The following is a 57,671-nucleotide window of genomic DNA, read 5'->3' on the forward strand; positions in this document are numbered from 1 at the left end:
AAACAAAATGGCAAATAATCTAGACTCAAATATTAGTCAAATCGTTTTAAAAAAATTCTTGCCTGGTTTTATGTCGGATATTGTTTTGTGCAAAACCGTTGACGGCAATTATTATGGGGAAATAGACTCAAACACTGGCGACAGTGTGAGCTTTAAGCGTCCACATCAATTCAAGTCTGAAAGAACAGAAACAGGTAACATCCGGGAAAGATAAAAATGGTCTTATCTCTGGCAAAGCAACGGCAAAGTCGGTAAATACATCACGGTGGCTGTTGAATGGCCACAAATTCAAAGCGTTAAAGCTTAATCAGCTTGAACAAATTCTATCACCGATTCATGAGCGTATGGTGACCAATTTAGAAACAGGATCACCATTTCATGATGAACAATGGTGCACTATCGCTAGGCTCACCGAATACACCGATAAAGAAATGGTCAGATGTGGCTCAAACGTCCTCATTTATAAAAGATATTGGCATTAAAACCAGTGAAAACTACGCCGTCATGGATCCGTGGTCAGCCCAACGGCTTGCTGATGCACAAACGACTATCTCCGCTGAACCTTTAGTGCGTTCAGCTTGGGAAAACGCGCAGATAACAGGTGATTTTTGTTGGGGGATCCGTGCATTAATGTCTAATGGTCTTGCATCAAGAGAGCAAGGTGATAGTTGGCGGAACCGATACGCAGTGAAAACAGCGCCTAATGTTGATTATCTGTTTTGTCAAGGATTCCTCTACCAGTTTTCGATAACGTTGAGCTTGGAGCAAAAACCCAGTAAGACAGGGTTCTTGAAAGCCGGTGATCGGCTGAATTTTACGTCTACTCACTGGTTAAATCAGCAAAGTAAGCAAACGTTATATAACGGATCGACAGCAATGAGTTTTACAGCAACAGTGCTGGAAGAGACTGACTGTACATCTACTGGTGATGTTACCGTAGCAAATTATCGGGTGTTTCCGATTTATGATGAAAAAAATGCCCAATACAATGCGGTTGATGCGAAAAGTTAAGGCAGGAGATGCCGTTTCTCTCGTAGGAACTGCAAAACAACAGATGAAACCTAATCTTTTTTTTCAATAAGTTTTTTTTCTGTGGGTTAGGAACCACATCCCCTTGCCAAAATTACATAGCATTGACTCAGCAGTTGCAAGTTATGAAGGTTTCTCTATCCGTGTACACAAATATGCTGATGGTGATGCAAACAAGCAGATGATGCGTTTTGACTTACTTACCTAGCGTATGTCTGTTTTAACCCACATATGGGTGGCCAACTTTTTGGCGACACTTCATCCAGCTTTGTACCAATATGGGAGCGTTGGCTCCCTTTTTTATTTGAGGTTAAGATGGAAAGAAAAAGCGTTTTTCGCCTAGTAGGATGATCAAGCTGCGGGATTTGTTTCAGGCAGTTATGCTTGCAGCGGACTTGCCCTGCCTTCAAAAAAAATCGCGAGACTTTGTTTCATCTCTTGATGAAGTAAAGGAACCTAAAAAAACACCTGAAAAATCTAATGAGCCTAAAAAAGAGAAGGGCACTAAAGATGACAAAACCGCTAACTAAAGGTGAGATTGCTCTGTTTTGTTTTGCGCAAGGCGGGTATTGACTCGGTTGCCAGCTAGCACAGAGTTAGCACACCCCAATCGCTTGAAGATAGTATTACTGACCTTGTGAAGACTTAATGGCAGAGTTACAGACTACATTTGGGGATTTGGGCTATCAGTTTTCACTAGATGAACAACCCGCACCGGATGATGCAACAGGCCTTCCTCGCAAATATTAAGCATGCCATTGGTTATCAATTGATGCTGCGAATGTTACATGGATTATGGCATCGAGCTACCCCGAGACAAGAACGTCGCGCACCGCATCCTCTGATGCGCTTCTGTTATTGACACGCTCAGTGTTCCATGAATAAGAAAGGCGGGGTGATATGCCTGTTGGTCAAGGTAATAAATACTCCTGGTTCGGAGCTGATAGCTATTATGCTGAGGGGATTCCATGCCAAAAATGCAGATTCCGCTCGCTAAAGGATTTGCTTGAGATATCAAGACAGCCGATTATATTGATGCCTTACCCGTGAATATGCTGGCAACACCTAAAGAGGTACTTGATGCTGCGGGTTACTTCAGAGATCATTCCCTGGTATTGAAAAAAAACAGGAAGTGAACGGCATATCACGTGGTGTGCAATTTAATACAAAAAACAACACTGCGCTGTATCGAGTCTGTGGTAACAAGCTTTATCTTAATGGCATTCAAATTGCTAATATATCCTGCGAACTGATCGGGTTTCACTTTCTCATTCAGGAAACAGTCAGGCCGTTTGTTTCACGGCGAGTGACTTGAGACTAAAGTTCTATCGATATAACGGAACAGGAGAAAGGAATTATCAAACTGGCCAAAGGATAAATACCCGCAATATGAGTTCGGCGAAGTGCATAGATGCTCCGCAATCGGGGACGTTTACATCTGGCTACAAAAAGGCGGTGAACGATTTGGTGTAACTAATGTGAAGATGAATCTGAACCGGGATTAGATCGACCCTTCTATCGTGCCGATTTCAGCCCGATGGTATCGTTTCCATCGAGCTCATGGCGAGATATGATTATTTGTTTTGGTTCATCAAGCATAGAGTATTTTACCTTGACTCGGATCGGATGAAGCTTCTCAACCCATCTATCAGGCTCAGCCAGCTTATATGATTCCGTCGGGTATTGCCGGTCGTGATTGCAAATGTCGTTATCAGGATAAATACGCCATCCTAAGCCAACAATCAACCGGACAACCTGCTATTTATATTATCGGCGCGGGTGAAAAAAACAAAATATCAACCGCTACCATTGATAAAATCATCAGTCATTATTCTGCTGAAGAATTATCTACATCAGTGATGGAGTCCATTAAATTTGATAACCATGAATTATTAATCCTTCACCTGCCTAAACACACACTTTGCTTTGATGCTTCGGCAAATAATCAATGGTCAATCCTCAAAACAGGTTTTTATGACGATCCCTATCGTGCGATTGATTTTATGTTCTATGGAAATCAAATCACAGCGGGTGACAAGAAAGAAGGCATTATCGGTCATTTAGTTTTCGACGCATCAAGTCAATATGAACAATCGACAGAGCACCTTCTTTATACACCCATGATAAAAGCTGACAATGCAAGATTATTTGATTTTGAACTGGAAGCCTCAACGGGTGTTGCCCAAATTGCTGACAAACTATTTCTATCTGCAACAACAGACGGTATCAATTATGGCAGAGAGCAATTGATAGAGCAAAACTCACCCTTTCGTTATGACCAGCGAATTATTTGGCGAAGAATTGGCAGAGTGAGAAAAAACATTGGTTTTAAGATACGTATTATCACTCAATCACCCGTAACATTATCTGACCTGTCAGTAAGGATGGAATAATGCCTAATCAGTCTTATGCCAACTCACGACTGGAAAATCCAATCAGTGTACAAGGTGCCTATATTGCTCCCGATATCCTGCCTCAAAATTTTAGTGAAACCTACCGTCGAATAGTATTAAGCGGTGCTGAGGATATAGGCAAGGTGGTTAATAGGGCTAATGATGCGGGCTATGAAGCCTATTCAGCCCAAATTAAAAATGAAGAGCAGGATATTATTCTTGGTCATCACGAAGAAAGAATAACAAAAACTGAGGAAGGTTTAGCAAGTCTTGAAGTTAGAGTGCTTAATATTGAAAATGATGTAAATGGACTAAAGATAAAGATACAGGATTCTTGATGGTAAAGTATCTGAAATCATCGTTGATTACGTCTCGTTGAGTCGAGTCACTCAGCAAAATTTATCATCATCCCTCAATGTCAACACTGCTTATTCTGTTAACGGCACAAAAGTGGTTGGTCAGCGTGTTATGGGATTTACGCCAGCTATCGGTACGCCCTTGAAGAAAAATTTTGATGCCGATCAATCCTTCTCAATTGGAAAAGATTATGACAAAGATGAAATTGATGCATTGGCTAATGCGTTAATCGCATCTCGCCAGCGAATAAAGGCATTAGAAGACGCGTTAAGATCGCACGGGTTGATTGACTGATGAAAATTAAAATTATTGACAATATCCAACAATTCCAGCGGTTTTTTACAGATAAAAGCAAGATTGGTTATGCCATGGAAAATAACGGGGATTATCAATTAAAGAACAATCAGCTTTATGTGGGTGTTTATGAAGGGTTAATGCTGGTTGGTTTTTTTTCAATAGAATTTATTCGCAACCAGTTAATTGAAATTCATCCGTGTTTGATCCGGGTTTTCGGGGCAAATATGCATTGATAGCAACGAGAAATTTTTCAACATGGTTGGTGGATAATGTCAATTTTTCCACCGTTATTACCTATGTTCCTGAAAAAACGCCGTGGGGGAAAATTATTCTGTAAATTAATGAATATGCGAAGAGTCGGTGTGATTGACAATGCATTAACCGCGGGTAATCAACAAATCAATATGACAATGTACCAGGTCACCAAAGAGGAATTAAAAGATGGGTGGAGGCAGTGGAGATAACGGCGCTAGCGAACAGGCCAGAGCGTCACGTGAAGCAATAGACTTGCAAAGAGAGCAATGGAATCAGGTTATGCAAAATCTGGCACCTTATATGAAAGTTGGCACCCCTGCATTAGGTGCATTGCAGAATCTGACGACATTAGATGGTCAGGGACAGGCATTAAACAAATTTTACCATTCGCAACAGTTTAATGATTTAGCCAATCAAGCGCGATATCAAAGTTTAAATGCCGCCGAAGCGACAGGCGGTTTAGGTTCGACGGCAACCGGTAATCAATTGGCATCTATCGCTCCAGCATTAGGTCAAAACTGGTTGTCTGGACAGATGCAAAATTTCGGTAACTTAGTGGGGATTGGTATGAATGCCACTGCTGGACAAGCATCTGCTGGACAAAATTACGCGAATAATGTGGGGCAGTTGTTACAGAATATCGGTGCTGCTAATGCCGCTTCTGCGAGTCGTCCTTCTGGATTTCAACGCGCGTTAGGCGGGGGGATAAACGGCGCAATAGCGGGTGCACAAATTGGTGGCCCTTGGGGAGCGGCAGCTGGGGGTGGCTTAGGTGCATTAGGCAGTTTATTTTAATCTGGAGTTTTTATGGCAACGTTTCAACTGGCTGGATTGCCCAATCTGCAAATAGAAAATCAAACGGCAGGGGGCTTAGGTTTACCCACCGTCCCACAATACGCAGAAAGGCCGAATACAGGAGTGATGTTAGCGCAGGGTTTAGGGGCTATTTCTGAGCGATTAGAGGCGAACAAACAACAGCAGACAGAAGCGGATTTTATGAAATCATTTGGTCAAGCTTATGCGGCTAATGATCGTGATGCAATGAAGCAACTCGCAGCGGCGCACCCTGAACAAATCGAACGCATTCAAAAAGGGATGGGTTTTATTGACCAGGACAGAAATCAGGTTATTGGACAAGCAGCCATGGATCTACGTCTTGCGGCGAAAAGGGGTGATCAATCACTAATGGCATCACTGCAGAAAAATGCACCCCTATTAGGTCAATTCGGTTTGACACCCGAGGAGGCTTTTTCATCCTACAAACAAGACCCTCAGCAGTTTGATAAAATGACCGATTTAATTCATTTTCACGCTGACCCCAAGCGCTATTTCGACGTTGAGGATAAACAGGAAGGGCGGGACATTGACAGAGATAAACTGGCGGTAACAGTTCGTGGTCAGAATATTTCTGCTCAGAATGCTGCTTTAGATAGAGAAATAAGGAAAGCAGAACTCGAGAATAAAAAACTGGATCGACAAGCTCAGAATGCAACTGACGACTTACGCAAAGCAGCATTAACGCAACAAATAGCGGCTAATAAACAAAAAATAAATGAAGCAAATGAGAAAAAAAACCAATCCCAAACACAAGCTAAATTAGCTTTAGATAATGGTGTTCAGCAACTAGATAGATTAGCACAAGAAGCTAAAGCTATAAGAGATAATCCGAGCTTATGGAGAACGACAGGCGTTCCTGGGAGACTTTATAACTTTCCTGGCAGTGCAGCTGATGATATTGATGCTCAACTTGCGTCACTAAGATCACAAACGGGTTTTGCTGTTTTGCAGGCAATGCGAGATGCTTCAAAAACGGGTGGTGCTTTAGGTAATGTTAGCAATTTTGAAGTACAACAATTGCAGGCTAATCTGGGTAATATTTCAGGGAAACAATCAACGGAAGTCATGCGTAAAAATCTAGATAAAATAATAAATTATGCACAAGGTGCTAAGAAAAGAGTTAATGATGCCTTTAAAAGAAATTATCCTGATTTTAAACCAGTAGAGACAACTGAAAACAATAATATTGATAGTTCAAATATATCAGATGATGATTTATTAAACAAATATTTATCGAGGTAATCATGGCTATCAATGATTATTCAGAAGAGCAGCTTTTTACTGCTTTAAGGAATGCGGATTCAGCAGGTGATAAGACTGGCGCTCAACGAATTGCTGGATTAATTCAACAAAGACGATCTACTCAAAACCAAGAGAGTAATCCTATTACTGAGGCAGGAAAAGGACTTCTTCAAGCAGGAGTTAATGTAGCGAATATTGCCCCTGAAATCGCAGATGCTTTTATGTCTGGAGCTTCATGGGCGGGTAATCAGTTAGGCATTGGTGATGGGACTTATACGCCATCACCGCGATTGGAATTACCTGATAATTTAACGCCACAAGATCCGTATGCAAAATTGGGTGCTGAAATTGTCCCTTATCTTATTCCTGGTGTTGGAGCAGGAAGAAGAGCGGCCGCGTTGGCTTCTGTTGCTAACGCGGGAAGACTGGAGCGTGGTGCAACTAAATTAGCGGATATGGTGGGTGAAAATATTGTAGGTGCATTAGCGCAGAATAGTCAGGAAAATAATGCAAAAAGTTTAGCGACTGATTTGGGTATTGGGGTTGCTGGTAGTGGATTAGCAAGAGCGATTACTCCGCTATTAGGTAAGGCTTATAATACGGTGGCCGGTAAGTTATCAGGAAATATAGAGCACACTGTATCTGAAGCAAGTATCCCAAGAACCAATAATGAGATAGTTAACGCTGCCAGAACTTCATCGGGTCGTGAGGCGTTAAATAGTGCGTTTTCAGAAGTAAGCCCCTCTGTAGATGATGCTGCCAAGTTAGCAGGCGTAGATATAAACGCATTAACTCCAGGGCAGAGAAGTGGAAATCCAGGACTGCAAGATGTTGAAGGTGTCTTATCTTCTGTTGCTGGTCCTGTTCGTGATGCTCAAGAAAAAGGATTAAAAGAAATAACCGATAGGCTTCAAGCCGATTTAAAAAGACTTGGAGCGGAGAGAGGGGCATCATCAGAAAAAACAGCGTCAATCAGAAATAGAGTTGTTGGTAGTCTAAATACTATTGATAAGCAACAGAAAGATGCATGGAAGGCGCTGAGTAATACCTCCAACCCACTAGCAAAAGAAAAGGCCGCTAATGCTAGGGCGCAAATGCTTGCCGATAATGCTATCTCAAGGGTGGATGATTCATCAGTGAAGAAGTTCTTGGTGGAATCAAAAAAACCGATGACGTTCGAGCAGATGAAGGAGTGGAGAGGTGAGTTATCTGACTCAATAGGCACCGCAATACGTGCAGGGAAAGACAATCGAGCAAGGAAAATTACGTTAGTCAAGGAAGCGCTAACGGAAGATATGAGGATTATGTCTAGTAAGTATGGTTTTTTGGATGATTGGGAAAAGGCAAACGACTTATCCAAGCAATACTTTTCTATGAGGGACTCCGCTAGGGAAGCTTTCGGGAAATCGCTAGATAACGATCAGCTCGTTAAAAACCTAAATTCCGCATTGAGAAATTCATCTGAAAATGGATTAACGCCGGTGCACAAAATAATTAGGTCATTACCCGAGAAAGAAAGAGGAATAATGCTTGCCTCAGCATTAAGCCGTGGAGTTGAGAAAGGTTCTAAAGGAGGAGAATCATTAGGCGCAGGGGCTAAAAATATGGGTGAGATATTGACTCCTCAAAATATTTCAGCTATCCGTCAATATTTACCAAAAGAAGCCGAATTGCTTTCTGCTTATGGAACGTTAGCTAGAAATGCAAGTGCGTATCTTAAAAAAGTAGAGCAAACGGGTAGGACAGCCTCATCGTTAAAGGAGTTGGAGTCTGGGGTTAGTGGTGTGGCTGGTCAGATATTAAAGGCCTCCGCAAATAGAGGTCTTGACCTGTTCATTGGTGTTTCGGCTGCTTCTACGGCAGGAATTGGCGGTGCTGCCATAGCCTCTGGTAAATACTTGCTCAGTAGGCTCATAGAGAAATCTATTGAGAAAAGAAGTGTTAAGTATGTAGTTGAAAAGTCGCTGCAAGAAGGCGTGAAGGCTGTACGGGCTGGAGGGTCAGAAGCAGCAATAACAGCGGCTGAAAAACGTTTAACGTCCAATCCTACTATTAGCAAGATATTAAGACAGGAACTAACACCTGCTGAATATCAAGCTATTAAATCTGCTGGAATCATAGCTATTCTAACTGGGATGAAGGACGATGAAGAAGGGAAGTAGCCCTTCTATCAATCAATTTGAACTGTTACTTACATTTCATATAAAAATTTTAACAATACACCAGTATAACGGGTTAGATTAATCTCATCTGGAGAAAAAATGTCAGATATTATGCCTAATGTTGTCGTGAGTATGCCAAGCCAATTCTTCTCCTTGAGAAGAAAGTTTGCTGCCGCAAGCAATGGTAAAGTTTATATCGGTAAAATCGATATGGATCCCACCATCCCAGAAAACCAGATTCAGGTATATCTTGAAAATGAAGACGGATCACATGTTCCAGTTGCACAACCTATTATCATCAATCAAGCTGGATATCCAGTCTACAATGGTCAAATTGCCAAGTTTGTCACAGTAGCAGGTCATTCGATGGTGGTGTATGACAGCTATGGTGCGCAACAGTTCTATTTTTCAAATATTCTAAAGTATGATCCTGACCAATTTGCCCAGAGATTTAAAAAAGAACGCCTTTTCACGAACAGGCTATCTGGGCTATCGCTGACTGATATTGTCTCTGTCAAGGATTTTGGCGCCAAAGGTGATGGTGTAACGGATGATTTTGCCGCATTGCAAAAAGTGGCATCATTGGGTTGTGCTATTTATTTTCCGAAAGGAAAATACTTGTCAAAGAAAGAATTATACATAACTTCTGAAAATTGTACCTTCTATTCAGAAGGTGATGCAGAAATGATATTTGATGTTGATATTGACCATGAAGAAGGATGTATCAACGTTCAAGAAAATAACTTTAATTTTTTATGCCTTTCAGTAAAAGCAACAAAAAGGGTGGTTGGCATACAGGTGAAATCTAATTCAGGGATAAGTGATTTAAACGTGTTCGGGTCAACTTTTAAAGGCTTGTTTTACGCGATAAGAGCAATACCAATAAGCAAAGAAGGTATATCCGTCAAAAATATTGTAATAAAATCATGTAAATCCTACGCGCCTGATAAAGTTAATGCGGGTCATTTCTTCGTTATAAATGGCGATGGAGTAAGATACTGTGATAATGAGACATTTTTGGGGTTAAACACGTCTGCTTATGGCATCACCTCTTCAAAAAACATCATTATAACAGGAAACAGAGAAAATGGCGTTGCCGATACTATCACGGATGTTGAGGCGGGGATACAGATCGAAGATAGTGAAGAATCGAATGCTATTGTAGCTAATAATATTTGTTCTCATGACATTTGGATGGCTGGAGCACAGGATGTTATTGTTTCCAACAATCGATGCCGAGAACTAAGAGTTTCAGTCGGCAATGATGACGACGAAGGATGCCGCAATATAAAATTTATCGGAAACTCGGTAGGGTCTATACGTTGCCATACCTATGGTAGTAACCCAAAAAATGTATTTTTTGATAATATTGAGTTTTCTCTTAATGACATAGATCCTGAATCATATAAAAGATGTGATAAACCATTAAGTCAAGCTCTTTATATATCTAACGCTAATGCAGGAAAAATTTTGATAAATGCCAATAAAGTCTTGTCGAAAGGGTCAGATGCATGTATCAAGCTTGCTAGGCAATCTGAGAAATTAAACCTCACTATATTGAATAATGATTTTGGTGAGCAGGGTCATATTTTTTCAGGTGATAAAGGATATGTGTCAGAAATTGGAAGCATTAATCCTCTTTATAAGAATACTTATTCGGCTGGCAATTATATTAGCTTAGGTTTGAAATTGGATTCTTCCCCTCACTTAAATGAGTGGTTGGATTTTTCTTTTGATGCAAAAATTTTTGATTTGAACGGTGAATTTTCTGGCTCAACGTTTACACCGAAGAAATCCAGGTATTATACCTTGACAGGAATGATAACTGTTGACGCTATAGAAGAAGCTTATGTTGGGTTAAGGCTATCCAAACAGACAACAGGCGAGATAGCTAGGCTTGCCTATACAAAAGTAAGCAAAGGAACAGCATCTATCTCATTAAGGAGCGTTACAATATATATAGGAAGCAACGAGTCAGTATCGTTACAATTGTTTGCAACAAAAAAAATGAAAGTATTGGCGTTGCCGCAATATACAAATATTGATATTGCTATTTGTTGATATCCTCCATGAAATGGAGGACTGGATTGTTCGGCATACTAGATAACTAGTCAATGGATGCTAGTTGGTATCAATAATCCTTTTTTTTAAGAAAGGAGATATATCTATGGCAGGATCTCCATTGTGATTTTCTATCAAACTATCCACACCGTAAATATCTGGAGAATCATTTTCAGTAAAGAAATTATAATTTAGGTGCTTCTTTTTATTTACTAAATTAATACCTAGCCAATCAGTAAAATTTTCGGAAAAATAGTAAAGGTATTTCCTTTTCTTTATCATGGTTCTTTTTGAATCATCACTTGATATTTTCAAAAATGGTACGGAAAAATGTTCTTTGCCAGGATTAATATTTCTAAATAATATAGTGTCACCACTTTTGTAATGAGTTAGCCCATGGTCTGAAAAGTATATAATTGAGAAGGATTCCTTTTTTGACTTGACGTATTGACTTTCTAGAATGTTAAATATTTCATTTATATTACTATCAGTTTGCTTTATCGCGGCCACATAACAAGAAATCTCATGATATTTTGATTCATAAGTTTTGTATAAATCTACGTTATTATTTTCCAATCTTGAACATGGTTCTATATGGTTCCCAAATAGGTGTATGAAAAAAACATTTGGCTTGTCACTTTTCTCTGAGTCAATAAGCTCTTTTTTAAACAGAGGTATTAGTTCGCTATCCATTTTATTGTAACTATTATTACCAGATATTTCATCATCATAATGCGCCCCTTGTTTTATAAATATTTTTTTATTGGCTCTGTTGGCTATTGCCGTTATAGATGTGTCAGCAGAGCCTAATTTACCCTGATTAGATATCCAAAAAGTATTAAATCCAGACTTATTAGCTAAATCAACAATATTAAAGTTATAATCAGAAAACCACTCATTTTTTTTATCCATATTACCTGGGGATGCTAACACAAATCTCAAAGAAGGAATTGTCGCAATGCCATTAACCATCATACCATCTATGAAAACGCCATTCACAGAGTCCAAAAAAGGTGTGTTTTTAACAGGATAACCATATACTGAATGATAGTCTTTTCTCGCGCTCTCACCTATTATTATAACGTAATTTTTATATCTGTTTTTTACTTTTGACACTTCCCATTTTGGGTCAAAATGCAATTCATCTAAAGTTTTAATTTCCTTATAAGCTCTGTTTATAGAATGGGTTATTGATGTGTAAAAATTTATAATAACTTTATTGAATGGTGCTAGAGCAATAAGTGTTATTGAAAATAACAATATATTTTTTTTTGATTGGCGGAAGGTTTTTTTTAAAAGAAGTCTTATAATGTAAATTGAAAAAATACCATACAGAATATAAGCATAGTATATTATAGGTATTGATTTTATGAAATCTAAAGTCTCTGTTTTATCTGTAGCTTCAGTTGAAGTAAAAAAAAACCACCGTGGAGCACCATGCATGAAACCTACAGGGAGATAAAAGATTGTCAAAGCACATAATGCATAAAAAACATAAAAGACAAAACAACATGACAAGCATGCGATAATAATCGTAAAAGATAATAATATTAATTGGATTTTGTCATATTCAAAGCCAGTGATCTTTGCGATCAAAAAAGATGTACATGTGGAAATAAAAGTATATATCAGTATTATCGCTAACTTGCCGTATATATTATTCATTTGTGCATTCTTTTTTTTCACTAAAAAGTTAATAATTATTTATGGCTTTTTTTTCAATGAGGCATGATAAAAAACATCATCTATCATGACTCTCTAAATAGCTTAGTCAAACATCGCGCCCGCCAACGTGGGAAAATTAATATATTAAGTCATTATACCCGTACCGTTTGCCAGTATTGCCATCCAAACATCGGTATTCTTTTCTGGAATTAACCGCTTTTTGGTCGCTTAGATTTCCATTAAGCATTATTCACCGCAAAAAAACAGTCCAATCCAACGGGCATCATATTAGCAGCGTTGGAGGAAGTTGTTAACTATTAGTTGTTGGTTGAGTGTAAGTGGTTTTTTAAAATTAGAACTCACTATAAGCCGTAAGTAATTGATTTATAGTGAGTGAAATCGCTTGTTTTTACGTGTAAATGCGTATATTAAATGAGCTATATATTTTTAATTAATTGATATGTAAGTTTTTTATTTTTATTTACCATCTTCATCATAGTAAGTGGCTTTTAACCATTCTCCTTTCTTATCATATCCGGTAGTCAGTTGCATGCCACCGCAACGAAGGATCAGGGAATTTTTCAATTTTAACGCCGCTTTTAACATATCATCCGGATCAACTAAAATTGCCTGACATTGATGATAACGTCGTGCTGCAATGTCATTTTCAGCATTGCAGTTGGGTCATTGTTTAAAACGAAAGCGAAATTCACACTGTTTTTTTTGTCCATTATGCTTTTCTTCCCAGCCTTGGTATCGACGGCCGTAATGTTCAATGATTTGACCGTCTGGATCGCTTTTCCCCCAAAATAGATTGGCAAAATGACAAAGTGGGCAAAAAACCTGAACTGCTACGTTTTGTGGATCACTTTTAGGGCTGCCAACTTCTGGCATATAAAGATCATGGGTATTTCCTGCATAATCAAGGATAATACACTGGCTTTTGTTAGGAAATAATCTTAATCCGCGACCAATTATTTGTTGATAGAGACTAACTGATTCAGTGGGACGCAAAATAGCAATCAGATCGACATGAGGAGCGTCAAAACCTGTAGTTAAGACAGAAGCATTGACTAAATAGCGAATTTTTTGCGCTTTAAAAGCATCAATAGTTTTTTCACGGACGATTGCCGTCGTTTCTGCGCATATTAATGCTGCATCATCATTAGGTAATAATGTCAAAATTTCTTTGGCATGTTCAACGGTAGCGGCGAAGATCATACAGCCCTGACAGGAATGCGCATATTCGATAATTTGCTGAATAATCAGGGGAGTGACTCTATGCTGACGTTTAATTGTCTGATCCAAATCAGCGTGATTAAAAATACCCGTTTGGCTTATCTGCAATTGACTAAAATCGTATTGAATAACCGGCATATCTAGACGTTTAGGTGGTACAAGATAATGGTTTTTTATCATATACCTTAACGGTAGTTCATAAATACAATCACGAAAAAAACAGTTATCATCACCTTTTATCATACCATGGTAGTGATACTGATATATCCAGCCTTCAGACAGACGATAAGGTGTTGCTGTTAATCCCAAAACACATAAATTAGGATTATTGTGTTGTGATTTTTGAATGATTTGTTGATATTGACCATCGTTATTTAAACTGATGCGATGACATTCATCGATAATTAACAGTGAAAAAGGAGTATTAAAATCAGCTAAATTTTTTGCCACAGATTGTACGCTAGCAAAAATAACTTTATTTTCATTTTGTTTTTTATTAAGTCCGGCGGCATAAATGTCGGCGGTTAGCCCATAGGCTTGATATTTATTATGGTTCTGTTCAACTAATTCTTTTACATGGGCTAATCGGGCTAATCGGGCTAATCGGGCTAATCGGGCTAATCGGGCTAATCGGGCTAATTCAGCAATAACCAGACTTTTTCCTGCGCCAGTAGGTAACACAATAACCGCAGGTTGTTTATGGCGTCGAAAATAGTTTATCGCTGCATTAACGGCCTCTTGTTGATATGGTCTTAGCGTAACTATCATGATTATTAACTTGAATATTAAAAATAAATAACAAATAGAGTGGCAATTTTTGTTAATTTATATTGAAGTAATCTATATTAAAAATAAAATCTACTGTAGCAAGCTATATCTTCTCTAACAAGTTGTTGGTATAATTGATGCCTTATAGTTATTTGCGTTATTTATTATCTGGATTGTTTTAAAAGCAATTATTGTAATCATCCAATGATTTAGCATAATAATACATATGCATTCTAACCCTTTCATATACATTTAAAAATCATGATGTGACTTGATAAGTTTTTATCTCAACAACTAACAATTAGCCGTGGCTTGGTTATGCGAGAATTACGGGCAGGAAAAGTTATGGTTAATAATGAAGTAATAAAAACCGGCTCTCATCAAATTACGCCTGAAATGGTAGTTAGTTATGAAGATATAGTATTACAACATATTATTGGCCCACGTTATTTTATGTTTAATAAACCGCAAGGTTATGTTTGTTCGACGGCAGATAATGTTAACCCAACAATTTTATCTTTTATTGATGAGCCAGCTATAACAAAGTTACATATTGCCGGCAGATTAGACATAGATACAACCAGCTTAGTAATTATAACTGATGATGGTAAATGGACACATAAAATTATCTCGCCAAAGCATCATTGTGAGAAAACTTATCTTGTCACATTGACACAACCGATTTCGACTGATGTAGCTGATAAGTTTTTAGCAGGTATATGGCTTAAAGGTGAAAAATCACCCACAAAGCCGGCCAAAATAGCGATAGTTTCATCAATGCAGGTGCGTTTGACAATTAGCGCAGGCCGGTATCACCAAGTCAAAAGAATGTTTGCCGCGGTGGGTAATTACGTTTGTGCGCTGCACCGTGAGAGTATTGGTGGTATTTATCTTGATCCAGCATTAGGGGCTGGTGAATATCGTTCTTTAACGAAAGAAAAAATAAAAACTATTTAAATTATATTTTTACTTGCTCGATTTGGGAGTATGTTAGTATGCAACGTCAGGGTTCCTCTTATTTCAGCCTAATTCTGATTTTAGGCCTTATATCCATGTTGATGCCATTAGCCATTGACATGTATTTGCCTAGTCTGCCATCGATTGCAAAAAGTTTTAATGTTGATACCGGCCAAGTTCAGATGACCTTAAATAGTTATATTTTGGGCTTTGCAATAGGTCAACTGTTTTATGGCCCGATGGCTGATAGTATAGGGCGTAAGCCAGTAATATTAGGCGGCGTAATTATTTTTGCGATTACTTCAGCAATTTGTGCTTTAGCCAATAATATTGAGCAATTTATTTTTGTTCGTTTTTTAGAAGGATTATCGGCAGCGGCAGCAAGTGTTGTCATCACTGCTTTGATGAGAGATATATTTAGTAGTGATGAATTTTCACGAAGCATGTCTTTTGTTTTTCTAGTTATGACGATCGCGCCATTATTAGCACCGATCTTAGGTGGGATGGCAATGATTTGGTTTTCCTGGCATGCCATTTTTTGGATTATTTCCATAGCTGCAATCATAGGGGCGTTATTAGTTACTTTTTTTATTCAAGAAACGTTGCCTAAGGAAAAAAGACAAAAATTTCATTTACGTAATACGATAAAACAACTTTTTACCTTGTTTCGTGCTAGACAAGTCTTCTGTTATATTCTTGCTAGTGGATTTTCCTTTGCTGGGTTGTTTTCATTTTTAAATACCGGGCCGTTTGTCTATATTGAATTAAATGGGGTTTCGCCACAGCATTTTGGCTATTATTTTGGTTTAAATATTGTTTTTTTATTTTTACTGACCACGCTTAATGGCCGTTATGTACGCCATTTTGGCGCATTAAAAATGTTACATATGGGCTTAACATTGCAATTCATTATGGGAATGTGGCTGATCCTCAGTACTATATTGGACTTAGGTTTTATTCCTATGGTATTCGGTGTTGCTGTTTATGTTGGTAGTATTGCTATGATCTCTTCTAATGCTATGTCTGTCATTTTAGATAATTATCCACATATTGCGGGTACAGTTTCATCTTTAGTTGGCACAATACGTTTTGGTATCGGTGCATTTTTTGGTTATTTGCTTTCTTGTTTTAAAACAACCACAGTGTGGCCGATGGTAGGATTTATGGGGTTATGTGTTTGTCTTGCAATGGGGTTTGTGTTGTTGGCTAATTACAGTAAAGACTAATGTGATTAGGATTTTAATAAAGTAATAAATTTCATTAGTGTTGTATCGTTATTTAAATACTTTATTAATATGAACTCAATGTAATTTCTTATCTTTTACTTCGATAACAATCACAATTTAGATAGGCTCAATTCATGAGCCAATCAATTTATTAATTATTTCATTTTTATCTTTCATTACTGCTTATTTTAGCTAATTATCTGATATATGGCTTTTTTATAAAGAATTAAATGAAATAATACAGTTTTACTATTGAAAGATAATATGCTTTGTTGATTTTTAACAGATTTTATTTTGTTTAGGATAAGTTTTTATATTAGAATAACAATAATTTATAATATTTATATGATGTAAAATACCAGAGCAAGTATAAAATAGCTTGATAAGTTAGTATGTTAAGTTATTTTTTTACTTAAATAGAAAAATAATATAATTAATTATAATATAGGGTTTTTAGTGGGTAATTTAAAGTTATCTGTCATTCATCGTTTTCCACAAAATTATCGATGGTTAACAGGGCATACAGGTGAAAAAAATTGAGGTAATGCCTGATAATATATCCAGCTCCGAGTCTAATATATTAATTGGCTTTAAGGTGCTTTGCTATGATATTAGCGATAATTTGGCGGTATTAAAGTATTTAAGTTCAGCTTTAGATGAAATACAAATTGCTAATGATTTGCTTGAATGGTAGGGTCAAGTTTGCCTTTTTATTCGTTATGAAGATGAAAGTTTAGCGATTTGTTATTTTAAAACAGTGGGTGTTGCTATTGCGAAATCAATAACGCTACCATCTCGTTATTATTCTCATTAAATATTAATACGTATCAATGATTCGACGAGCTACATAATAACGTTTACTCCAGTAATCATCATTTATTGCAGAAACTGTTACACCGCTACTTGTTGAGGCATGGACAAATTTATCATTACCAATATAAATACCGACATGCCGATTAGTTGGGCCGGTTCTAAAAAAAACCAAATCGCCAGGGCGTAAATTTTGTTGCCTGACCCAGTGGCCGGTATATTGTTGTTCATCTGTTGAGCGAGGTAAATCAACACCAAACTGCTCACTAAACATACGTTGAGTAAAGGCTGAACAGTCAATACCTTTCTTTGTTGTACCACCAAAACGGTAAGCGACTCCTCTCCAGTTTGCATACTGCTCTAATATTTTTGTTTTAATTTCCACATTGCGTACTAATTGTTCAAACTCGGCTTGTGATACCTGATAAAGTGAGTTAGATTGTGTTTTATATAGCGGTGAGTTTGGTGAATTACAAGCGGATAGTAATAAAGTAATGATTAGTGTTGGAGTAGGCTTCATACAGTATCTCAGTAACGGTTGAAGTTTAACCATTATTGATTTATCCCTTGTTATCTTTATGTGGGTATTCGGTATAATGTAAATTTGACGATATTTTATTTTGTTAGCTAAAGGTTAAAATATCATCACTATTGTTCGTTATATAAATGTATATGATTGAGTACCTATTTCAAATATATTGATATGTTAAACATAAACAAGTTTATACAAGGAAATAAAAAATGGCGAGTTTTCTTGTATTAATTTACAAAAAATAAAAATTTTTTGATTAAATAACTAGTGTCGATGTAAATAAGCTTATTGAATAAAAGGTTTAATATTTTAGCTAAATATACTATTTAAAAAATCAGTATATTGATGATTAGCAATTAAAATTAGCTAATTAATAGAAAATTAAGCTAAATTTGTTAGTAATATTTTGTTGATTTATTATTTTTTTGTTAAATTTTAATAAAATTTAGTCTGTTTTTCAGTACCAGAAAATTATTCAATTTTGTATAAATATAGAAATTGTTATTTTAAAAATTTTCTCTAATACGTTGTTTTTACTTTACTAAATTATTTTTGACTTTATCAGTTAGATATTTGTGATATTTATTATAATAAAGTTATATTAAACAAATAGTCGTGATGACGAGAGAGCCATAAATTTAAATAGCGGTTAAATTAAAATGATTAATAAAGAACAAAATATTTTAATAAAGATGAGTAATCAGTTGTTATATTTAAAACGATAAAATAGACAATTTGATATTACATAGAAGCTATCTTATGTGGAATTTTGCGGTTAGCCATATTTCATGATTCAACAAGATATTGAGTTATAGTAGTAAATGTTATTTTAATAAATCATTAGCAATTTCTCAGTAATTTTTTAATAAAAATATTTAATAGTAATTTTATTTATTGACCAGGATTAAACTTTTTATGATTTTATATAAAAAATATGGCAATGCCCAGCCTAAGATACCCTATTATTTAAATAAAAATTTTTTTTATATCTCTACTGATATTAACTTTATCATCTCAAGTTTATAGTGAATCAGATACTGGCGGTGTAATTCATTTTTATGGCGCTATTACTGTACCTGCCTGTCAAAATATTGTAAATGATATTATGCTAGAAACGAATTGTTGGGATAATGCTGGAAACATGGCAACCCAGAAGATAAGTATGGATTTATTAACTAATCAGCGACAAAAATCACTAATTAAATATGGTAAAACCCGTTTTTTGTGGCTTAATAAAAACAAAAAAACAGGGTATGTTGGAAATTAGCTATGATTGATTTTATTTTTAAGTTAGTCACTTTTATTTTTTTAATATAACTGCTCTCTAAGTAAGAGCAGCTATCGTTTAATTTTTGTCGATTTTAGTCACAACGGCCCATATAATGGCGTTCTGCAATGTGAATGCGAATTTTTTCGCCGATGGATAAGTATTCTGGAACTTGTATTATTAGCCCGGTTGCCATCATAGCTGGCTTTGTTCTTGCATTGGCTGATGCTCCTTTGAGACTTGGTGCTGTCTCTACAATTACCATATCGACAGTTTGTGGAAGTTCTAACGCGATAGCCTGGTTATTCATTACTAAAACTTGCAGTCCAGGTGTTCCTGAAGTAGTAAAGAATAAAAGCTCTTCTTCTATATTTGTTTTATTGAAACTATAGGGAGTAAAATCTTCATTATCCATGAATACATATTCATCAGCCTCAACATAAGAAAAACTTACTGCCCGATGAGTTAAATGGATTGTTTCTAGATTGTCATCACCCTTAAAACGCTCTTCAACTTTTTGTCCGGTTTTAATATCAGTAAAACGCATTTTGTAGAGTGTGCTAGCACCTCGTGCACTTGGTGTCTGAATATCAATATTTTTTTACTAATAGTAACTTACCATTTAAGCTTACCGCATAGCCTCGTTTTATTTCATTCGTTCTAGCCATATGAGTTCCTTTCATTAAGTAATTATAATCCCAATTTTATAATAAAATTACCGGCAATTAGAATACAAAGTGATGCTTACTAAGAATTTGCCTCATGACAACTATTAGCACGAAGTATGAGGCGTTGAAATTAATCTTGGCAATCGAAGCGCTACTTATAAACAGGCAAAATACTGAATAGCGCTAATATATGGATAACGGCGTTAATCAAACCAAAAAATATAACAAAATAAATTAATAGATTACCGCCAGGTGCATGATAAACTGCATGGGGAAATTTTTTTCGGCTCGCTTTAGCCATCATTGCCGGCACAATTACTGCCCATATAGTTGCCGCTAGACCAGCAAAACCAATAGCATGAATAAAACCATCAGGGTAGTATAAAGCTAAAAGGGTAGGAGGAATGAAGGTTATCAAAGCGGATTTTAAACGGCCTAGATTATTATCTTTGAATTTAAAAAAATCGTCAATGAAATCAAACAGCCCAAGTGTCACACCTAAAAATGAACTTGCAAGAGCCATATAAGAAAACAGATTTAAACACTGTTTTATAATATTGTTATTAGTGCTGTGATCCATTTGTTTTAATAGCGAGTCAATATTACCACCTTCAGTAATGATTTGTTTAAAGGCAGTGCGCGGTATATTACTTTGAATGGCATATTGCCATAAGATATAAATGACTAAAGCAATAAAAGTGCCATATAACAAACTAAGAACAACCGCTTTAATTTCCTTATGATAATATTTCACTAAGCCGGGCACATTACCATGATAGCCAAAAGAGGTTAGTAAATAAGGTAGAACAATAAATGCATAAGGTAAATAATTTGTATCCAGACTATTTTTGTTGAATAAGATGGTGGATGAAGCACTATTAAACATGCCACTGACAGACATGATAAAAGTAATAACCATTCCGACAATCAAAATTGTACTTAGACGATCAACCGCTTTAGTCGATAGCCAAACAACAAAAGCGATCAATGAGCTAAATAATAAACCGGCCATAGGGTGATTTATGGGGATGATCTTATTAAGATTATGTGTGATGATCAATCCACCGGCTGAAATATAAGCATAAGTTAAGATATAAAGAACAAATGCAATTGAAATGCTATTTAGGAAATTCCAGCGTGTGCCAAGTAAATCTTTAACCATGGTATGAAAGCTTGCACCAGAAGGATAATTCATGTTGGCTTCTAAAATCATTAAACCAGAAGAAAACATACATACCCAAGTATAAACTAATAAAATGATTGAACCGATAAACCAGACGCCAGAAGTGACAATAGGGATGGAGAACATACCGGCACCGACGGCAGTGCCAGCGATGATCATAGCACCACCAAATATGGAAGGGCGTTTAATATTTTGTATTACTTCGTTAGCCATTACTATAACTGCCTCTTTTATTATTGATTTTGTGTACTAGCTTGATGATACATTAGGTATGATATTTAAGTAAATTAATATTTTGCCAGTTAGTTAAAATTGGTTTTAACCCTAGTGTTCGGATGCTGTATTTGATCGAGGGTTGATTTTGATAAATTAATAAAAAGGTTTCTGCTAATTTATTGATCTAATTTTGTTTTCAGCTTTATAAATAATTGCCTAGTGAGATGATGATTAAACAGACAATAATGCAATATTGATCTATTTTTTTACATCATAAAATCACAATAATAGTTATACACTACGGCTATTTACCAATAAAAAATAGCCGTACTAGATTAATTTTCATCTATTATTGTAAGAACGATACATTTGCTGAAGATTGGTTATTGTTGCGACTTTAACCAGGCGATTTCTTGAGGCCAGAGCTCAGGATTTATGGTTTCTAGGATCAAAGGTATATTATCGAAGCGGTTATCTTTCATAATATAGCTGAAAGCTGTGTAACCGATATTACCTTCTCCTAGGCTTTGGTGGCGATCAACGTGGCTGGCAAATTGGCTTTTGGCATCATTTAAATGCATTGCTCGTAGGTATTGAAAACCGACAATTTTATTAAATTGGGCAAAAGTATTATAGCAAGCTTCTTTTGTTCGTAAGTCGTAACCTGCAGCAAAAGCATGACAAGTATCCAAACAAACACCAACTCGCTGTTTATCTTCAATATCTTCAATTATCGCTGCCAGATGCTCAAATTTAAATCCTAAATTAGAGCCTTGACCGGCAGTATTTTCAATCACGGCAATAACATTTTTAGTTTGCGCTAAAGTAATATTGATTGACTCAGCAATACGGGCGAGGCATATATCAACGCTAATTTTATTCAGATGACTACCTGGGTGAAAATTGAGCAAATTAATACCTAATTGCTCACAGCGTTGCATTTCATCCAGAAAAGCGGCACGTGATTTTTTCAGTGCTTCAGTTTCAGGATGGCCTAAATTAATAAGGTAGCTGTCGTGTGGCAGAATTTGCTGTTGGTCAAAACCATATTTTTCACAATTTAGTCTGAATTGTTCAACTGTTTCCGGTTTTAGTGGCGGAGCTTGCCATTGACGCTGATTTTTTGTGAAAAGAGCAAAGGCTGTGGCATTGATTTCGTGGGCACGAAGTACGACTTGATCAACACCGCCAGCAGCGCTGAGGTGGGCTCCAACAAATTTCATTTTTTTCTCCTAATTTTATTTTAATTATGACACTATTGGCTTAAAAAATGAAATGCATAGGCTTAAGTCATTTAGGCATGAATAATGTCTGTTTGTTAACGACAGGGGAGATAAAAAAACAAAATTTTATCGGATTTTATTGAAAAATAGATTGCATCGATGAATTTATAAATAACCCATCGATAGTTAGCCAGCCAAAAAGACACAAAGCCATCACCAGTGGTTTGATCCCGGCTTGTCGAATTGCACTTATATGTGTAGTTAATCCAAGTGCAGCCATCGCCATAGATAATAGAATAGTATCAAGGGTAATAATGGATTGAACTAAAATTTGTGGCAATAAATGAAAAGAGTTTATGTATGCAATGATAATAAAAATTATTGCAAATCAAGGGATCACAATAGTGGGCTTTGATTGCGATAAATTGCTAGTTATCATTTTGCGATTTAGATAACCCGATAATATCAATAAAAATGGTGCTAACATCATAATGCGGATCATTTTACTGATCACCGCACTGTTTTCTGCCTCAGGGCTGATCGCATGGCCAACAGCAACCACTTGAGCAACTTCATGAACGCTCGAGCCAACAAAAATACCAAACTGAGCCGGATCAAGTGAAAACCAGTGATGTATTTGATTTAGATGATAAAACCACGGATAGAGAAAAATAGCCAAGGTACCAAAAATAACGACGGTTGCTACCGCAATGGCAACTTTATCTGCCGATGTTTTGATGACAGACTCTGTTGCTAAAACCGCAGCTGCTCCGCAAATGCTACTACCGGCTCCAATCAAAATGGTGGTTTGACTATCCAACTTCAAAAAATATTTGCCCAGTAACAGCGTAATCAAGAATGTAGAAGTTAGCATAATTAAATTGGTCATAATACCAATCGTGCCTACATCCATAATTTGTTGAAATGTCAAACGAAAACCGTACAAAATAATCCCGGTTCTTAATAAATAATGTTTAGCGAATCTGATCCCTTCATCACAAACGGGTTTTACGGCAAAATAAACGGTGTTTCCAATCACAATGCCCAATAAAATCGCCAAGCTTAGAGCACTTAGTCCAATATTGGCAAACCATTCGTTATTACCAAGATAAATGGCAATAGTAGTTACAAAACCCGTTAATAATAAGCCAGGGATAAATTTAAAATTTTTATGCTTAATAGGTGTTGCCATAACTGTTTTAACCATAGGTTTATGCAATATGCATTATCTCATTCTGTTATAAGCATATATCATTAGTATCTATCTTTAAAATAGATTATTTTTTCATTATCTATTAATAAAAGTGGCCGATTAATAGTTGGCTAGATTATTATGATAGCTTGATTGATGTGATTAATTAATAAAGTGAGCATTGTTAGGCGAATAACCCTTAGACAACTTGAAGTTTTTATTGAAATTTTACAATGTGGCTCAACAACACAGGCTGCTCAATCATTGTCATTATCCCAATCAGCTGTAAGTGCTGCTTTAACAGATTTGGAGTCCCAACTTGAGGTGCAGTTATTTGATAGAGTTGGTAAACGTTTAGTTACTAATGAATATGGTCGGCTATTATATCCAAAAGTATTCTCGTTACTTGAACAGGCGGCAGAAGTTGAACAGATTTCAAAAAAAGGCTTAGGAGCCGTAAAATTGGCAGCAAGTACGACAATTGGTAACTATATGTTGCCAGGCAAATTGGTACATTATCGTCATGATAATCCGACTATTCCTTTTGAATTATTAATAAATAATACTGCGGAAGTGATTAAAGCGGTACAAGAATTCAGGGTTGACTTAGGATTAATTGAAGGTAGCTGTTATGAATCAGAATTGATCACTATACCATGGAAAAAAGAATCAGATGGTGGTATTTTGTGCGCCAAATAACCCACTTGCAGGCCGTCAATTAAAGCAACATGAGCTAGAAAATGTGGGCTGGATTTTGCGTGAAAGCGGTTGAGGAACCCGCAATATTGTTGATCAACTGTTATTGAGTAAACTAACTCAGTGCAATATTTTAATTGAATTTAATAATTCTGAAGCCATTAAGTATGCTGTTATGAATAGCATGGGAATAAGTTGTTTATCTTCACTCACAATTGAAGAGCAATTAAAAAATGGCTTATTGGTTGCGTTAAATATCGATAAACTCGAACTTTCACGTACATTATATTTAATTCATCATCAAAATAAGCATTTATCTAAGTCGTTGTTACTTTTGTTAGAATATTGTCAGTAAAGTTTTAATATCAAGAATCCTGCGCAACACTAATAATTTTTAGTCAATTATGAAGGTATCTTATAACTGAGAATAGATGCTTATTTATAGTAACACTGTCTGTTACAATCACTGACGTTAAGATCCACGTTGAATAAAAGGTCATTAATGTCAGAACAATCAACACATACATCACAGGGCGTTACAAAAAAATTGCGTCGAGAACTAAAAGCACGTCATTTGACGATGATAGCTATTGGCGGCTCTATTGGTACCGGATTATTTGTTGCTTCCGGCGCAACGGTAGCACAAGCCGGGCCAGGTGGTGCTTTATTCTCTTATATTATTATTGGTTTAATGGTTTATTTTTTGATGACCAGTTTAGGAGAGCTTGCGGCTTATTTACCGGTTTCTGGCTCGTTTTCTACTTATGGTTCTCGATACGTTGATGAAGGCTTTGGTTTCGCTCTTGGCTGGAATTATTGGTATAACTGGGCGGTCACTATCGCTGTTGACTTAGCTGCTGCGCAATTAGTGATGGGATACTGGTTTCCTGAGATTGATGGCTGGATTTGGAGTGCGATTTTTCTGTTTATCATTTTTATACTTAATTATATTTCTGTCAAAGGATTTGGCGAGGCAGAGTATTGGTTTTCTTTAATTAAAGTCATTACCGTCATTATTTTTATTGTGGTTGGCGTATTAATGATTATTAGCATTTTTCGTGGAGCAGAAAATGCTGGCTGGCATAACTGGCAGATTGGTGAAGCGCCTTTTGTGGGAGGCTTTTCGGCAATGATTGGGGTTGCTATGATCGTCGGTTTTTCTTTTCAGGGTACGGAATTAATTGGTATTGCTGCTGGGGAATCTAAAGATCCAGGTAAAAATATTCCTAAAGCGGTGCGCCAAGTATTTTGGCGGATTTTGTTATTCTATGTTTTTGCTATATTGGTGATCAGTTTAATTATCCCATATACGGATCCACGCTTGCTGCTTAATGAGGTGGTTGATATTAGTGTTAGTCCTTTTACCTTGGTTTTTGAAAACGCCGGATTGCTATCTGCGGCTGCCGTCATGAATGCGGTTATTTTAACGGCAGTATTATCCGCTGGTAATTCAGGGATGTATGCTTCTACCCGAATGCTATTTACCTTGGCTAAAGAAGGAAAAGCACCAAAAATCTTTTCACGCTTATCACCGGGTGGGGTTCCTCGCTATGCCTTGATTGCAACTACCGTTGTGGCAGCACTCTGTTTTTTAAGTTCAATGTTTGGCAACCAGGTTGTTTACTTATGGTTACTGAATACTTCAGGTATGACCGGATTTATTGCCTGGTTAGGGATTGCTATTAGCCATTATCGTTTTCGTAAAGGTTATATGTTGCAAGGCTATGATTTAAATAAATTACCCTATCGCTCAGGCTTTTTTCCTATTGGCCCTATTTTTGCTTTTGTTCTCTGTTTAGTCATTACATTAGGCCAAAATTATCAGGCATTTTTAGCAGACAAGATTGACTGGTATGGTGTTATTGCCACCTATATTGGTATCCCTTTATTCCTGGTCATATGGTTTGGTTATAAACTCGTCAAGAAAACCCATTTTGTTCATTATCGGCAGATGGATTTTCCTGAATATGATGAAAATCTAAACAAATAATTGTCAAAAATCCTATCAATTTTCTATCCAGGCACACGCATTTTATGGGTGTGCCGAGCGTTATTTTTTTACCTAGGTCAAAGAATAAATAAAAAAAAGTAACGTTAGCAATAATCGTATTGATAATAATTATTATTTGCTTTATTGTTACGCGCAAATTGGATCAGTTGAATGGAGAGGCAATCAAGTGAAGTTTGCGTGTAGTTTTATCACCAAGGGCGTTAATGGTTGTTTATTAGCGGGTGTAACGTTAATGACATCGTTTGCCGCATGGTCAGTAACGGTTACTGATGTAGCGGGTCGCACTGTTCAGGTACCGGAGAAGGTAAATCGCATTCTGTTGGGAGAAGGACGTTTATTTCATGCGATTGCTTTACTGGAAGGAAATAAACCTTTAGCGCGCATTGTTGGCTGGCAAGGTGATTTTCGTAAACTTGATCCACAATCATATGCGGTTTATAAAGCCAAGTTTCCAGAAATTGACAAAATTCCTTTAATTGGTAATACCAGTGCTGAAAGTGTTAGTGCGGAAAAAGTATTAACCTTAAATCCTGATATTGCTATTTTTGGTTTATCCGGGCACGGTCCAGGCAAAAATAGTGAATTGGTCATGCAACTCGAAAAGGCTGGTGTACCAGTTGTTTTTGTTGATTTTTGTAGTGAGCCACTAAAAAATACTTTACCGAGTATTCGCTTATTAGGTAAGGCTTTGCATCGGGAGCAACAGGCTGAAAAATACGCCAATTTCTATGAAAAAAATCTTAAGTTAGTAACGGATATTACCAATAAAATTGCTAACGATAAAAAAACCACTGTTTTTATTGAATTAAGAGCGGGCTCGTCCGAAGACTGCTGTGGTACGGCAGGAAACGGTAATATGGGCAATTTTATTGATTTAGCCGGTGGGAGAAATATTGCCAAAAATGCGTTACCCGGACCATTAGGGATGATGAACCTTGATAAGGTCATTGCTGATGATCCTGCAATTTATATTGCCAGTGGAGCCAAGATGCCTGGCAGCAAAGAGTTAGGAGTACAATTAGGTGCTTTATCGTCAGAGCAAGCAGCCATAACTAGTTTAAGCAAAATAACCGAGCGTAAAGGTATCAATACCCTTACAGCCGTTAAAGATGGTCGCAGTTATGCTATTTGGCACAATTATTATAATTCGCCCTATAACGTTATCGTGACACAAGTTTTTGCTAAATGGTTCTATCCAGATAAATTTGCCGATCTGGATCCGCAAACTACGATGAAAGAGTTATATCGTCAATTTTTAGCGATAGAGCCAACGGGCATCTACTGGGTTAGTCAAGACTCATTAAAAAGCAGGTAATTATTTTCAATGAGTATGACAACTGAACCTATGTCAGCTATTAAGCAGCAAGTTAATCATGATGGCATAAATATTAAGGCTCATTATCAATATATATTGAAACGCCGTATTATATTGATGATGGTAATCATTATGTTAATTGTGCTGTCATTAGTGATTGATTTTACCTTGGGGCCATCAGGTCTTTCAGTAGCCAAGTTATGGCAAACATTGGTCTCACCAGCGAGTGTTGATATTGGTACTCAGGTGATTGTTTGGGATATTCGCTTACCCTATGCATTAATGGCTGTCACTGCTGGTATGTCACTTGGAGTGGCGGGTGCTGAAATGCAGACCATCTTAAATAATCCGCTAGCCAGTCCTTTCACATTAGGTGTTTCTAGTGCCGCGTCTTTTGGCGCCGCATTAGCGATCGTTTCTGGCATTGGCATTGCCGGTATCCCTGAACAATGGTTTATTTCAGTTAATGCTTTTATTTTTGCTTTACTAGCGGTCTTAATGCTAGATGCGATCACCCGTTGGACCCGTATTGCAACTTCTGGCGTGGTACTATTTGGTATTGCATTAGTATTTACCTTTAATGCATTAGTTTCGATGATGCAATTTATTGCCACGGAAGATACCTTACAGGGACTAGTCTTCTGGACAATGGGCAGTTTGGCAAAAGCAACCTGGACTAAGCTGGCAATGATGGCCGCCATTTTTGCGTTCATTTTTCCCATTTCCATCATGAGTGCCTGGAAGTTAACTGCGCTACGTTTAGGTGAAGATCGTGCAATCAGTTTTGGTATTGATGTCCGTCGGTTGCGTTTGGCGACATTATTAAGAATTAGTATGTTGGCGGCTTTATCCGTTGCTTTTGTCGGCCCTATTGCTTTTATTGGTTTAGTCGCTCCTCACATTGCTCGCATGATGTTTGGCGAAGATCATCGATTTTATTTACCGGCCAGTGCCTTAATTGGTGCTTTAGTGTTATCGCTAGCTTCGATTGCATCAAAGAACATTATTCCAGGCGTCATTATACCTGTTGGTATTGTCACCCCTTTGGTTGGTGTTCCCTTTTTCTTAAGTATGATCTTGCGACATAGAAGTAATATTTAATGATAAAAGGATTACGAATAAATCAATTTAATGCAGGTTATCCTAAATGTCCGGTGATCCAAAATTTATCCACAGATATTTTACCAACTGGAAAAATTACCGTTTTACTTGGCCCAAATGGTAGTGGTAAATCTACGTTATTGCGTTCTTTAGCTGGATTAAATAGCGCTGCTGGCCAGTTATGGTTGAATGGGCAGGATTTAATGGCGATGAATTTTGCTCAACGTGCCAAACAAGTGGTTTATTTACCGCAATCATTACCAAATGGTGTTCATTTACATGTGCTGGAATCGATTATTGTTGCCCAACGTGCTGCCGGCGGAAATTGCGATCAAATTTGCCAATTAGAGGTTATGAAACTACTACGGCAATTAGGCATAGAGCATCTGGCACTGTGTTATTTAGATCAGCTGTCAGGTGGGCAAAAGCAGCTAGTGGGTTTGGCACAATCACTTATTCGGCAACCAAAGCTATTGTTACTCGATGAACCATTAAGTGCGCTGGATTTAAATTATCAATTTCATGTTATGGATTTAATTGCTAAAGAAACTAAGCGCAGAGATATTATTACTATCGTTGTTGTGCACGATATTAATATTGCCTTAAGACACGGTGAACACATATTAATGTTAAAAGAAGGTCGTTCTGGTTGCAGAAGGTGCGGCTCGAGAGGTTATTACACCTGAAAATCTGGCTGATGTTTATGGTGTAGTTGGACGCATTGAGCACTGTTCGCAAGGGGTTCCTCAAGTATTAATCGATGGATTAGCCGCTAATTTATTCTAATTAAAAATATCAAATTAATTAGTCCGTGCTTTTCGAGTGAAATAAAAAATTAATAAAAAGACAGGGGAAATTAATTTCACTGGCATTTGAGTGTATGTCGATTATCTGACTAATAAATAATCCGGGTATTTCTTGGAGAATAGGGAATGAATTTTTTTAATAAAAATAAATTAACGTTAATTATTATTATCACGTTTGTTTCTGCTGCCGGTTATGCTGCTGAAGATAGAGATACCATTATTGTCACTACTGCAGCTGGTTTTCGGCAAAAAATTGAAGATGCGCCTGCATCTATTTCAGTCATAGAAAGAAAACAATTAGAAGATAAGGCTTATCGTGATGTTACTGATGCATTAAAGGATCTGCCTAGTGTTCATGTGATAGGGGGTGCAAGTAGCACTCCATGATTTTAGTTGATGGCAAACGGGTAGATACACGCAATACCCGACCCAATAGTGATGGCTCTGGCATAGAACAAGGCTGGTTGACGCCCTTGGTTGCGATTGAACGTATCGAAGTTGTGGCTGGTTCGATGTCTTCACTTTATGGCTCAGATGCCATGGGGGGAGTGATCAACATCATTACTCGCAAAATAGGTAAAACCTGGCATGGTAGTTTGCGAGCGGATACAACTATCGCTGAACCTAGTAATTCGGGCAATTCGGGTCAGGGTAGTTTTTATCTGGCCGGCCCATTAATTGACGGTGTGTTGGGAATGAAAGCGAATGGTCTTTATTCCCATCGTAATGAAGATAAATTTGTTGGTGGTTATAAGAAACAGTCAATGGGTAATGCTGGGGTAACATTCTTATTTACTCCTGATGAGCAGAATAATTTTGATTTGGATTTAAAGCACGATGAACAGCAACGTGACTCGACGATTGGTAAAACCAGTGCTTGCACTAAACGGTCATGTGAAGATGATAATACCACTTATCGACGTAATAACTATGCATTGACGCATAACGGTAATTATCAATGGGGTTCAATGGATACATTTATTCAACGTGATGAATCAGAGGACCCAAGTAGAAAGATGAAATATAATGATAACTTACTTAAAAACCAGACAGTATTTGACTTAGATTCACATAAGCTCAGTATAGGTGGTCAGTATCGTTATGAAGATTTACATGATCAAGACAACCAATTACCGACAGCGGCCAATGTTAATAAATTAACCCGTTGGAGTTGGGTATTATTTACCGAAGATGAATGGACGATCACCAATGATTTCAGCTTAACCGCTGGTATTAGAATGGATAAAGATGAGAATTTTGGTGCACATTGGACGCCTCGCTTATATGGTATTTGGCATATCAATGATCAATGGATACTTAAAGGTGGCGTTTCGACCGGATATCGTTCATCTGATTTACGCCAAGTGGCGCCTAACTGGGGACAAATAACTGGTGGCCAAACAAGTAAAGGGATCATTCTCGGTAATCCAAATTTAAAACCGGAAAAAAGTATTGGTCAGGAAATTGGTTTGTTATGGAATAATCAGGATGACCTGAATATCGGAGTAACAGTTTTTAATACTGATTTTAAAGATAAAATTATGGAATATCGTCTCTGTGGCGATAAATTAGCCGCTTGTAGTAATGCGATTATTCCCAATGGCAGTCAATATGATTTTATAAGTACACGTGATAATGTTGATAAGGCAAATTTGCGTGGTATTGAGGTGACATTTGATTGGCAAATTATGGATCATCTATTAATGGCAGCCAATTACACCTACTCAGATTCTGAGCAACTAAGTGGCAATTTTAAGGGCCAAGTCTTTAGTCAAACACCTAAGTATATGGCGAATGCATCGTTAAGCTGGCAGGTAACCACTGAATTAGAAGCTTGGACACGGGTAAATTTCCGTGGTAGAACCAATCAATATCTTTCTCGGTCATCGATGGCGAATGAATTACCCTCTTATACCTTTGTTGATCTGGGAATAAATTACGCGCAGAGCAAAAATCTTTCTTTATTCACAGGAGTTTATAATATTTTAGATAGGCGTTTAGTGGATAATGATAATAAAGCCCTATTAGATGGCCGCCGTTACAATTTAGGATTAAATTATAACTTTTAAAATCATTTTGAGTTAAAAAGTTAGCTAGCTATACTCATGGTAACAGTTAGCTAATTTTTTTATTAAAAATTAAAAAAATATTGCTATTTCATAGGATGAAGTGCAGAATGCGCCATCAGAAATAACTGATGCAATTAATGAGCATCAGTTATTTTTTTATTTGTAAGCTGATTTATTTAATTTTATATGAGGCCGGAAACCTGGCCGGAGTTGATACAACTGTTAGAAAAAACGCGTAGTCAAACTAGAGCAGACTACCGTAGTGAGGAATGCTATTATGGCGCAATTATCTATTTTTGCACCTGTGCCAATGGGTCATGGTTGCTGTATTATTGATGACTACGGAGTGTTCGGTTTCGAAGATAACTTATTTTCTCATTTCTCTTTTTTCTCAGCCTATAGGCGTGAGCGAAGCCTTCCTTATAACTATCGATTTAGGCAAAATAGCCAGGCGAAATCGGAAGTTGTAGGAGGTTTTGGCCATGTCTCATGATATCCAATTAGCTCTCAGTAAAGAATCTACCGAGATAAATAATCGTGCGCAACTGGTTAAGACATTAACTTTAATCCAGGTTGTCATGATGGGGCTGGCTTATTTGCAGCCAATGACGGTTTTTGACACTTTTGGTTTAGTGTCATTAAAAACTGATGGGCATGTTCCTTCTTCTTATATCATTGCTTTGATTGCTATTCTTTTTACTGCATTGAGTTATGGTAAATTGGTAAAACGATTTCCTTCGGCGGGATCGGCTTATACCTATACACAAAAATCGATGAGCCCACATTTAGGTTTTATGGTGGGATGGTCATCTTTGCTTGATTATTTATTCATGCCGATGATTAATATACTGTTAGCGAAAATTTATCTGGAAGCTATTTTTCCGGCTGTTGCGCCCTGGATTTTTGTGGTCGGATTAGTTTTTTTGATGACTATTTTTAATCTACGGGGTATCAATTTAGTCGCTAACTTCAATACCATTATTGTGATTATTCAAATCGCTGTTATGCTAGTTTTTTTAGCTGTTTTGATCCATGGATTATCTAAAGGTGAAGGTTCTGGTCAGATTTGGTCAGGGCGACCTTTTACCTCCGAACAGGCGCATTTAATTCCGATGATCACTGGGGCGACGATTTTATGTTTTTCATTTCTTGGCTTTGATGGTATCAGTTCATTATCGGAAGAAACACCAAATGCAGGAAAAGTAATACCAAAGGCGATTTTCTTGACGGCATTGATTGGTGGTTTGATTTTTATTGGCGTTTCTTATTTTTTACAGCTGTATTTTCCTAATGTTTTGCATTTTAAAAAACCTGATGAATCGCAACCTGAAATTATGCTATATGTTGCTGGTGCACTTTTTCAGTCTATTATTTTGGTTTTCTCTTGTGCAACTGTATTAGCATCAGGTATGGCTGCGCATGCAGGAGTTTCTCGTCTCATGTATGTGATGGGACGAGATGGCGTGTTTCCTGAGGGTTTTTTTGGTTATGTTCATCCAACATGGCGAACCCCAGCTTTTAATGTCATTTTAGTTGGCATGCTGGCGTTAACGGCAATTTGGTTTGATATGGAAATTGCCACAGCATTGATTAATTTTGGTGCATTAATTGCTTTTACCTTTGTTAATCTTTCGGTTATTTCGCAATTTTATTTTAGAGAGCGTCGCTGTCATACTTGGCGGGATAAATTTAATTACTTAATTCTACCTATTATGGGCGCTTTAACCGTATCAGTGCTTTGGATCAATTTAGAGAAAATTTCCATGCTATTAGGGATGGTATGGGCAGCGGTTGGGATTTTTTATATGGCAATTATCACCCGCCGTTTTCGTCGGCCATTACCACAAATGAATGACGCTTAGTGATCGAAAATTTTAGCGCTATCGACGGTTTCACCACAGCAAAGGCCAATTATTTGGCCTTTTGCTATATTAGCTAACCCGTTTTTGTATAGTATGACGAAACCCAATTAACTAGCTATCTGATTGGCATAATCTACCAGTGCTTTTAGTTGCAGGCACTTCTCTTTATCTTCTTGATGTTCAATAAATAATTGCTCGATAGTTTGCAGATATTCGGCTATTTTCTCGCTGGTCAATCTATCGCGTCGGTGATGTAACCAGGCAAGCTGTTCTTGTTCTGTCAGTGTGGCCGGATAGTTCCTGGCACGGTAACGAAAAAATAGTTGCTTCATGCGCGGATCGTCAAATTTGAGATCCAATGTGGGTAAATTTTGCGGTAAAGTTTGACGGATAATAGCCATTGTTGAACGATCATTATCACCAAAAAAACCGGCATAAAGCTTAGTATCTACATCAGTTGCTTCAGGAAAGGGTTGCGGTTCGGTAAAAAGCTGAATAACTTTATCCCGCACTTCACTATGTTGTCGCAATATGGCTAAATTATTCAGACAGACATCGAGATCTAGTGCTATGCGTTGTTCATCTGCTGCCCGCAGTGTGTTGGCCGGAGCCAGAATTGGACATTTATTAATATGTATCAGTTTAATAGGAATGGCTAATTCACCGGCTAATTCTGCTTTGGGTGTGTATAAACGTTGCCTTAGAGTATCGCTATCTAATGTTAACAGTGGGCTAATGTCTCCCGCTAGATCACAGGCAATAATGGCATTACGGTTTTCGGGATGCCAGGCCAGTGGTGCAATTAGACTGGTATTAGCTCGTATTGCGCCCAACATGCCGGAAACATGCACTAACGGGGTCATGGCAATAATATCAATCAATTGGCGAATTTCATTTTTATTTCTTAATTGAAAGAAGTAATCGAACATCCTTGGCTGTGCTTGTTTAACTAATTTTGCCATTTCGATAGTAGCAAAAACGTCGGTCACTGCATCATGAGCATTTGCATGCTCAATACCGTTTGCAGTGGTCAGATGTTCTAATTTGAAACTAGGTAGTCCTTCATCATTGCTAGGCCAGTTAATGCCATCAGGTCGTAGCGCATAGCAAGCGCGTAACACATCAAGTAAATCCCAACGTGAATTACCTTGCTGCCAGCTATAAGCATAAGGATCATAAAAATTACGGTAGAAAATATGACGAGTGACTTCATCATCAAATCGAATATTGTTGTAACCAACAATACAACTATTGGCTATGCTAAATATTCCATGAATACGTCTAGCAAATTCAGCTTCATTTATGCCATAAGCTATTGCATATTGGGGCGTAATACCTGTGATCATTACGGCTTGAGGTTGAGGGAGATAGTCATCGGCAGGGGCACAGTAAAAAATTTGGGGCTCTTCGAGAATATTAAAATTTGAGTCGGTTCTGATGCTGGCAAATTGTGCTGGTCGATCGAAAGCCGGATTCTGCCCAAATGTTTCATAATCGTGAAACAGAAATGAGGATTTTTGCTTATTGGCCAAAATATTTTCCTAATTTTTATGTAGCGCAATATGTTGTTTAATAATATTATTATATTCCAATCTGACAATGAATGTTTTTTTACTCTCTGTGTTAACTTATTTTTAATGACTGATTGATGAGTCCAGCAGAAATGAATTTTGTATTTTAAATTATCCGCAATCGCAATAATATGCCGTTAATGGATACTTAAGCTGAATATCATTATTATGCAATGAATTATCATAGTATTAGTGCTAACTTTGAAAATTTCACTTATTTATCATTTTTTGTTTAACTAAATTTAGGTTATTAATAACACAAAATTAATAAAGACAGACCAAAAGCGTCATTATCAGTGCAAAGATAATAAAACAGAGTAAAAATCTTAGAAATTGGCTTGTTTCATTAAGTTAATCGCCGTATCGTGTAGTTTATTATTCATAATGCATATGTTTTATTGAAAGGTATAGAAATGATAAGTAAAAATTAGCAGTCATTCCAAAATGTACTGGAGTTTGTACGTATGTTTCGTCGTAAAAATAAGATCAAACGTGAATTAGCGTATAATGAAAAAAAATTCGGGATAATCAGAAACGAGTTTTGCTGTTGGATAACTTAAGTGAATATATTAAAGAAGGTATGACCATTGAAGAGATCAGAGCAATAATTGCTAATATGCGTAGTGATTATGAAGATCGGATCGATGATTATAATATCAAGAACGCAGAATTATCAAAAGAACGTCGGGAGTTATCACAAAAATTGAAAACCACGGCTGATACTAACGGCTAATAGAATTTGCTTAGCCTTATGAATTCCCTGTAACACTTTTTTATTACAGCGATTTTTTTAATAGTTACTTCATATTAAAACTGAAATTTGGATCTATTGCCGTATAGGTTTGTTGGTAAGTTAGCTTATTTTCAGCAATATTTGATAGCTCTATGGCAATATCTTGCCGAGTAACTAATCCTATTTGTGTTAGTCGTGTTTTATATTTTGCATTACGAATAAAAGCGATGACTTGATGACCTTGCCGAAGACCATATTGTACAAGATGATAGCCAATTCCTTTACTTGCGGCAAAAACAATCCATTGAGACATATTTATTCCTAATTTAATAATAAAGAATACATATTTTACTAAAAGTACTCTGATATTAAACGCGAATAAGTAAGTTTTACTTAAAATTCAGAATAAAAAAATGCCCAAATTAGGGCATTTTTTATTGGTTATTATTTGGGTTTAAACATATGGGATGTGGCTATATTTCTGGCAACATGACCACCGGCACCATTTTTACCATGGAAAGTTATCGCAGGTCGTACGTAAGCTTTAATTTCCAAACCGCTTTCAATAATTTCTGGTGCCGGTGCTTTTGTGGTCGGCGCATGGGAATAGCCTATTTTTTTTACTAATTTTATCGCAGCAGTTTCTTCTTTTCGATGACTTGCCTTTTTTGCAATGACATCGGTCACAGAAGATATATTTGGCTGAACATGGCTATAATTTTTATCCGATGAGTCGGTTGTGTTTGCCTGACTGATTTCATCGACTGAATATTCATCCTTTTTAATCTCATTGGCTATGAAAAGTTCATCATTAACCGATTGCCCATTTTGTAGCTGATCGGTTGCTCCACTATCTACTAGCGTTTCTACAACCACATTAGTGTTGTTTTCAGGCATTACTTTCGCTTCATTAATTGGCACTGTTTTTTCTTCTGCTTCAACTTCAACTTTATCGATGATGTCATTACCGTTAATTGGATTGGCAGAAGATGCTGTTTTTTCATTAAATGTCATCATATTTTTACTATTTGATGACACTTCGTTCAATTTATTTAACTTAATCGGGTATTGGATCCAGACTTTACCTGAAGATAATTCAGGCGAAGCAACAGCCATTTTTAATGGTACTAATGATTTGCTTTGATTTTCATCACGATAACGACGACGGCGTTGCCCGCTAACGCGTAGGTGGCGAGGAGATCGTCTTGATCGCCGCGGAATGATAGTTTCTTGTCGTTCATTAGCATAATTGGTAGCTGCTTCTTGAGATTCAACCTGTTCGGTGACATGCGGCATATAGGTTTTTTGCTCCGCAGGCAGAATCGGTTCGGCAGTTAACAAACCAGGTTTATCCTCTGTGCTATTGGCAATAGGCAACTTAATATCTTGATATTCTTTATCAATAGATAATTTTTGCTGCTCAGTGGCACTATTTGCAACCCGTATTGATTGAGCTAGTTGACGCTGTTGACGGCGAGGAGAGGTAACGACCGTTCTTTCCGTTTCAGCCTCTTTCTTGTCAAGTGGTTGTGTTTTAGTTTCAAGTTGCAGCTGGCGTTTTTCTTCCTGACGACGACGTTCAGCTCGCTGCTCGCGACGCTGTTGTTGAGTTTCACGTGCTGCGCTCTCTTGAGTATCATTAAAATGACTTTTCTGATTACGGTTCTTACGTGATTGTTGCTCATCGGTATGTCCACGATTTTGACGGTTATCGATATTATCATTCTGTTCACGGCGTTGAGTTGGCCGACGATTATTACGCCGCTCACTATTACGTCGCTTATCATTACCACTTGTCGATTTTTTTTCTGCTTTTTCGATTGGTTGCTGTGATTCGGTAAATAATTTTTTCAAGAATGAGGTAATTCTATTAAACAGACTTGTCGAAGTTTGCTTGTTGGTTAATTTACTCTGTTTACTTGATTTGCCCTTAGCAACACCGGCATTTTTTGTATCTGCTTGAGATTGAAGAGCAAAAGTAGAAATAGCCGGTTGTTCAGGTAACTTTTTCTCACTGGCGGCATCATCTATTAGATTATTGGTTTCAGCTTCGTGATATTGAGCGAGATAGTAACTTGATGCTGAAACTTCTTCACCCTTACGAATGCGGACCACATTAAAATGCGGTGATTGCATCTGATCGTTAGGAACAATAATGACACGTATATTGTGTTGCCGACGTTCAATTTCATTGACAGACTGGCGTTTTTCATTCAATAGATAAGAAGCAATTGGTACTGGTACAATAGCATGTACTTCATGGGTATTTTCTTTTAATGCTTCTTCTTCGATCAAACGTAAAATAGAGAGTGAAAGTGATTCATTATCACAAATTGTTCCTGTGCCGCTACAACGAGGGCAAACGTGATGACTGGATTCACCAAGTGACGGACTCAAACGTTGGCGTGACATTTCAAGTAGACCAAATCGTGATATCCGAGCGATTTGGATACGTGCTCTGTCTTGGCGTACGGCTTCACGCAGACGATTTTCAACTTCACGCTGATGGCGGACGGGTGTCATATCAATAAAATCGATAACAATTAGTCCACCTAAATCCCGTAACCGTAATTGACGGGCAATTTCATCAGCAGCTTCTAAATTGGTGTTGAATGCGGTTTCTTCAATATCGCCACCACGGGTTGAACGTGATGAATTGATATCGATAGCGGTTAATGCCTCAGTGGTATCGATAACCAGTGCACCACCCGACGGTAAACGAACCTCACGTTGAAAAGCCGACTCGATCTGTGATTCGATTTGATAGTGGCTAAAGAGTGGAACATCTCCACTGTAATATTTGATTTTACTTGCAAAATCACTACGACCAATCGCTTCAATATGATGACGAGCCATTTCGACAATTTTCGCATTATCAATCAGGATTTCACCAATATCAGGGCGCAGGTAATCACGAAACGCCCGCACAATGACGTTACTTTCTTGATGAATAAGGAACGGCGCTGATCGGTTTTCCGCGGCTTTTTTTATGGCTTGCCAATGTTTAAGACGATATTGTAGATCTTGCTGTAGCGCTTCCGCTGATTTACCTACACCAGCAGTACGGACAATTAATCCCATACCATCGGGTATTTCTAATGAGGATAATGCCTCTTTCAGTTCTGTGCGATCTTCACCCTCAATACGTCGTGATATTCCACCTGCGCGAGGGTTATTTGGCATTAAAACAAGATAGCTACCAGCTAAACTAATAAAAGTCGTTAGCGCCGCCCCTTTATTTCCTCGCTCTTCTTTATCAACTTGGATAATAAATTCCTGGCCTTCTTTTAAAGCATCCTTCATGTTTGGGCGACCGTGGGGTTGATAATGGCTAGGGAAGTATTCACGAGCAATTTCTTTAATCGGGAGAAAGCCGTGCCTTTCTGAGCCATAGTCAACAAATGCTGCTTCTAGACTAGGTTCTATACGGGTAATTTTGCCTTTGTAAATATTTGCTTTTTTTTGTTCGTGTCCGGGATTTTCAATATCTAGGTCATAAAGACGTTGCCCATCAACAAGAGCAACGCGCAACTCTTCTTGTTGAGTTGCGTTAATTAACATTCTTTTCATTATAAATACTCATTATTCTACTAAGTCAAAAAAGTTGCGACTAAAAATGGTTACTGTTGACCGATGGTTTCGTGACTTTTACAAAATCGTCAACCTCGCGGTTGTCGGTTGTATTGAAACGCAATTTTTCGGTGAAGCTACGTTTAAATAAAATGCTGCATTCTTAAATTAGTACTGTTGCTGAATTTATCCGTTCAATGTACAGTTTAGCTAATCCAGTAAACCTTTGTTCACAATTCAATAATTTATTTTTTTGATTTTACACACCGTCTTACACCATTGCTGCGTTTATGTGTTATCAAAAATAGATCGATCTCAAATTACGCCAACCAACGCTTGTTTTAATAAACATTATGGCAACCGTCCATTATTCCATTGCTTATGGGTAGATATCAAGATAACTTTTGCTGTTTATTGCGTTTTTATAGGGAAAAATGTGAAAAAAATGCATTTGACAACGAAATTGACAAAGTTTAAGAAAAAAGGCTAAAACAAGGTATCATAATATTCGGTCGCAATATTTAACAAGTTAAAATGTTAAAAAAAATATTATAATTAGATAATGAAAATACAGAATCAGGTCCAATTTGTTACTATCGATAATGATGAAGCAGGTCAACGTATTGATAATTTTTTATTGACACGTTTAAAAGGTGTTCCTAAGAGTATGATTTACCGAATTATTCGCAAGGGTGAAGTAAGAATAAATAGCAGTAGAATCAAACCTGAATATAAAATTCAAGCAGGCGATTTAATCAGAATTCCACCCGTTCGGCTGGCAGAGAAGCAACAGAATGTTATTTCAGCTAAATTGGATAAGGTAGCTGCACTCACTGATTATATACTTTACGAAGATGAGCATCTGCTGGTTTTGAATAAACCGTCCGGTATAGCTGTTCATGGTGGCAGTGGGGTGAATTTTGGTGTTATTGAAGCTTTACGCGCATTACGTCCTGAAGCACGTTTTTTGGAACTTGTTCATAGGTTAGATCGCGAAACATCGGGTGTTTTACTGATAGCGAAAAAACTTTCGGCTCTTAGGCTATTACACCAACAGTTACGTCTGAAACAAATGCAAAAACAGTATGTTGCGTTAGTGAAAGGGCAATGGCCGTCGCATATTAAAGTTATTCAGGCACCTTTATTAAAAAATATTTTACAAAGTGGCGAACGGATAGTGAAAGTCAGCGTTGATGGTAAACATTCAGAAACCCATTTTAAAATTGAAGAGTGTTTTTCTAATGCTACGTTAGTCAATGCCAGTCCAATGACAGGGCGAACACATCAGATCAGAGTACATGCACAATATGCAAAGCATCCTATAGCATTTGATAACCGTTATGGTGATCGCAATTTTGATCAACAGTTAACGATTACCGGTTTGAAACGACTTTTTTTACATGCTAGCGCATTGATGTTTATCCATCCGGCGAGTGGGGAAAAATTAACTTTCAATGCCCCTTTAGATCAAAAACTTAAAAGCTGTTTGGCAATATTACGTAAAAAATAATGCATCGCTAATCAAATTAGCAAACCAGCTTGCATTATAAACTGGTTTGCTTTTTGTATGCTGTAAGATAGTTAATTGAGAGGGTTGATGCCGTGAGCACGTAACATATTGATTAAACTAATTAAAGGTAATCCGATTAAAGTATTAGGATCCCGTCCAACGAGTTTTTCTAATAATGTGATGCCTAATCCTTCTGACATAAAAGCCCCTGCGCATTGATAAGGCTGTTCTTTTGTAAGATAGTTTTCAATTTGTGTATCTGTTAAATGGCGAAAAGAAACAGTGAAAAGTTCACATCTAGCATTGTATTTTTTGGTTTCGCTATCAAATAAACAGAGTCCGGTATAAAAGATAATTTTTTTGCCGGAGGCTTGCTTCAGTTGCCTGGTTGCTTTGCTATGAGTTAGTGGCTTTCCTATTATTTGATTTTCCAGGATACAGACTTGATCCGCACCTATTATTAAATGTGTAGGATATTTAGTTACTAATGATTTTGCTTTTTCAATGGCTAAGCGAGTGACGAGAAAAGTTGCCGATTCATTGATTAATGGGGTTTCATCTATATTAGGCGCATCCGCAATAAAAGGTAAGTCTAACTTTTGTAGTAGATGATAACGTGAAGATGACATTGACGCCAATACAATTGATTTCATAAAATATCTAAAATCCATAGCCAAATGAGGTGAGACATTTTAAATTAAATAGAGCTTAAATAGCGAATATTTGGTGGAAAAATAAGCAAAAGCAGCCTTTTCCTTTGACTATGTCTCATTACAAAGATAATATGCGCCCCTTATGTAAAAGGTAAAATTACCCTTAACGATTGATGCGCATCGCGCAGCACAAAAAAATTGGATTATTCAGGATTATTATTCACCTGAACAGGTTTTGCGTGTCGTAGAATCAGTAGTAAGTATAGATAGCGATGTAACTAGTGAGCTATCGTTTGCAATAGATAATCAACATTTAGTTGTCATAAAAGGCGATTCTGATGTTGATGTTACGTTAAAATGTGAACGTTGTGGTAAAAATTTTAACCACCATGTTCATGTAACTTATTGTTTTAGTCCTGTGATTGATGATGAGAGGATTGAGTTATTACCTGAAGAGTATGAGCCAATCATTATTGATCAATTGGGTCAAATAGATTTGCTAGCAATGATTGAAGATGAAATAATCCTCTCTTTGCCGGTGATCCCGGTTCATAACTCTGAACGCTGTGAAGTGTCCGAAGCGGATATGGTTTTTGGTGAGTTGCCTAACGAGGCAGAAAAGCCAAATCCCTTCGCCGTATTAGCTAGTCAAAAAAAGTACTTAAGGAGTAAGGTCAATGGCCGTACAACAAAATAAACCCACTCGTTCTAAACGTGGTATGCGTCGCTCACATGATGCATTGACAACTGCCGAAGTGTCGGTAGATAAAACTTCTGGTGAAACCCATTTGCGTCATCATGTGACTGCTGATGGCTATTACCGTGGTTGCAAGGTTATTAATAAATAGTTGCTGTGTTAATTATTAAACGATTAATGCCTTGGCTAATTTAACCTTAGCATTAGATGCGATGTGTGGGGATAATGGTCCTCGCATTACTGTTCCTGCTGCATTGCAGGCACTCGTTTCTAACCCACAGTTAAGATTATTACTGGTTGGTATTCCCGAAATTTTAAACCCATTGCTTGCAGATCAGCGTGCTGAGCTGCGTGAGCGTTTGCAAATTATTCCTGCTGAATATGCTATTGCTAATGATATTAAGCCATTACAAGCAATCAGGCAAAGTAAAGGCTCGTCAATGCGGATTGCTTTAGAATTAGTGAAGTTTGGCCAGGCGCAAGCGTGTATTAGTGCTGGAAATACTGGTGTACTTATGGGATTAGCAAAACTCATATTGAAGGCAATAAATGGTATTGAAAGGCCAGCGTTGACAACGATTTTGCCAAATCAAGAACATGGTAAAACCGTTGTACTTGATTTAGGCGCTAATGTTAACTGCGATAGTCAAATGTTAGTACAATTTGCCGTGATGGGAGCAGTAATGGCTGAAGAGGTTGCTAATATAAGTAATCCACGAGTAGCATTATTAAATATTGGTGAAGAAGAAAATAAGGGTTTAGATAATATCCGCGAAGCCGCCTCAATATTAAAAGCAACGCCTTCTATTAATTATATTGGTTATCTAGAAGGTAATGAGTTATTGACGGGTAAAGCTGATGTATTCGTTTGTGACGGCTTCGCAGGTAATGTAACGTTGAAAACAATGGAAGGTGTGATACGCGTTATTTTATCTTTAGTAAAATCTTCAACTACAGAAAATAAGATCTCATCGTGGTTGATGCAGTTGATTAAACCGTGGTTACAGAAACGTATCTCAAAACGTTTTGGGAACCTGGCTCCTGATCAATATAATGGTGCTTCACTTTTAGGATTACACGGCATTGTAATTAAAAGTCATGGAGCGGCAAACCAAAAAGCATTTAAAGCTGCAATTGAACAGGCGATTCAGGCGGTAGAAAAGCAAATTCCTGATAGAATTACGACTCGCTTGAATACCTTACTACCCAAGAGTGATTAAAGCAAAATGTATACAAAAATCTTAGGTACTGGTAGTTATTTGCCTGTACAGATGCGTACGAATGCTGATTTAGAAAAAATGGTAGATACTTCTGATGAATGGATAACTACCCGAACAGGAATTAAAGAACGCCGGATCGCAACAGAAGAAGATAATGTATCTACAATGGGTGCTAATGCTGCGCAAAAAGCATTAGAAATGGCTGGCATCGCAGCTAATGAGATTGATTTAATCATTGTAGCAACGACTTCTTCGACCCATGCTTTTCCAAGTGCGGCATGTCAAATCCAACAAATATTAGACATTAAAAACTGTGCCGCATTTGATATTGCTGCTGCATGTGCTGGCTTCACTTATGCACTGAGTATTAGCGATCAGTTCATTAGAACAGGGATGGCGAAGAAGGCATTAGTTATTGGTTCTGATGTATTATCAAGAGTATTAGATCCTAATAATCGTAGTACACTTATTTTATTTGGTGATGCAGCAGGTGCAATCGTTGTCGGCGGTTCACCAGAACCAGGAATTTTGTCGACCCATTTACATGCCGATGGTAATTATGGTGATTTATTAACTTTACGCCATCAAGAGCATAGTAAATGTTCAGAACCAACTTATGTCACAATGGCGGGTAATGAGGTTTTTAAGATCGCGGTGAGTGAGTTAGCTAATGTAGTGGGTGAAACATTGGAAAAAAATGCACTAGATAAATCAAAATTGGATTGGTTAGTCCCGCATCAAGCTAATTTACGGATTATTCAAGCAACAGCAAAAAAGCTGGCTATGCCAATGGATAAAGTCGTTATTACGCTGGATAAACACGGTAATACTTCAGCAGCATCAGTACCGACAGCGTTTGATGAAGCAGTCAGAGATGGCCGCATACAGCGAGGGCAGATGGTATTGCTTGAAGCATTTGGTGGAGGTTTTACTTGGGGCTCAGCGCTGATCCGTTTTTAAATTATACAGGAAAATAAAAATGTCTAATTTTGCAATGATCTTTCCTGGCCAAGGTTCTCAATATCTTGGCATGTTAGCTGATCTAGCAAAAGAGTTTGCAGTAGTAGAGGAAACGTTTGCTGAGTCTTCTAATGTCTTAGGATATGATTTATGGGATTTGGTCCAAAGTGGCTCAGAAGAAGAATTAAATAAAACTTGGAAAACACAGCCAGCACTTTTATCCGCATCTGTGGCAATTTTTCGAGTATGGCAGGGAAAAAAAGGGAAAATGCCTACACTAATGGCAGGCCATAGTTTAGGTGAATATTCTGCATTAGTCTGCGCCGATGTCATCGATTTTAAATCCGCTGTCAAATTGGTAGAACTACGCGGGCAATTGATGCAAGAGTCTGTGCCGGCAGGGATGGGGGCTATGTATGCAATTATTGGTTTGGATAATGAATCAGTATTAGCATCGTGTCAGCAAGCTGAACAAGGCCAAGTGGTTTCTACAGTTAATTTTAATTCGCAAGGTCAGGTTGTTATTGCCGGTGAAAAAAGTGCTGTTGAGAGAGCGGCAGCCTTATGTAAAGCTGCTGGTGCAAAACGTACTTTACCGTTGGCTGTCAGTGTACCTTCACATTGCGCATTGATGCAGCCTGCTGCAAAAAAATTAGCGCAAGCATTAGAAGAAGTTGTATTTAATAAGTCTAATATCGCTGTTGTAAATAATGTTGATGTTAAAATCGAAAATTCGGTAGAGGGTATTCGACAGGCTTTAGTCAGGCAGCTGTATAATCCTGTACGCTGGGTTGAAACCATCGAATTCATGGCTGAGCAAGGGATCGTGCAACTATTAGAAATAGGGCCAGGTAAAGTATTGACTGGTTTAACTAAGCGTATTGTGAGTACGATTAATTCGGTAGCGATTAATGATACGGCATCATTAAACGCTGCGTTGATAAATAATTGAGGAAAACATGAGTTTTGATGGAAAAATAGCCTTGGTAACTGGGGCAAGTCGTGGTATCGGGCGATCAATAGCTGAACTACTGGCTGAACGTGGTGCGAAAGTAGTTGGTACTGCTACAAGCAATGAAGGTGCCGAGGCGATTAGTAGCTATTTTGGTGATAAAGTTAAAGGTTATGTCTTGAATGTGACAAACACTGAATCTATTGATAGTACTCTATCTAAAATTCGTGCAGAATTTGGTGAAATTAATATTTTAGTTAATAATGCAGGTATTACCAGTGATAATCTATTGCTGCGAATGAAAAAAGAAGAGTGGGACAGAGTTATTGATACAAACTTAACTTCGATCTTTAGTCTATCCAAAGCTATAATGCGTTCAATGATGAAAAAACGTTATGGTCGCATTATCTCTGTCGGCTCAGTAATTGGCACATTGGGTAATATTGGACAGGCAAATTATGCAGCGGCTAAAGCAGGTGTTATCGCTTTTAGTAAATCATTAGCACGTGAAGTAGCTACCTGCGGTATTACGGTGAATGTTGTTTCACCTGGTTTCATCGAAACCGATATGACTCGAGCATTGACAGATGAACAGCAAGCAGGCATTTTAGCTAATGTTCCTGTGGGGCGGCTTGGTGATGCAAAAGAAATTGCCAGCGCTGTAGCATTTTTAGCTTCTGATGCAGCAGCTTACATCACGGGTGAAACATTACATGTCAATGGTGGCATGTGTATGATTTAAAAACCAATGAATCATTTGCATGGTTAATGCTAAAATAGCATATAATAATGCGAAATCAGGTTCGAATAGCCAGGATTGGGTTGTGCCTTTCCTGTATCTAAACTACGAAAACCATCGTGAAAGCGAGTTTTAATAGGAATTTAAATAGTATGAGCACTAAAGACCAAGATGTTGCCAACAACAGTATTGAAAGCCGTGTTAAAAAAATAATTGCTGACCAGTTAGGTGTTAAAGAAGATGAAGTTGCAAATAATTCTTCATTTGTTGAGGATTTAGGTGCGGATTCTCTTGACACTGTCGAACTAGTCATGGCATTAGAAGAAGAGTTTGATACCGAAATTCCTGATGAAGAAGCGGAAAAAATCACGACAGTGCAAGCAGCTATTGATTATATTAATAGCCATAGCTCATAAGCCGTAAATTTAATTATAGAGAGCTTTTATGCACATATTCAGGCGGTCGATCGACCGCCTATATTTTCACCGAAACTTATTCCTTTTCCTGGAGGATATACGTGTCTAAACGTCGAGTAGTTGTGACTGGACTCGGCATGTTATCTCCTGTCGGCAACACAGTTGAGTCATCTTGGAATGCTGTATGTGCCGAACAGAGTGGCATCAGCCTTATCGAGCATTTTAACACTGAAAACCATACAACCAAGTTCGCCGGTCTAGTTAAAAATTTTAATCATGACGATTATGGTATTTCGGCTAAAGATGCGCGCAAGATGGATCTTTTTATTCAATATGGGCTTGCTGCTGGTAAACAAGCCATCAAAGATGCAGGTATAGAAATCACAGAAAAAAATGCGCATCGTATTGGCGCAGCAATTGGTTCTGGTATTGGCGGATTAGGACTAATCCAGGGAAACTGTGATATTTTACTGACTAATGGCCCGCGTAAAGTAAGTCCCTTTTTTGTTCCTTCAACTATTATCAATATGGTGGCTGGACACTTAAGTATTATTTATGGCTTTAAAGGCCCAACTATCTCTATTGCTACCGCTTGTACTTCTGGGGTGCATAACATTGGTCATGCAGCGCGGATTATTGCTTATGGTGATGCGGATATCATGCTGGCAGGTGGTGCAGAAAAAGCAAGTACATCCTTAGGTATTGCTGGATTTGGCTCTCTCAAAGCCTTATCAAGACGTAATGACGAACCTGAGCGAGCAAGCCGACCTTGGGATCAGGAACGAGATGGTTTTGTATTAGGCGATGGAGCGGGTATTTTGGCGCTGGAAGAGTATGAGCATGCTAAAGCTAGAGGCGCCAAAATCTATGCTGAATTTGCGGGTTTTGGTATGAGTAGTGATGCCTATCATATGACGTCACCACCAGAGAATGGTGAAGGTGCGGCACTGGCCATGACAAATGCGTTACAGGATGCAGGTATAAACGCAGAAAAAATAGGTTACATTAATGCTCATGGTACATCAACACCGGCAGGAGATATTGCTGAGGCGCGAGCAGTTGCATCAATTTACCCAGAGCAGAGTAAAATATTGGTTAGCTCGACTAAATCGATGACCGGTCATTTATTAGGTGCAGCAGGTGCAATTGAATCTATTTTTACGATTCTATCGTTAAGAGATCAACTTATTCCTCCGACAATTAACCTTGAAAATCTCGATAGTGAATTAGACGAATTAGTGAAGACAGGACGACTAGATTTTATACCGGATAAGAAACGTAAAGTTGAAGATATGCAGTATGCATTATGTAATTCTTTTGGTTTTGGCGGTATAAATGGTTCGATTATTTTTCGTAAAGTCAATTAATTGATATTTTCTTATAAAGAGGCCTCAATCTAACTTAAGTTGAGGCTTTTTTATTGATATAAATGATGGATTTCAAATAAACTGTAGCGATAAATAGCAGATATTCAGTTTGATTAAGAAATTAACGAAATGATATATTGGGTTAATGGTGAACAGAAAAATAATATTTCGGTAATGGATAGAGCTGTTCAATTTGGTGATGGCTGTTTTACAACAATTCGCGTGGTTGGACATCAACCAGCATTATTGTCACACCACATTTATCGATTACAAAAAGGGGTTACACAACTACTTTTACCTACACCTGATTGGCAAAAATTGGCTGCTGATATAAATAAGATAGCGCAATTGAATAAAAAGGATTTAGCGGTGATTAAAGTTATCATTAGTCGTGGTGAAGGTGGGCGAGGATATAGCATAGCAGGCCTCAATAAAGCAACAGTCATTATTTCGTTAACTGATTATCCAGCAGTTTATTTAAATCAACAGCAATCAGGTATTAATTTAGCATTGAGTAAAATACCCGTAAATAGTAACTGTTATTTGGCCGGCATTAAACATTTAAATCGATTAGAACAAATATTAATAAAACAGCAAATTGAATTATTAAATGTTGATGAAGCTATTGTGACGGATACTAATGGCATATTGATTGGATGTTGCGCAGCAAATATTTTTTTACGGAAAGGAAAACAAATTTACACGCCCAATTTAAATCACGCTGGTGTTGAAGGTGTAATGCGCAAACAGGTTATTGCGAGTTTATCTGATACAGATTATGAACTTTTCTATATCAGCGACTATCCTAATATATTGGCACAGAGCGATGAGGTAATCATTACTAATGCTTTAATGCCCATATTATCGGTTAAACGTATTATAACGCAGCCAAAGCAACCCGCATGGCACTATTATTCTCGTGAATTATTTAATTTTCTTATGCCATATTGTTTGAGGTTAACTTAATTTTGTGATTAATATTAGATTAATTTTTATAGTGTAATCTTAGGAAATGAATGTTAAATGAAGTATGCAAGCAGAATATTGTGGTTGATTATTTTTTTATTAATACTGAGTGGCTGTATTCTTTATACATTTTACCGTCAGATACAAAATTACGCTGATACAGCGATTAATATTCATGAAACAACTATTTTTACTTTGCCAGCAGGTACAGGGCGAGCAGGATTAGAATCATTGTTAGCAGAGCAGAAAATAATAAATTCGGCTAATAATTTTCAATGGTTACTAAGATTAGAGCCACAATTGGCGCAATTTAAAGCGGGAACCTATCGATTAAATCCTGGCATGTCTTTGCGGGCAATGTTAGCAATGTTTTATGCTGGTAAAGAAGCGCAATTTAGCTTGCTGTTTATTGAAGGCTCTCGTTTTGAAGACTGGAAAAAAGCATTACATCAAGCGCCTTATTTAAAACAGACTATTGAAAATCAGTCTGCTGATAAACTAGCGCAGCAATTAGGGTTGCCGCCAGGTCAATCACTAGAGGGATGGTTTTATCCAGATACTTATTATTACACCGCAGAAATGAATGATATTGATATATTAAAGCGTGCGCATCAGAGAATGTTAACGGCTGTTGAATATGAATGGCAAGGACGAGCGTCAAATTTGCCGTATAAAACGCCATATCAAATATTAATTATGGCTTCAATTATTGAAAAAGAAACCGGCATTGATATAGAGAAAACTAAAGTGGCATCGGTATTTATTAATCGATTAAAGAAAAAAATGCGGTTGCAAACGGATCCTACTGTTATATATGGTTTAGGCGATAAATACCGTGGGGTGCTTTATCGTAGTGACTTAGATAAGCCGAGTCCTTATAACACTTATTTGATTGTTGGGTTGCCTCCTTCGCCAATTGCTATGCCAGGTAGAGCTTCAATTAAAGCAGCGGCTCATCCTGATGAAACCGATTATTTTTATTTTGTTGCCACAGGTAATGGTGGGCATATTTTTACTACCAATATTAATGATCATAATCAGGCAGTTAAACATTATCGTCAGACAAAAGATAAAAATGAATGAAAAGTCGTTATATAGTTATTGAAGGCCTCGAAGGTGCAGGAAAAACTACCGCGATAAAAACAGTTGTAGAAACTCTCGCTAAGGTAGGAATAACTGAGATTGATTTTACCCGTGAGCCGGGAGGAACGCCGTTAGCAGAAAAATTGCGACAATTAATTAAGCATGGTATTGCCGAGGAAAAAGTCACCGATAAAGCGGAGTTACTAATGCTTTATGCCGCACGTATACAATTAATTGAAAATGTTATCAAACCTGCTCTTGCAAAGGGAAGGTGGGTGATTGGTGATCGCCATGATCTCTCATCACAAGCATATCAAGGTGGAGGACGTGGGCTTTCTGCCGAATTAATGCAAGTATTGCGCAATACTGTATTGGATAATTTTCGACCTGATCTAACACTATATCTTGATATAGACCCCATTCTTGGCTTGCAGCGAGCGCGGGATCGTGGTGAACTAGATCGGATAGAAAAAGAGTCATTGGACTTTTTTAAACGAACCCGTCAGCGCTATCTTGAATTAGCTGCGGAAGATGACACAATCATCACAATTGATGCTAACAAATCACTAGATGAGGTGCAAAAAACCATTCGCCAGACATTATCGAATTGGTTGACAGCGCAAGGCAAGTAGAATGAACTGGTATCCATGGTTAAATCATGCATATAGACAGATAATTGCTTTCCATCAGAAGAAGCAAGGACATCATGCATTGCTATTACATGCTAATGCTGGAATCGGAAGTGATTCACTCATTTATGCTATTAGTCGCTGGCTGATGTGCCAACAACCAGCGGGCATGAAAAGCTGTGGTAGTTGTCAGAGCTGTCAACTGATGTTAGCAGGGACACATCCTGACTGGCATAAAATTACCGCTGACAAAGGTAAAAATACGATAGGTATTGAAAGTATTCGTTGTTTAACTGACTTTTTAGTTAGCCATGCACAACAAGGTGGTGCGAAAGTTATTTGGTTTCCTGCGGTGGAAGCACTAACAGAAGCGGCTAGCAACGCATTATTGAAAACTTTAGAAGAGCCGACAGACAATACCTATTTTTTTTTAGAGTGTCGAGATCCAGCTTCATTGCTAGCCACGTTACGTAGTCGATGTTTTTATTATTACCTTTCAGTACCTGAGTGTAAAACCGCGATTTCTTGGCTACAAAAACAAACAATATCGTTAGCGCAAGTTGATATTGAAACAGCAATAAAACTGAATGCGGGTGCGCCTCTTGCAGCTTTAACACTGTTACAGCCGGATAATTGGTTGAAAAGAAAGCAATTTTGCCAATCATTAATGCAACATTTATCAACAAAGACACTTTTAAACTGGTTACCTGAATTGGATCAGCCAGACGCTGCTTGTCGGATCAGCTGGCTGATAAGCCTATTGTTGGATGCAGTAAAATATCAACAGCAAGCGGGTAATTATTGTGTCAATCAAGATCAGTCATCATTAATTACTAAATTGGCTGACATCAACTCTGTAGACATCTTATTGAAGAGCGCTACTGAATGGCAAAATTGTCGCTATCAATTAATGTCAGTGATGGGATTGAATCAGGAACTACGATTGACATCTCAGTTAATCAACTGGCAAAACACACTTCATCACCATAATTAAAAGAGTTTATTATGTTTTTAGTGGATTCACACTGTCATCTCGATTGTTTAGATTATAAGAATAAACATAAAGATATCGATGATGTTATCGTAAAAGCAGCGGCTAATGAGGTAAAATATATTTTGGCTGTTGCAACAACCCTGCCAGGTTTTATTAGCATGAAAAAGCAGATTGGTCAGCGTAACAATGTGGCCTTTTCTTGTGGTATACATCCGCTAGATCTCAATCAAGGTAATGATTTTGATGAGCTGGCAGGTTTAGCGTCAGGCGATGAAGTTGTTGCGTTAGGTGAAACAGGTTTGGATTATCACTACCAAAGTGAAAATGCTAAATTGCAACAAACATCTTTTCGTCAACATATTCGTATAGGTTGTCAATTAAACAAACCTGTTATTGTCCATACACGAGCAGCCCAGCAAGACACATTAGCGATATTGAAAGAAGAACAGGTGGGTAATTGCGGTGGGGTTTTACACTGTTTCACGGAAGATGAGCAGATGGCTAAAGCATTATTAGATTTAGGGCTTTATATCTCACTTTCCGGTATAGTGACATTTCGTAATGCCGAACAGATCCGCCAGGCTGCGCGTATGGTGCCTTTAGATCGTATTTTAATTGAAACTGATGCTCCTTACCTGGCGCCTGTTCCCCATCGCGGCCAAGAAAATCAACCCGCATATGTAAGAGATGTAGCACAGTTTTTAGCCCAATTAAAAGGTATAGATATTGAAGAAATTGCGCGAGCTACGACACAAAATTTTTGTGATCTTTTTCATTTAACCATTAAACGTGATTAAAACACTGGCATCTTCATAAAAATTTAAAGGATGAAATTATGGCAGCAGAAACGATTTTTAGTAAAATTATTCGCCGCGAAATCCCCGCTGATATTGTTTATCAAGATGATTTAGTGACGGCGTTTAGGGATATTGAACCACAGGCTCCGGCCCATATTTTAATTATTCCTAATATTTTTATCGCCACTATCAATGATGTAAAACCTGAGCATGAACAAACGTTAGGCCACATGATTACGGTTGCGGCAAAGATTGCTAAGCAGGAAAACATTGCTGATGATGGTTACCGTTTAATTATGAATTGTAACCAACATTCCGGCCAGGAAGTTTTCCATATTCATATGCATTTAGTGGGAGGTCATCCTTTAGGACCGTTATTAACAAAAAAGATAGATAGATAAATTTTGTACCGTTATTTTGTTGATTTGTTATTAGAAAGACAAAAGTAATTTTTTGGTTAATATTTAATTATAAAGCAATTTAAATTGGTATTTTGGCGCAGGCTTTGTTATTCAGTTTACCTCGCAATTAAAGGTACACAGGAGAAGAGTAAATGAGACGTATTTTTCAACTTATGGTTGTGACATTCATATTAGTTGGTTGTTCATCGATAACGAGTAAAAAACCAGCACCTGTTATTACAATCGAACCGACTGAGCCTACCGAACAACCAACAACACCAACGTCTCCAGATACTGTACCGCAGCTACCAAAGGTAAAAACAGCAGATTGGGCAACAGCAGTGATTCCTTTAGCCCATCAATTGGTACAAGCTCAAGGGGTTGAGTCAGGCAAGGTGTTATTAATTGATTCAATAAAAAATAATACCAATATGTCAATTCAATCAATGCAAGCAACCGATGCGATTATTGATGCCGTTAATAACCAAAATGTATTCAAATTAGTTCCACAAGATGTGGTGGCAAATGCACGTAAAGCACTGGGCTTATCTCAGGAAGACAGTTTAGTTACGCGGAGTAAGGCCATCGGCCTAGCGCGTTATGTGCAAGCTGACTATGTGCTTTATTCGGTCATTTCGGGCAATCAACAGCAAAGTGAAATTGAAATGCAGCTAATGGCAGCACAAACGGGTGAGATCCTCTGGTCGGGATCAAATCGCATTGAATAAAAAGAAAACACTTATTAACTTGTTATTACAAAAATATCCGGCAATAACCAGTGATAAGTGGCGAATTAAGGCATTATCAGGAGCGAACGGTGGAAGTTTTTACGCTGAAGCAACTGCCAATATTAAATTGATTGCGCGTTTTGCCGGAAAAGATCAGCGCTTATTAGGTATGAACCGGCAAAAAGAGCGTAAAATATTACACCAGCATACTCAATTTATTGCTGCTCCGAGGGTACTCGGAGCTAATAATGACTGGTTACTATTAGAATGGATGGAAGGAAAGGCAGTTACTGATACCACCTATTCGATACCATTCCTGATCATTTATCTGAAATCAAAAATCAAAAAAAATCGCCTTATTTAATCAAAAAAGTCGATGATTTTATTTTTGTCGAACATGGCAACACAAACGACCCAAATAGTCATGTAGCAGTTGACAGTCAATTATTATCTGATTCAGCGTTAAGTCGACAATATACTATTATCATCCAAATTTAAAATGATGCTATTGTAGCTGATGCGGTTGAAAAATTAAAAAAATAAACATGCCTCTCAAACAACGATTATTTATTATGATATGGAAAGTAATCAGTATCGAATTAAATATAATTCAGCTGAGTTGGGAAAATGAGATAATGTACGTTGGCTGGTTGTTGCCCATGGTTCTTATTTTAACCGTATGGAGCCAGCTGCTTTTGCCGAGAGTTTAAAAAATTAAAACAAACTGTATTTGAGCACCATGAGCCTAAAAAATCATTTTTGTCGGCTGTAAGCTTGCAAGTGATAATATTATAGAAGATAACGGGCTTAAGCTAAGCCGCGCATTGTGGGATTGGCAATTTGATGCAACAACTTCTGCGTATACAAAAAATGTTTATATTTCTGATTCAGGTCATAGAGTGATAAAAGTTGGGTTTTTAGCAAGTAATATCCAGCATATAGCATTATATAACAAAAAATATCAATATCATCGTTTATCAAACACTATTTATATTAATGAATAGGATTATATTTTTTCAATTTTAGATTACTTAGGAAATAATAATGACTTGGTAAATTCTATATTATCAGAAAATGAGTTTTATTTAAAAAAATATTTTTCAGATAACGAAGGTAATTTAAATATTGATTTAATAAAATTAGTTAGTTATGAGAATGAAGCTTATAATATTTTTAAAGCCTATCATTATGAAGTTGTCAGTAATAATTTTATTTTTAATAGTCAAGTTTTATTAGATAAAATAATTGCAAAGCAGATAAATGAAGTTCCTGTCTGGCGCAAAGTTAATGTAAATTTTATCGTTGAAAGTAACAGCCATGTACCAATAGTGACGATAAAAAATATTATATTTAGGTTTTCTGGTGATGATAAGGCTCGTCAGCAAGCTGAATTGATTGCGACGTTAGATCCAAATAATACTTTAATTATTCAGGTTGATGCTAAAAGAAAACAATATTTTATTGAACATGGAAAATTAGCTGGCATTTCAACAGCAAAATGAGCAAGATTGGTTTTTATTAGGACATGTTTCACTAACAGGAGAAAAATTTAGTGGTTTGGATTCACATTTGTTGGCAAAAGCTTTATTAACCTTAAAAGAAAAATTTGTGCTGGATAACCCACAGGAAGTCTGCATTTTTAGCACTACCACTACGGGTCAAAATACTAGTCCTGATAATGCTAATTGGATTGCATCGGGGGTTGCAAAACAGCTTTCTGCTACCGCTATTGATACAATAATAACATTTTATACCCAGCGTAAAGGTTTTTTGGTTAATGAGAATTTATTAAATCACAATGCTAGTTTTATTAACTGTCGTTATGACTCTGCCACAAAACAAATTTTGTTAAATGGTATTCCTATTACTCAATCCTTATTAATGAGTATTGCACTGAAAGAGGTGCCTGTTTGGCAGGCAGCGTCAGAATATTCTTTTTATTTACAAAACTATTTTGCTAATGAACGAAACGGTATTGATATTAATAAACTAAAACAAGTGTTTTATGATCCTATTATTAGTAAAAAAGTGAATAATTATTTTGGACAAAATCAGCATATTTTCACCAACGCAATGGCTAATTGGCAGCTAATTTTTATTAAAGATACACAATTATCCTTATGGCAACAAGCGCATGAATTATCCTCATTACCGGATGCAATAAATTGCGATCAAAGTGTGTTGCATAATTTAAGTGATCAGTCACGTTGGATATTAAAACAATATTTTCCTTTAGGCTAAAATCACGTGCCTGAGGGCGAAATCCTGTCTTTAGTGGCTAATTTTCCAGAATATATACGTTTACAAATCTCATTAGGTGATCTGATAGGACTTTCTGCAGAAAGTGGGCTTGAAGGATTATCTTTACGCCTGCATTAGAGAAAAGTGATCACTGGCATCGTCGTTTATTTATCAATTTCAGCCAATTAAAACAGAAAATCAGTCGTAGTGCTGATATTGATGGACAAATGAGATTGTTTTCACATGATTTTTTTATTACATGACAGTAATATTTTTGCCGCTAATATCGAGGCGACTTTAGGTATAATGTACAGCAGCTTTCCGCTTGATGCTAATGATAATATTCATCAATTACTGGTATATCATCGTAAATTACATAAACAACGTTTGATAAATTCACTTTCTACCGAAGAAGGCTATTTTCTGCAACAATACGAGCAGGTTTTCCAATATATTAAACGACAAGATGTGGCTGGTAATATAACTCAATTGATGACTACGCCATCCTTTGAACACTGGTTACCGGTGGCAGAAATAGGTACTTACCAACTAAAAGGGGGTAATTCTGTATTCACTTTAGTCATCACTCAGCAAAATAACGGTTATCAATATGCGTTATTTGATGCAAAAGGTGGCGAAATTGTATTTAGTGGACAAAATAAGCTGGATCTTTCAGCTGCAATATATAGAGGATTAACTGATTATTTAACGGTAGATTTGCCGAAAAATTTTATTGTAAAAAATAAAACCACCAGAGCTGCTGAAATCGGCATAGAAAAAAACCGCTGAAGGTCAATTTAAATTTGATATTTATCGTCTTGAAGTTACTCAGGAGATAAAAACTAAAATTAGTTCACTAATTACCCAATTGCCTGATAAATCCCCGGTTGTTGAGTAACCATCAATAGTAAAAACGGGTGCCACCCATATTCAATTAGCAACCTTACAACAAGCTGGCGCACAGATTGATAATCAGCCAGTGACAGAGCAATCAACCAGGCTATTAGCTAACAATAGCGATAAATTGACATTCGATGTTCAGCAACTTAATGATTATTTAACTTTTGCGAATGGTTCGAAGGAGAATTTAAAGCTGGTGAGCGAATTAACCAACAATTAAATCGAGTCGCATCAAAGAGTCAATTGTTAACTAATGAACAGGATCTGGCTTCATCAGCACTATTATTAGAAAGATTATCCGCTATTGAACATAACCCAGATAAGACTCTTTGGCCAGGTTTACGATAAAATAGTGTCAAATTGCCTCGTTATGCTCGCATGATGAATAAAATTGGTTATGGTACTCAGGCTATTGGTCTGTTTCAATTGATTAACTCTACCCACACGATGTTAGCAGAGCAACAGTCTACAGAATTTAATGATCAGCAGCGGCCTGAAATAAGTAAAAATATCGCCATTGCTTGGAGTGCTGAAGCAGCTAATTTTAGCACTGATATTTTGCAACCTCTGTTATTAAAAAGCGCTTATAAAATAACTGGCTCTTATCGAGAGGCAGGTACTTTTACTGGCCGGGCGGTCATTTTTTTAAATGCGATGGCGGCGGGATTTGATATTTATTATGCTTATGATAGTTTTAGCCAATTAAAGACCGAACGAGATCCTGTTATACGTCAAGATCTGATTATCAATGGCATGTTATCTGTACTGGGAGCGGGTGTCGGACTTGGTACCGCGTTGGCTATTTTTGCTGGTTCAGCAGCAGGCCCGATTGGTATTGCGTTTGGTGCCAGTTTAATGTTGGAGGGAATGACCTATAATTCGGTACGAACAGTAGCAAAAATTAAAAAAAATTGAATTAACTTCAAGGGAAGAATTTGAAACTGGTCTAAGAGCGGCTTTGGGACTGAATCTAACTTATGCGATACAAAATAAATTACAGTAATATCAGGTAGCAGATAGTTTTAAACAAGCATTATTTGAAAAACAGCGCAATCAATTTCAATTACAACCATTTGATTATACTTTATATTTTTATATTGACGAA

44 protein-coding genes and 14 pseudogenes are annotated in these 57,671 nt (G+C 37.3%); 47 read left to right on the forward strand and 11 right to left on the reverse strand.

The genetic code is table 11. The annotated features are described in order from the left end of the window. Positions 1-7: 7 nt before the first annotated feature. From AC01GB_RS02280 to AC01GB_RS02330, 11 genes and pseudogenes are all read left to right on the forward strand, one after another. Positions 8-1,287 (forward strand): annotated as a pseudogene (locus tag AC01GB_RS02280) (P22 phage gp5 family major capsid protein); the annotation flags it as partial. A gap of 89 nt (positions 1,288-1,376) precedes the next feature. Beyond that, the gene (locus AC01GB_RS02285; RefSeq protein ID WP_474450114.1) at positions 1,377-1,559 is read left to right on the forward strand and encodes a hypothetical protein; all 183 of its coding nucleotides are present in this window, start codon (positions 1,377-1,379) and stop codon (positions 1,557-1,559) included. 118 nt (positions 1,560-1,677) lie between these two features. Beyond that, positions 1,678-2,079: pseudogene (locus tag AC01GB_RS02290) on the forward strand (packaged DNA stabilization gp4 family protein). Further along, a pseudogene (locus AC01GB_RS02295) lies at positions 2,043-3,422 on the forward strand (packaged DNA stabilization protein). Before AC01GB_RS02290 ends, AC01GB_RS02295 begins: the two co-directional pseudogenes overlap by 37 nt. After that, positions 3,422-3,760 carry a hypothetical protein gene (locus AC01GB_RS02300; RefSeq protein WP_474450115.1) on the forward strand — a complete coding sequence of 113 codons (339 nt, stop codon included), beginning with the start codon at positions 3,422-3,424 and terminating at the stop codon, positions 3,758-3,760. The pseudogene AC01GB_RS02295 and the gene AC01GB_RS02300 overlap by 1 nt, the downstream one beginning before the upstream one ends. A gap of 37 nt (positions 3,761-3,797) precedes the next feature. Beyond that, complete coding sequence (locus AC01GB_RS02305) at positions 3,798-4,073, forward strand: hypothetical protein (RefSeq protein ID WP_474450117.1); 276 nt, start codon at positions 3,798-3,800, stop codon at positions 4,071-4,073. Next, positions 4,073-4,540: pseudogene (locus tag AC01GB_RS02310) on the forward strand (DUF2824 family protein). The gene AC01GB_RS02305 and the pseudogene AC01GB_RS02310 overlap by 1 nt, the downstream one beginning before the upstream one ends. Then, on the forward strand, positions 4,518-5,126 hold the full coding sequence (locus AC01GB_RS02315) for a DNA transfer protein (RefSeq protein WP_474450119.1): 609 nt from the start codon (positions 4,518-4,520) through the stop codon (positions 5,124-5,126). Before AC01GB_RS02310 ends, AC01GB_RS02315 begins: the two are co-directional and overlap by 23 nt. Before the next feature lie 12 nt (positions 5,127-5,138). Next, positions 5,139-6,410, forward strand: coding sequence for a phage DNA ejection protein (locus AC01GB_RS02320; protein WP_474450120.1), 1,272 nt, complete (start codon positions 5,139-5,141; stop codon positions 6,408-6,410). Between the two features lie 2 nt (positions 6,411-6,412). Then, positions 6,413-8,572: a hypothetical protein gene (locus tag AC01GB_RS02325; protein ID WP_474450121.1), complete on the forward strand. Its 2,160-nt coding sequence runs from the start codon at positions 6,413-6,415 to the stop codon at positions 8,570-8,572. Positions 8,573-8,671: 99 nt separating this feature from the next. Beyond that, positions 8,672-10,633 carry a phage tailspike protein gene (locus AC01GB_RS02330; RefSeq protein ID WP_474450123.1) on the forward strand — a complete coding sequence of 654 codons (1,962 nt, stop codon included), beginning with the start codon at positions 8,672-8,674 and terminating at the stop codon, positions 10,631-10,633. Between the two features lie 60 nt (positions 10,634-10,693). Here the strand turns inward: AC01GB_RS02330 and AC01GB_RS02335 are convergent, their stop codons facing one another. After that, positions 10,694-12,076 carry a phosphoethanolamine transferase gene (locus AC01GB_RS02335; RefSeq protein WP_474450124.1) on the reverse strand — a complete coding sequence of 461 codons (1,383 nt, stop codon included), beginning with the start codon at positions 12,074-12,076 and terminating at the stop codon, positions 10,694-10,696. A 705-nt stretch (positions 12,077-12,781) separates the two neighbouring features. Beyond that, positions 12,782-14,305: pseudogene (radD, locus tag AC01GB_RS02340) on the reverse strand (DNA repair helicase RadD); the annotation flags it as partial. A 270-nt stretch (positions 14,306-14,575) separates the two neighbouring features. Between radD and rsuA the strand changes: the two are divergent. From rsuA to AC01GB_RS02360, 4 genes and pseudogenes are all read left to right on the forward strand, one after another. After that, positions 14,576-15,262: pseudogene (gene rsuA, locus AC01GB_RS02345) on the forward strand (16S rRNA pseudouridine(516) synthase RsuA); the annotation flags it as partial. Between the two features lie 38 nt (positions 15,263-15,300). Continuing rightward, positions 15,301-16,488, forward strand: a complete 1,188-nt coding sequence (locus AC01GB_RS02350; protein ID WP_474450125.1) for a Bcr/CflA family multidrug efflux MFS transporter — start codon at positions 15,301-15,303, stop codon at positions 16,486-16,488. Positions 16,489-16,944: 456 nt separating this feature from the next. Next, positions 16,945-17,028, forward strand: coding sequence for a YejG family protein (locus AC01GB_RS02355; protein ID WP_474450307.1), 84 nt, complete (start codon positions 16,945-16,947; stop codon positions 17,026-17,028). After that, positions 17,015-17,302 (forward strand): annotated as a pseudogene (locus tag AC01GB_RS02360) (YejG family protein). Before AC01GB_RS02355 ends, AC01GB_RS02360 begins: the two are co-directional and overlap by 14 nt. A gap of 3 nt (positions 17,303-17,305) precedes the next feature. Here AC01GB_RS02360 and mepS read toward each other — a convergent pair. Further along, positions 17,306-17,851 (reverse strand): bifunctional murein DD-endopeptidase/murein LD-carboxypeptidase, encoded by a 546-nt coding sequence (gene mepS / locus AC01GB_RS02365; RefSeq protein WP_474450127.1) that lies wholly within the window; start codon positions 17,849-17,851, stop codon positions 17,306-17,308. A 1,027-nt stretch (positions 17,852-18,878) separates the two neighbouring features. On the opposite strand from mepS, the gene AC01GB_RS18075 reads away from it, so the two are divergent. Then, the gene (locus AC01GB_RS18075; protein ID WP_488656427.1) at positions 18,879-19,097 is read left to right on the forward strand and encodes a hypothetical protein; all 219 of its coding nucleotides are present in this window, start codon (positions 18,879-18,881) and stop codon (positions 19,095-19,097) included. Positions 19,098-19,191: 94 nt separating this feature from the next. Here AC01GB_RS18075 and efpL read toward each other — a convergent pair. From efpL to AC01GB_RS02385, 4 genes and pseudogenes are all read right to left on the reverse strand, one after another. Continuing rightward, positions 19,192-19,765: pseudogene (efpL, locus tag AC01GB_RS02370) on the reverse strand (elongation factor P-like protein EfpL). A gap of 151 nt (positions 19,766-19,916) precedes the next feature. Then, complete coding sequence (gene mtr / locus AC01GB_RS02375) at positions 19,917-21,161, reverse strand: tryptophan permease (RefSeq protein WP_474450129.1); 1,245 nt, start codon at positions 21,159-21,161, stop codon at positions 19,917-19,919. A gap of 386 nt (positions 21,162-21,547) precedes the next feature. Then, positions 21,548-22,387, reverse strand: a complete 840-nt coding sequence (gene nfo, locus AC01GB_RS02380; protein WP_474450130.1) for a deoxyribonuclease IV — start codon at positions 22,385-22,387, stop codon at positions 21,548-21,550. A 136-nt stretch (positions 22,388-22,523) separates the two neighbouring features. Next, positions 22,524-23,594, reverse strand: a pseudogene (locus tag AC01GB_RS02385) (YeiH family protein). Between the two features lie 165 nt (positions 23,595-23,759). Between AC01GB_RS02385 and AC01GB_RS02390 the strand changes: the two are divergent. The 8 genes and pseudogenes from AC01GB_RS02390 to AC01GB_RS02425 all read left to right on the forward strand — a co-directional run bounded on the left by AC01GB_RS02390 (position 23,760) and on the right by AC01GB_RS02425 (position 33,439). Beyond that, positions 23,760-24,630: pseudogene (locus AC01GB_RS02390) on the forward strand (LysR family transcriptional regulator). Positions 24,631-24,777: 147 nt separating this feature from the next. Beyond that, positions 24,778-26,265, forward strand: a complete 1,488-nt coding sequence (locus AC01GB_RS02395; RefSeq protein WP_474450132.1) for an amino acid permease — start codon at positions 24,778-24,780, stop codon at positions 26,263-26,265. A gap of 253 nt (positions 26,266-26,518) precedes the next feature. After that, on the forward strand, positions 26,519-27,601 hold the full coding sequence (locus AC01GB_RS02400; RefSeq protein ID WP_474450310.1) for an ABC transporter substrate-binding protein: 1,083 nt from the start codon (positions 26,519-26,521) through the stop codon (positions 27,599-27,601). 9 nt (positions 27,602-27,610) lie between these two features. Then, a complete protein-coding gene (locus AC01GB_RS02405; RefSeq protein WP_474450134.1) occupies positions 27,611-28,702 on the forward strand; it encodes a FecCD family ABC transporter permease in 1,092 nt (363 codons plus the stop codon). Further along, positions 28,702-29,488: pseudogene (locus tag AC01GB_RS02410) on the forward strand (ABC transporter ATP-binding protein). The gene AC01GB_RS02405 and the pseudogene AC01GB_RS02410 overlap by 1 nt, the downstream one beginning before the upstream one ends. 146 nt (positions 29,489-29,634) lie before the next feature. Continuing rightward, a pseudogene (locus AC01GB_RS02415) lies at positions 29,635-31,577 on the forward strand (ligand-gated channel protein). A gap of 262 nt (positions 31,578-31,839) precedes the next feature. Beyond that, a complete protein-coding gene (locus AC01GB_RS02420) occupies positions 31,840-32,070 on the forward strand; it encodes a hypothetical protein (protein WP_474450135.1) in 231 nt (76 codons plus the stop codon). After that, complete coding sequence (locus AC01GB_RS02425; RefSeq protein WP_474450136.1) at positions 32,060-33,439, forward strand: APC family permease; 1,380 nt, start codon at positions 32,060-32,062, stop codon at positions 33,437-33,439. The genes AC01GB_RS02420 and AC01GB_RS02425 overlap by 11 nt, the downstream gene beginning before the upstream one ends. Positions 33,440-33,546: 107 nt before the next feature. On the opposite strand, the gene sbcB is transcribed toward AC01GB_RS02425, so the two are convergent. Further along, positions 33,547-34,974 carry an exodeoxyribonuclease I gene (sbcB, locus tag AC01GB_RS02430; RefSeq protein ID WP_474450313.1) on the reverse strand — a complete coding sequence of 476 codons (1,428 nt, stop codon included), beginning with the start codon at positions 34,972-34,974 and terminating at the stop codon, positions 33,547-33,549. 500 nt (positions 34,975-35,474) lie between these two features. Here sbcB and AC01GB_RS02435 point away from each other — a divergent pair. After that, positions 35,475-35,743: pseudogene (locus AC01GB_RS02435) on the forward strand (DUF496 family protein). A 64-nt stretch (positions 35,744-35,807) separates the two neighbouring features. Here AC01GB_RS02435 and AC01GB_RS02440 read toward each other — a convergent pair. Both AC01GB_RS02440 and rne read right to left on the reverse strand, forming a co-directional pair. After that, positions 35,808-36,056, reverse strand: a complete 249-nt coding sequence (locus tag AC01GB_RS02440) for a hypothetical protein (protein ID WP_474450137.1) — start codon at positions 36,054-36,056, stop codon at positions 35,808-35,810. 131 nt (positions 36,057-36,187) lie between these two features. Next, positions 36,188-39,313, reverse strand: a complete 3,126-nt coding sequence (gene rne / locus AC01GB_RS02445; RefSeq protein ID WP_474450138.1) for a ribonuclease E — start codon at positions 39,311-39,313, stop codon at positions 36,188-36,190. A 562-nt stretch (positions 39,314-39,875) separates the two neighbouring features. On the opposite strand from rne, the gene rluC reads away from it, so the two are divergent. Beyond that, positions 39,876-40,823, forward strand: coding sequence for a 23S rRNA pseudouridine(955/2504/2580) synthase RluC (gene rluC / locus AC01GB_RS02450; RefSeq protein ID WP_474450140.1), 948 nt, complete (start codon positions 39,876-39,878; stop codon positions 40,821-40,823). Positions 40,824-40,894: 71 nt separating this feature from the next. Here the strand turns inward: rluC and AC01GB_RS02455 are convergent, their stop codons facing one another. Beyond that, on the reverse strand, positions 40,895-41,476 hold the full coding sequence (locus AC01GB_RS02455) for a Maf family protein (RefSeq protein ID WP_474450141.1): 582 nt from the start codon (positions 41,474-41,476) through the stop codon (positions 40,895-40,897). A 148-nt stretch (positions 41,477-41,624) separates the two neighbouring features. Here AC01GB_RS02455 and yceD point away from each other — a divergent pair. From yceD to AC01GB_RS02560, 21 genes and pseudogenes are all read left to right on the forward strand, one after another. Beyond that, positions 41,625-42,173 (forward strand): annotated as a pseudogene (gene yceD, locus AC01GB_RS02460) (23S rRNA accumulation protein YceD); the annotation flags it as partial. Beyond that, entirely contained in the window at positions 42,154-42,324 is a 171-nt protein-coding gene (gene rpmF, locus AC01GB_RS02465) for a 50S ribosomal protein L32 (protein WP_474450143.1), read from the forward strand. The pseudogene yceD and the gene rpmF, both read left to right, overlap by 20 nt. A 31-nt stretch (positions 42,325-42,355) precedes the next feature. Then, positions 42,356-43,393: a phosphate acyltransferase PlsX gene (plsX, locus tag AC01GB_RS02470; protein ID WP_474450144.1), complete on the forward strand. Its 1,038-nt coding sequence runs from the start codon at positions 42,356-42,358 to the stop codon at positions 43,391-43,393. A gap of 6 nt (positions 43,394-43,399) precedes the next feature. Next, on the forward strand, positions 43,400-44,353 hold the full coding sequence (locus AC01GB_RS02475) for a beta-ketoacyl-ACP synthase III (RefSeq protein ID WP_474450146.1): 954 nt from the start codon (positions 43,400-43,402) through the stop codon (positions 44,351-44,353). 19 nt (positions 44,354-44,372) lie between these two features. After that, a complete protein-coding gene (fabD, locus tag AC01GB_RS02480) occupies positions 44,373-45,305 on the forward strand; it encodes an ACP S-malonyltransferase (RefSeq protein ID WP_474450148.1) in 933 nt (310 codons plus the stop codon). Between the two features lie 7 nt (positions 45,306-45,312). Beyond that, positions 45,313-46,047, forward strand: a complete 735-nt coding sequence (fabG, locus tag AC01GB_RS02485; protein ID WP_474450149.1) for a 3-oxoacyl-ACP reductase FabG — start codon at positions 45,313-45,315, stop codon at positions 46,045-46,047. Positions 46,048-46,196: 149 nt separating this feature from the next. After that, on the forward strand, positions 46,197-46,460 hold the full coding sequence (gene acpP / locus AC01GB_RS02490) for an acyl carrier protein (RefSeq protein ID WP_474450151.1): 264 nt from the start codon (positions 46,197-46,199) through the stop codon (positions 46,458-46,460). Between the two features lie 101 nt (positions 46,461-46,561). Then, entirely contained in the window at positions 46,562-47,827 is a 1,266-nt protein-coding gene (gene fabF / locus AC01GB_RS02495) for a beta-ketoacyl-ACP synthase II (RefSeq protein ID WP_474450152.1), read from the forward strand. 129 nt (positions 47,828-47,956) lie between these two features. Continuing rightward, complete coding sequence (gene pabC / locus AC01GB_RS02500; protein WP_474450154.1) at positions 47,957-48,793, forward strand: aminodeoxychorismate lyase; 837 nt, start codon at positions 47,957-47,959, stop codon at positions 48,791-48,793. Positions 48,794-48,850: 57 nt separating this feature from the next. Continuing rightward, positions 48,851-49,876 carry an endolytic transglycosylase MltG gene (mltG, locus tag AC01GB_RS02505; protein WP_474450155.1) on the forward strand — a complete coding sequence of 342 codons (1,026 nt, stop codon included), beginning with the start codon at positions 48,851-48,853 and terminating at the stop codon, positions 49,874-49,876. Beyond that, complete coding sequence (tmk, locus tag AC01GB_RS02510) at positions 49,873-50,508, forward strand: dTMP kinase (RefSeq protein WP_474450157.1); 636 nt, start codon at positions 49,873-49,875, stop codon at positions 50,506-50,508. Before mltG ends, tmk begins: the two co-directional genes overlap by 4 nt. A 1-nt stretch (position 50,509) precedes the next feature. After that, positions 50,510-51,499 carry a DNA polymerase III subunit delta' gene (gene holB, locus AC01GB_RS02515; RefSeq protein WP_474450159.1) on the forward strand — a complete coding sequence of 330 codons (990 nt, stop codon included), beginning with the start codon at positions 50,510-50,512 and terminating at the stop codon, positions 51,497-51,499. Between the two features lie 11 nt (positions 51,500-51,510). After that, complete coding sequence (locus tag AC01GB_RS02520) at positions 51,511-52,296, forward strand: metal-dependent hydrolase (protein WP_474450161.1); 786 nt, start codon at positions 51,511-51,513, stop codon at positions 52,294-52,296. A gap of 38 nt (positions 52,297-52,334) precedes the next feature. Next, positions 52,335-52,697: a purine nucleoside phosphoramidase gene (gene hinT, locus AC01GB_RS02525; protein ID WP_474450163.1), complete on the forward strand. Its 363-nt coding sequence runs from the start codon at positions 52,335-52,337 to the stop codon at positions 52,695-52,697. A gap of 152 nt (positions 52,698-52,849) precedes the next feature. After that, positions 52,850-53,425 carry a penicillin-binding protein activator LpoB gene (gene lpoB, locus AC01GB_RS02530; protein WP_474450165.1) on the forward strand — a complete coding sequence of 192 codons (576 nt, stop codon included), beginning with the start codon at positions 52,850-52,852 and terminating at the stop codon, positions 53,423-53,425. Beyond that, complete coding sequence (locus AC01GB_RS02535; RefSeq protein ID WP_474450166.1) at positions 53,418-53,789, forward strand: protein kinase family protein; 372 nt, start codon at positions 53,418-53,420, stop codon at positions 53,787-53,789. Before lpoB ends, AC01GB_RS02535 begins: the two co-directional genes overlap by 8 nt. A 685-nt stretch (positions 53,790-54,474) precedes the next feature. Continuing rightward, complete coding sequence (locus tag AC01GB_RS02540) at positions 54,475-54,927, forward strand: hypothetical protein (protein WP_474450168.1); 453 nt, start codon at positions 54,475-54,477, stop codon at positions 54,925-54,927. Positions 54,928-54,982: 55 nt separating this feature from the next. Further along, positions 54,983-55,666: a hypothetical protein gene (locus tag AC01GB_RS02545; RefSeq protein ID WP_474450170.1), complete on the forward strand. Its 684-nt coding sequence runs from the start codon at positions 54,983-54,985 to the stop codon at positions 55,664-55,666. Positions 55,667-55,672: 6 nt separating this feature from the next. Continuing rightward, positions 55,673-55,804 carry a hypothetical protein gene (locus AC01GB_RS02550; RefSeq protein ID WP_474450172.1) on the forward strand — a complete coding sequence of 44 codons (132 nt, stop codon included), beginning with the start codon at positions 55,673-55,675 and terminating at the stop codon, positions 55,802-55,804. Positions 55,805-55,909: 105 nt separating this feature from the next. Beyond that, positions 55,910-56,455, forward strand: coding sequence for a hypothetical protein (locus tag AC01GB_RS02555; RefSeq protein WP_474450175.1), 546 nt, complete (start codon positions 55,910-55,912; stop codon positions 56,453-56,455). 471 nt (positions 56,456-56,926) lie between these two features. Further along, positions 56,927-57,481 (forward strand): hypothetical protein, encoded by a 555-nt coding sequence (locus tag AC01GB_RS02560; protein WP_474450177.1) that lies wholly within the window; start codon positions 56,927-56,929, stop codon positions 57,479-57,481. Positions 57,482-57,671: the final 190 nt, after the last annotated feature.

Source organism: Candidatus Arsenophonus phytopathogenicus (assembly GCF_056113345.1).

Coding starts and splice junctions, on each gene's coding strand:
- AC01GB_RS02520 (WP_474450161.1), top strand. CDS start 51,511: ATGTTTTTAGTGGATTCACACTGTCATCTCGATTGTTTAGATTATAAG.
- AC01GB_RS02325 (WP_474450121.1), top strand. CDS start 6,413: ATGGCTATCAATGATTATTCAGAAGAGCAGCTTTTTACTGCTTTAAGG.
- AC01GB_RS02405 (WP_474450134.1), top strand. CDS start 27,611: ATGAGTATGACAACTGAACCTATGTCAGCTATTAAGCAGCAAGTTAAT.
- AC01GB_RS02335 (WP_474450124.1), bottom strand. CDS start 12,076: ATGCATGGTGCTCCACGGTGGTTTTTTTTTACTTCAACTGAAGCTACA.
- AC01GB_RS02300 (WP_474450115.1), top strand. CDS start 3,422: ATGCCTAATCAGTCTTATGCCAACTCACGACTGGAAAATCCAATCAGT.
- fabG (WP_474450149.1), top strand. CDS start 45,313: ATGAGTTTTGATGGAAAAATAGCCTTGGTAACTGGGGCAAGTCGTGGT.
- fabD (WP_474450148.1), top strand. CDS start 44,373: ATGTCTAATTTTGCAATGATCTTTCCTGGCCAAGGTTCTCAATATCTT.
- mltG (WP_474450155.1), top strand. CDS start 48,851: ATGAAGTATGCAAGCAGAATATTGTGGTTGATTATTTTTTTATTAATA.
- AC01GB_RS02555 (WP_474450175.1), top strand. CDS start 55,910: ATGATTTTTTTATTACATGACAGTAATATTTTTGCCGCTAATATCGAG.
- AC01GB_RS02395 (WP_474450132.1), top strand. CDS start 24,778: ATGTCAGAACAATCAACACATACATCACAGGGCGTTACAAAAAAATTG.
- AC01GB_RS02400 (WP_474450310.1), top strand. CDS start 26,519: ATGACATCGTTTGCCGCATGGTCAGTAACGGTTACTGATGTAGCGGGT.
- mepS (WP_474450127.1), bottom strand. CDS start 17,851: ATGGTTAAACTTCAACCGTTACTGAGATACTGTATGAAGCCTACTCCA.
- AC01GB_RS02285 (WP_474450114.1), top strand. CDS start 1,377: ATGATCAAGCTGCGGGATTTGTTTCAGGCAGTTATGCTTGCAGCGGAC.
- rne (WP_474450138.1), bottom strand. CDS start 39,313: ATGAAAAGAATGTTAATTAACGCAACTCAACAAGAAGAGTTGCGCGTT.
- AC01GB_RS02330 (WP_474450123.1), top strand. CDS start 8,672: ATGTCAGATATTATGCCTAATGTTGTCGTGAGTATGCCAAGCCAATTC.
- AC01GB_RS02315 (WP_474450119.1), top strand. CDS start 4,518: ATGGGTGGAGGCAGTGGAGATAACGGCGCTAGCGAACAGGCCAGAGCG.
- acpP (WP_474450151.1), top strand. CDS start 46,197: ATGAGCACTAAAGACCAAGATGTTGCCAACAACAGTATTGAAAGCCGT.
- pabC (WP_474450154.1), top strand. CDS start 47,957: ATGATATATTGGGTTAATGGTGAACAGAAAAATAATATTTCGGTAATG.
- tmk (WP_474450157.1), top strand. CDS start 49,873: ATGAAAAGTCGTTATATAGTTATTGAAGGCCTCGAAGGTGCAGGAAAA.
- AC01GB_RS02475 (WP_474450146.1), top strand. CDS start 43,400: ATGTATACAAAAATCTTAGGTACTGGTAGTTATTTGCCTGTACAGATG.
- AC01GB_RS02425 (WP_474450136.1), top strand. CDS start 32,060: ATGTCTCATGATATCCAATTAGCTCTCAGTAAAGAATCTACCGAGATA.
- hinT (WP_474450163.1), top strand. CDS start 52,335: ATGGCAGCAGAAACGATTTTTAGTAAAATTATTCGCCGCGAAATCCCC.
- rpmF (WP_474450143.1), top strand. CDS start 42,154: ATGGCCGTACAACAAAATAAACCCACTCGTTCTAAACGTGGTATGCGT.
- AC01GB_RS02350 (WP_474450125.1), top strand. CDS start 15,301: ATGCAACGTCAGGGTTCCTCTTATTTCAGCCTAATTCTGATTTTAGGC.
- nfo (WP_474450130.1), bottom strand. CDS start 22,387: ATGAAATTTGTTGGAGCCCACCTCAGCGCTGCTGGCGGTGTTGATCAA.
- AC01GB_RS02455 (WP_474450141.1), bottom strand. CDS start 41,476: ATGAAATCAATTGTATTGGCGTCAATGTCATCTTCACGTTATCATCTA.
- rluC (WP_474450140.1), top strand. CDS start 39,876: ATGAAAATACAGAATCAGGTCCAATTTGTTACTATCGATAATGATGAA.
- AC01GB_RS02320 (WP_474450120.1), top strand. CDS start 5,139: ATGGCAACGTTTCAACTGGCTGGATTGCCCAATCTGCAAATAGAAAAT.
- AC01GB_RS02440 (WP_474450137.1), bottom strand. CDS start 36,056: ATGTCTCAATGGATTGTTTTTGCCGCAAGTAAAGGAATTGGCTATCAT.
- mtr (WP_474450129.1), bottom strand. CDS start 21,161: ATGGCTAACGAAGTAATACAAAATATTAAACGCCCTTCCATATTTGGT.
- holB (WP_474450159.1), top strand. CDS start 50,510: ATGAACTGGTATCCATGGTTAAATCATGCATATAGACAGATAATTGCT.
- lpoB (WP_474450165.1), top strand. CDS start 52,850: ATGAGACGTATTTTTCAACTTATGGTTGTGACATTCATATTAGTTGGT.